Origin of the sequence: Rugamonas brunnea, from assembly GCF_014042345.1 — a bacterium.
GTDB classification, from domain to species: Bacteria; Pseudomonadota; Gammaproteobacteria; order Burkholderiales; family Burkholderiaceae_D; genus Rugamonas; species Rugamonas brunnea.
The window spans coordinates 56,509-111,875 of the sequence record NZ_JACEZT010000002.1 but is presented as its reverse complement, the minus strand read 5'-3'; the positions used below and the strand labels follow the sequence as shown (position 1 = coordinate 111,875).

Sequence of the window (55,367 nt, the reverse complement as noted above, 5' to 3'; positions counted from 1 at the left end):
TCCAGAGCGGCATCAAGCTGGTCAATGAATTCGACGTCGCCGCCGGCCAGAAAGTGGACCTGGTGCTCGACTTCGACGCCTGCAAATCGGTGGTCACCAAGGGCAACGGCAAGTACGCGCTGAAGCCCGTGGTCAAGGTGATCCCGACCGCGCTGAACGGCATTGGCGGCTTTGTCGCGCCGGCCCTGCTGACCAGCCACGTGATGGTATCGGCCCAGCAGAACGGCGCCATCGTCAGCGCCACCACGCCCAACGCCACCACCGGCGAATTCTCGCTGACCCGCCTGCCGCTCGGTAACTACGACGTGGTGGTGACGGCCGACGCCCACGCCGCCGCCATCGTCGGCGCGGTGCCGGTGACCAGCACCAGCGTCATCGTCCCGGTCAGCACCTCGGCCGCGCCGATCACGCTGCCCGATTCCACCACCGGCAGCATCAGCGGCACGGTCCTGCTGGCCCCGGTCAGCACCACGGCCACCGCCTATGTGGACGCCAAGCAGAGCATCGCCTCCGGCCCCACCGTCACCATCAAATACATGGGTGCCGACCTGACCACGGGCGGCTACACGCTGGCCGGCCTGCCGACCAAAGCACCCCAGTACGCGGCCTACAGCGCCACCTTGCCGCTGACGTTCGCCAGCGCCACCACGGTGCAACCGGGCGTGGGCAAGTACATGCTGGAAGCATCGGCCGCCGGCTACACCACCAAGTCGCTGGCCTCGGTTGACATTTCGACCGCCGACCAGACCGGCGTGAACTTCAACCTGGTGCCGTAAGCAACTGCCAGCTTGACCCGGAGGGGGCGCTGCGGCGCCCCCTCTTTTTTTTCACCGCACTGTGCATACGCAATACGGGCCGCCATCAAAGTCGATTTAATGTCACGTGTTCCCTTGATTTCACACTGCTCTGGGCATACGCTCGTATCGACGCGATGAATACTGCGGCCAAACTTTTTGCTGCGATGTGCACCCATCCACTGGATTGGCAGTTGCGCGACCTGCAAACCGTTGCGAGGCGAAGCGGGATCGCATGGCATCAGGAGGGTAGCCACTGTGTATTCGTGGATCCCAATGGCCAGATACTGTCGGTGCCGGCCCACCGGCCCATCAAGGCCGTGTATGTCAAACGATTTGTCACACTCGTGCGGGAGCAAAAACATGGCACACTTGAATGATTACCCTTTTGAGATCACACCACTGACCGCAGCTGACGGCGGCGGCTTTCTGATTACCTATACCGATTTCGAAGGTTGCATATCGGACGGCGAAACCGCCGAGCAGGCGCTGGCGAACGGTCGCGAGGCGCTGGCCGCAACCATCGCCACCCTGAAGAAACACCACTTACCGATCCCGGCACCACATAGCGGCACCGCGCGCCGCCGCGCAAGCTGACCTGGCCCGCCCGTCGAGCAGCTCCCCCGCCCCAGCGCCGGCATCACGTCGCCTCGATTGCAACAGATTTCGCCTGAACGAGCCGATATCTGTCTTCTTTTTCCCGGAATTTACCCCTGCCGGCGCCAAGGTCATGCGTTCGGCCGGCGACGTCCTTTATAATGGCTGCTTTCGCAAATTTAACTCACCAAATCATGGAATTAGCCAAGTCTTTCGAGCCCGCCGACATTGAACAATTCTGGCGCAACGAGTGGGAACAGCGCGGTTACTACGCCGCCACGCTCACCGCCGGCAAGCCGTCGTTCAGCATCCAGCTGCCGCCGCCGAACGTGACCGGCACCTTGCACATGGGCCATGCGTTCAACCAGACCATCATGGATGGCTTGACCCGCTACCACCGCATGCTGGGCCACAACACGGCCTGGATTCCCGGCACCGACCACGCCGGCATCGCCACCCAGATCGTGGTGGAACGCCAGCTGGACGCGCAGAAAGTGTCGCGTCATGACCTGGGCCGCGAGAAATTCATCGAAAAAGTGTGGGAGTGGAAAGAGAAATCCGGCAACACCATCACCGGCCAGATGCGCCGCATGGGCACCTCGCCGGACTGGAAACGCGAATACTTCACCATGGACGAGACCCGCTCCAAGGTCGTCACCGAAGTGTTCGTGCGCCTGCACGAGCAGGGCCTGATCTACCGCGGCAAGCGCCTGGTGAACTGGGACCCAGTGCTGGGCACGGCCGTGTCCGACCTGGAAGTGGTGTCGGAGGAAGAAGATGGCTCGATGTGGTACATCAAGTACCCGCTGGCCGACGGCAGCGGCGCGCTGACCGTGGCCACCACCCGTCCGGAAACCATGCTGGGCGACGTGGCCGTGGCCGTGGACCCGACCGACGAGCGCTACACGGCGCTGGTAGGCAAGATGCTCAAGCTGCCCCTGTGCGACCGCGAGATCCCCATCATCGCCGACAGCTACGTGGACAAGGAATTCGGCACCGGCTGCGTGAAGATCACGCCCGCGCACGACTTCAACGACTACGCCGTGGGCCAGCGCCACAACCTCGGCATGCCATCGATCCTGACGCTGGACGCCAAGATCAACGACAACGCGCCGGCCGCCTACCGTGGCCTGGACCGCTTCGCCGCCCGCAAGCAGATCGTGGCCGACCTGGAAGCGCAAGGCTTGCTGGAACAAGTCAAGCCGCACAAGCTGATGGTGCCGCGCGGCGACCGCACCGGCGTCGTGATCGAGCCGATGCTGACCGACCAGTGGTTCGTGGCCATGAGCAAGCCGGCCCCGGAAGGCACCTTCTTCCCCGGCAAATCGATCGCCGAAACGGCGCTCGACAAGGTGGCCAGTGGCGAGATCCAGTTCGTGCCTGAAAACTGGAGCAACACCTACAACCAGTGGCTCAACAACATCCAGGACTGGTGCATCTCGCGCCAGCTGTGGTGGGGCCACCAGATCCCGGCCTGGTACGACGAGGCCGGCAACATCTTCGTCGCCAAGTCGGAAGCGGAAGCGCAAGCCCAGGCCGCCAAGGCCGGCAGCACCGGCCCGCTGCGCCGCGACAACGACGTGCTCGACACGTGGTTCTCGTCGGCGCTGGTGCCGTTCTCCACGCTGGGCTGGCCTGAGCAGACCCCGGACCTGGAAGCGTTCCTGCCTTCGTCCGTGCTGGTGACGGGCTTTGACATCATCTTCTTCTGGGTCGCCCGCATGGTGATGATGACGGCCCACTTCACCGGCAAGGTGCCGTTCAAGACCGTCTACGTGCACGGCCTGGTGCGCGACTCGCAGGGCCAGAAGATGTCCAAGTCCAAGGGCAACACGCTGGACCCGATCGACCTGATCGACGGCATCGGCGTGGAGGCGCTGGTGGAAAAACGCACGACCGGCCTGATGAACCCGAAAGCGGCCGAGAAGATCGCCAAGGCCACGCGCAAGGAATTCCCGGAAGGCATCGCCGCCTACGGCAGCGACGCCGTGCGCTTCACCATGGCGTCGTACGCCTCGCTGGGCCGCAACATCAACTTCGACCTGGGCCGCTGCGAAGGCTACCGCAACTTCTGCAACAAGATGTGGAACGCCACCCGCTTCGTGATGATGAACACGGAAGGCAAGGATTGCAGCGAGAACGAAGCCGACCTGTCGATGGCCGACAAGTGGATCATCTCGCTGCTGCAAAAGGCCGAGCTCGACATCGCCAAGGGCTTCGAGGACTACCGCTTCGACAACATCGCCTCCACCATCTACAAGTTCGTGTGGGACGAGTACTGCGACTGGTACCTGGAAGTGGCCAAGGTGCAAGTGCAGCACGGCACGGAAGGCCAGCAGCGCGCCACCCGCCACACGCTGCTGCGCGTGCTGGAAGTGGTACTGCGCCTGGCCCACCCCATCATCCCCTTCGTCACGGAAGCACTGTGGCAGGCGGTGGCCCCGCTGGCCGGCAAGGTCAAGGCCGACGCCGCGCCGAACAGCGAATCCATCATGCTGCAACCGTACCCGCTGGCCAACACGGCCAAAATCGACGAGTCGGCCGAGGCATGGATGCAGCAACTGAAGGCGCTGACTGACGCCACCCGCAACCTGCGCGGCGAAATGCAACTGGCGCCGTCGCTGCGCGTGCCGCTGATCGTGGAGCCGGGCAACGCCGCCGACAAGGCCGCGCTGCAAGTGTTCGCGCCCTACATCCAGTCGCTGGGCAAACTGGCCGAAGTGCAGATCGTGGACGCGCTGCCGGAATCGCCGGCCGCCGTGTCCATTGTCGGCACCACCAAGCTGATGCTGAAAGTGGAGATCGACGTCAAGGCCGAGCGTGAGCGCCTGAGCAAGGAAATCACGCGTTTGGAAGGCGAGATCGCCAAGGCCAGCGGCAAGCTGTCGAACGAAAGCTTCGTGGCGCGCGCGCCAGCCGAAGTGGTGGCGCAGGAAAAAGAACGGGTCGCCAACTTCTCGGCCACGCTGGCCAAGATGCGCGAGCAGTTCGCCAAGCTGCCAGCGGCCTAAGCATCACAGCAACTCCGCCGGGGTCAGGTCATGAATTCAAGCAAGTTGCTTGAATTCATGACCTGACCCCGGTTTTTCTTTGGGCCAACAGGTGGTCGTTGCGGATTAGAATCAAAATAGCACGAGTGGTCAATTTTTTTGCAACATACGCTAAAATTGGACCTACAGTTTGCTAAACTGCCAAATACACAACAACTACTCCCGGAGACTCCACGATGCGTTCTTTGAAACAAGTAGCAAGCATTTTTGCCATCGCCACCGCCAGCCTGGCGGCCAGCACCCTGGTCGCGCCAGCCTGGGCGGACGGCAATTCGCCCGTCGGCCTGTGGAAAAATATCGATGACGTGACCGGCAAGCCCAAGGCGCTGATCCGCATCACGGAAAGCAATGGCGCCCTGCAAGGCCAGATCGAAAAACTGTTCCGTGCCCCCACGGAAGACCAGAACCCCAAGTGCGAGAAGTGCGAAGGCGCCCGCAAGGACGCGCCCGTGATCGGCCTGGTCATCATGTCCGGCCTGAAGAAGGACGGCGACGAATACACGGGCGGTGAAATCCTCGACCCGGACAACGGCAAGGTCTACAAGAGCAAGCTGAGCTTGGCCGACGGCGGCAAGAAGCTGAACGTGCGCGGCTACATCGGTATCTCGATGTTCGGCCGTTCGCAGACCTGGGTGCGCCAGGAATAAGCGCTGCCCTCCCCACGCAAAAAAACCGGCCACGTCGTCTGCACTGGCCGGTTTTTTTATTGCCCGCATGGTGGCAGGCGCCGCCAGCCCTACTGCTGCGACAGCAACCGCGAATTGGCGTCGCTGCGAAACACCAGCGGCGCTTCCGCCCCGGCAGCCGCCTGGCTGGCCTGGGCCTGGCGTACGATGCGCACGATGTCGCCATGCTGCGGCGATTTGCTGCACACCGGGTCGGCGTTGGCCGCATCGCCCGTCAGCGCCAGCGCCTGGCAGCGGCAGCCGCCGTAATCCTTGTGCTTGTCGTCGCACGTGCGGCACGGCTCCTTCATCCAGGCGTCGCCGCGGAATTTGTTGAAGGCGTCGCTCTCGTACCAGATCTGTTTCAGGCTCTCTTCGGTCACGTTGGGGAAGCTCAGGCCGGGGATGGTGCGCGCCGCATGGCAGGGCAAGGCCGCGCCGTCGGCCGCCACGGCCAGGAACACGGAACCCCAGCCATTCATGCAGGCCTTGGGCCGCGACTCGAAATAGTCGGGCACCACGAACAGGATGCGCAGCCGTGAACCGATGCGCTCGCGGCAAGCGTTCACCACCGCCTCGGCCCGCTCCAGCTGCTCGCGCGTGGGCATCAGCTGGGCGCGGTTGACCATGCCCCAGCCGTAGTACTGGGTATTGGCCAGCTCCAGGTATTCCACGCCCATCTCCAGCGCCATGTCGATGATGCGTTCCACATGGTCGAGGTTGTAGCGGTGCAGCACCACGTTAAGCACCATCGGATAGTCGTACTGCTTGATCAGCTTCGCCACGCGCGCCTTCAAGTCGAAGGTGCGGGTGCTGCTGAGGAAGTCGTTCATCTCCCTGGTCGAATCCTGGAACGATAGCTGGATGTGGTCGAGCCCGGCCGCCTTGAAGGCGGCGATGCGCTGCTCCGTCAGGCCGATGCCGGAGGTGATCAGGTTGGTGTAGTAGCCAAGCCGGTTGCCGGCGGCCACCAGTTGTTCGAGGTCGTCGCGCAGCAGCGGTTCGCCGCCGGAAAAACCGAGCTGCGCCGCGCCCAGCTCGCGGCCCTGGCGCAGCACGTCCAGCCATTGTTCCGTGCTCAGCTCCTTGCGGTTGGCCGCGTAATCGACCGGGTTGTAGCAGAACGCGCAGTGCAGCGGGCAGCGGTACGTCAGCTCAGCCAGCAACCACATGGGCGGCGCGACGGCCGCCGTGCTGACCTGCGGGGTGGCCGCGCTAGCCAAGCCAGCCTCGCCGTTGCGCTTCGTCCAGGAAGGCCCGCACGTCCGCATCCAGGTCGCTGGCCTGGAACGCCGCTTCGAGCTCGCGCACGATGTCGGCCACTTCGCGCTTGCCGTCGCAGCGCTTGAGGATTTCCGCCGCGCTGGGATTGAGCCGCACCAACCCTTCCGGGTACAGCAGCACGTACGCTTGCTGCGCTTCCTCCCACTGCAGGCGGAACAGCCTGGACAGCTTGGGCGTCGTCGTTTCGGTCAGCATGATGGGCCTCCCCGTTCAGTCGTAGGCGAGCGCGATGGCATCCATCATCGCCCACAGGATGTCGAGTTTGAACTGCAAAATGCCCAGCGCCTGCTCCTGCTGGGCGCGCGTGCGGAAATGGGCCAGCGTGACGGCCAGGCCGTGTTCGACATCGCGCTCGGCCAGCGAGATGCGGCTGCGGAAATAGGCCAGCCCTTCCGGCTCGATCCACGGGTAGTTCTTCGGCCAGCTGGCCAGGCGGTCCTTGTGGATCTTGGGCGCGAACATTTCCGTGAGCGACGAGCAGACGCCTTCCTGCCACGGCGCCTGGCGCGCGAAGTTCACGTAGGCGTCCACGGCGAAACGCACGCCGGGCTGCACTTCGCGCAGCGACCACAGGTCGTCACGGTCGATGCCGACCGCCTCGCCGAGCCGGCTCCAGGCCTCGATGCCGCCGGGGTTGTCGCCGTGGCCGTCGTGGTCATGGATGCGCTCCACCCACAGCCGGCGCGTGGCGCGGTCCGGGCAGTTGGCCATGATGGCCGCGTCCTTGCGCGGGATGTTGATCTGGTAGTAGAAGCGGTTGGCCACCCAGCCCCGGATCTGCTCGGGCGTGAGCGTGCCCTGCTGCATGCGCACGTTGAAGTGGTGGTGGATGTGGTAGCCCGCGCCCTTGGCCATCAGCTGTTCCGTGAATTCACGTTCATCCCACGCCGGGCGGTTGTCCGGCCCTGGTTGCGACATCATGTTCATAGCGAAATCTCCATACCGTCATAAGCCAGCTCGATGCCGTGCTCGCCCAGCGTGGCGTGCTGGGGCGAGTCTTCATCGAGGATGGGATTGGTGTTGTTAATGTGAATCAGGATCTTGCGGGACGCCGGCATCTGGTCCAGCACTTCGATCATGCCGCCCTCGCCCGACTGCGGCAGGTGGCCCATGGACGCGGCCGGATTGGGCGAGAAGCCGAGGTCTATCATTTCGTCCTCGGTCCAGAAGGTGCCGTCCACCAGCAGGCAGTCGGCGCTGCGCATGATGGCCGTGGTGGCGGCGTCGAGGCTGCCGAGACCGGGCGCGTAGAACAGCGTGCGGCCCGTGATCAAGTCCTCCACCAGCAGGCCGATGTTGTCGCCCGGCTGGGGCCGTTCACGGTGCGGCGAATACGGCGGCGCCTTGCTGTGCAGCGGCACGGCCGTCAGCCGTATGCCGCTCAGGGCGGCGATCTCGAACGGCTGCGGTTCGCCCGCCACCGGCAGCGGCTGCCACTGCACGCCGCAATAGTGCGACAGCACATCGGCCAGCGGATAGCCGGTCTGCAGATCGTCCCAGACGGACGCGCTGCAATAGAGGGGGATGCGGCGCCCTTCGCGCAGCATCATCAGGCCCGTCACGTGGTCGACCTGGGCATCCATCAGCAGCACGGCCGCGATGCCGGTGTCGCGTGCGGCGCGCGCGGGCTGCAGGGCCGGGGTGGCGCGGATCTGGGTCAGGATATCGGGTGAGGCATTGACCAGCAGCCAGTCCGTGCCGTTGGCCGAAATGGCGATCGACGACTGGGTGCGGGCGCGGCTGTTGATGGTGCCGTTGCGCACGCCGTCGCAATTGCGGCAGTTGCAGTTCCATTGCGGATAGCCGCCGCCAGCCGAAGAACCAAGTACGATGATTTTCATCTGATGCCTCGAATCGGATACAGTGCGCGGCCCCCGGCAAGCGCCGGGTGGCCGCGGCGGGCGCTGTTAGCGGTTGGCGATGTACAGCGTGATTTCAAAACCGAAACGGAAATCGACGAACTCTGGTTTGCTCCATTGCATGGCTGTCTCCTTGAATAATAGATAGGTTGATTGACCGTCCTGGACCATGGGGACATGGTTTTCGGACCATCACAGCACTCTACGCAAGTTCCATGCCGTCAAGTTTCGGACCGTGTGCACGGGCCGCTGGCGCAGTGGGCTGCGCCACGGTGCAACAAAAGTGTGGAGAAATGGAACAGTGACCGCTCAACGCTTGCGCATCTGGTGCAGATGGCGGTCCAGGCTGTTGGCGAAGTGCTGGCGGTCGGCGTGGCTGAAGGCGGCCGGGCCGCCCGTGTCCACGCCGCTGCCGCGCAGTTCGTCGAGGAAGGCGCGCATGGTCAGCATCTGTTGGATGTTGTCGCGCGTGTAGAACTCGCCGCGCGGATTGAGCGCGTAGCCGCCCTTGTCCAGCACGTCGGAAGCGAGCGGGATGTCGCCCGTGACGACGAGGTCGCCCGGCGCCAGGCGGCGCACGATCTCTTGGTCGGCCACGTCGGCCCCGGACGGCACTTGCAGGGCGCGGATGAAGCGCGACGGTGGCACCCGCATCAGCTGGTTGGCCACCAGCGTCACCTGCAATTGGGTGCGCTCGGCCACCCGGTACAAGATCTCCTTGATGACGGCAGGACAAGCGTCCGCGTCGACCCAGATCTGCATGGGCGCGGCCGGCGGCGTCAGCTCTCCCACAGCTCGCCGTTCGGGTTGATGCGCGGGGGATTGACGCCGAAATGCAGGTAGGCGGCCGGCGTGGCCACCCGTCCGCGCGGCGTGCGTTGCAGGAAACCTTGCTGGATCAGATAAGGTTCCAGCACGTCCTCGATGGTGTCGGCGGCTTCGCCGATGGCGGCCGCCAGGTTGCCGATGCCCACCGGCCCGCCGCCGAACTTGAACAGCACGGCTTCCAGCAGCTTGCGGTCCATCACATCGAAGCCCACCGTGTCCACGTCCAGCATGACGAGCGCGGCGTCCGCCACTTCCTTGGTGATGTCGCCGTTGCCCTTCACTTCCGCGTAATCGCGCACGCGGCGCAGCAAGCGGTTGGCGATGCGGGGCGTACCGCGCGCGCGGCGCGCCACCTCGGCCGCGCCATCGGGGGCGATCTCGGCCTTGAGCAGGGCGGCGCTGCGGGTGACGATGCGGGTCAGCTCGGCCGTGTTGTAGAACTCCAGCCGGGCCACGATGCCGAAGCGGTCGCGCAGCGGATTGGTCAGCATGCCGGCGCGCGTGGTGGCGCCCACCAGCGTGAACGGCTGCAAGTCCAGCTTGACGGAACGGGCCGCCGGGCCTTCGCCGATCATGATGTCGATCTGATAATCCTCCAGCGCCGGGTACAGGATTTCCTCCACCACAGGCGACAAGCGGTGGATCTCGTCGATGAACAGCACATCGTTCGCTTCCAGATTGGTCAGGATGGCGGCCAGGTCGCCGGGACGCTCCAGCACGGGGCCGGAAGTCTGGCGCAGGTTGACGCCCATCTCGCGCGCGATGATGTTGGCCAGCGTGGTCTTGCCCAGGCCGGGCGGGCCGAACAGCAAGGTATGGTCGAGCGCCTCGCCGCGCTTGCGGGCGGCCTTGATGAAGATCTCCAGCTGGTCGCGGATCTTTTCCTGCCCGACATATTCATCGAGGTGCTTGGGCCGCAGCGCGCGCTCGATCGCCTCTTCGTTGGGCGAGGCGGGGGCGGCGTCGATGATGCGTTGTTCGGTGAAGTTGTCGGTTTGGATGCTCATGCAGTGGGCGGCCTAATGGATATTACTGTTGATCTGGCAATTGCTTCAGGGTCAGGCCCTCATGTCCGCGACGCCAACCGTGTTCCCGATGTGCCATTCTAAGACATCGGCAAATTGCTGCACGTCGTTTGGACAAGCATCAGCCCTTCGACAGCGCCTTCAATGCCAGCTTGATGCCGTCCGATACGCTGCCGCCGGCCGGCACCGTCTTCAAGGCTGCCAACGCTTCCTTGTCGGAGTAGCCCAGCGCCAGCAATGCGTTCAGGATGTCGGACTGCGCGTCGGGCACGGCGTGCGCGCCGCCGGCGCCGATGTCGGCGCCCAGCTTGCCCTTCAGTTCCAGCAGCAGGCGCTCGGCCGTCTTCTTGCCGATGCCGGGCACCTTGATCAGCCGCCCCGATTCCTGCCGCGTCACCGCCTGCGCCAGGTCGGCGATTGACATGCCCGACAGGATGGACAGCGCCGTGCGCGCGCCCACGCCGCTGATCTTGATCAGCTGGCGGAACACGGCCCGCTCCTCGGCGTTGCCGAAGCCGAACAGCAAGTGCGCATCCTCGCGGATGGCCTGGTGCGTGAACAGCACCACCTTTTCGCCCACGTGCGGCAGGTTGTAGAACGTGCTCATCGGCACGTCGACCTCGTAACCCACGCCCTGCACATCGACCAGCAGTTGTGGCGGATTCTTTTCCAGCAGGATGCCGGACAGACGACCTATCATTTTGAACCCTTTTTGGTATTAATGAGGGAATTAACCGACCAGCCGGCCACGCCGCACCCGCAGTCCCGCCAGCGGCCCTGGCAGGCCGGCGGCGACGACGGCGGCACTGCCCGCACCGGCGCCGGCGATCAGGCTCAGCGTTTCGCGGCTGTGGGCATGGCAGATGGCCACGCCCAGCGCGTCGGCCGCGTCCGTGCCGGGCAGGCCGGGCAACGCCAGCAGCCGCGCCACCATGGCCTGCACCTGGGCCTTGACGGCCCGGCCCGTGCCGACCACGGCCTGCTTGACCTGGGTCGGCGAATACTCGGCCACGGCCAGCTCGGCCGTCACCAGTGCGCAGATGGCGGCGCCGCGAGCCTGGCCCAGCAACAAGGTCGATTGGGGATTGACGTTGACGAAGACTTGCTCGATGGCGGCGCTATCGGGCTGGTACTGCCGGGCCACCTGGCCCACGCCGTCCAGGATCACCTTGAGCCGCGTGGGCAGATCGCCCTCGCCGCTCTTGATGGTGCCCGAGGCGATGTAGCGCAGCTTCGCGCCCTGCTTGTGGATGACGCCAAAGCCGGTCGTGCGCAAGCCAGGGTCGATACCGAGAATAATCATCCCCGGATTGTAACCGGGAAAATTGAATGCTGTATATAAAAACAGTGCGGCGGACCACGCTGGTCCGCCGCACTGTAGAAGCAACGCCGTTTTTAGCTTAACGCCTGACGGCGGAAATGCTTAATGGCGGAAGTGACGGGTGCCGGTGTAAACCATGACCACGCCGCGCTCGTCGGCCGCGTCGATCACTTCCTGGTCGCGCATCGAACCGCCCGGATGGATCACGCAGTTCGCGCCCGCGTCCACCACCACGTCGAGGCCGTCGCGGAACGGGAAGAAGGCGTCCGACGCCACCACCGAATTGGTCAGCGACAGGCCGGCGTTCTGCGCCTTGATCGAGGCGATACGGGCCGAGTCGATACGGCTCATCTGGCCGGCGCCCACGCCCAGCGTCATATTGTTACCGCAGAACACGATCGCGTTCGACTTGACGTACTTGGCCACGCGCCACGCGAACATCATGTCCTGCAGCTGCTGCTGGGTAGGCTGGAGCTTGGTCACCACTTTCAGGTCGCCCACCAGCACGTTCTTGGCATCGGCCGACTGCACCAGCAGGCCGCCGCCCACGCGCTTGAAGTCCATCGCGTTGATGCCGTTGCCCAACGGGATTTCCAGCAGGCGCACGTTCTGCTTGGCCGACAGGATCTGCAGCGCTTCCGCCGTGAACGACGGCGCGATCAGCACTTCCACGAACAGCTTGGCCAGCTCGGTGGCGGCCACGCCGTCCACTTCCGTGTTGAAGGCGATGATGCCGCCGAAGGCCGAGGTCGGGTCGGTCTGCAGCGCGCGCTTGTAGGCATCGACCGCGTTGGCGCCCAGCGCCACGCCGCACGGGTTGGCGTGCTTGACGATCACGCAGGCGGCGCTCTGGTCGAAGCCGCCCAGGCTCTTCACGCATTCCCAGGCCGCGTCGGCGTCGGCGATGTTGTTGTACGACAGTTCCTTGCCTTGCAGCTGGCGGTAGTTGGCCAGCGCGCCGGCCGACGGTTGCAGGTCGCGGTAGAAGGCGGCGCTCTGGTGCGGGTTCTCGCCGTAGCGCATGTCCTGCACTTTCTCGAACGCGACGTTCAGCGTTTGCGGGTAGGCGGCGCGGGTGGCGTGGGCCTTGTCGGCGCCCAGGCTGGTCAGGTAGTTGGTGATGGCGCCGTCGTACTGGGCCGTGTGGGCGTAGACCTTGGTGGCCAGCTTGAAGCGGGTGTCGTAGCTGACCTGGCCGGAGGCGCCGCCGGTGCCCTTCATTTCCGCCAGTACCACGCCGTAGTCGGCCGGGTCGCAGATCACCACCACGTCCTTGTGGTTCTTGGCGGCCGAGCGCAGCATGGTGGGGCCGCCGATGTCGATGTTCTCGATCGCGTCTTCCAGCGTGCAGCTATCCTTGGCCACCGTGGCCTGGAACGGGTACAGGTTGACCACCACCATGTCGATGGTCGGCATGTTGTGCTCTTCCAGCTTGGCCATGTGCTCAGGGAAATCGCGACGGGCCAGGATGCCGCCGTGCACTTTCGGGTGCAGCGTTTTCACGCGGCCGTCCAGCATCTCCGGGAAGCCGGTGTAGTCGGCCACCTCGGTCACGGCCAGGCCGTTGTCGGCCAGCAGTTTGGCGGTGCCGCCGGTCGACAGCAGGTTGACGCCCATGGCCGCCAGGGCGCGGGCGAAGTCCAGGACGCCGGTCTTGTCGGATACGGAGATGAGTGCTTGTTTAATCATGGCTATGGCTAATTGGTTGAGTATTCTTGGTTCAGGCCCCGGCGCCGGCGGCCATCCACAGCCACCCAGGTGCCGGAAGGTCGCGCGCGCTTACAGCAGGCCGTGCTCTTGCAGTTTCTTGCGCAGGGTGTTGCGGTTGATGCCCAGCATTTGCGCGGCGTGCGACTGGTTGCCGTCGGCGCGCGTCATCACGACTTCGAGGATGGGCTTTTCCACGGTCAGCACGACCATGTCGTAGATATTCGATGCTTGTTGCTCGCCCAGGTCGTTGAAGTAATCTTCAAGGCTTTTCTGGACCACTTCCTGGATGCTTTCTTTGCTCATTTTGTTACCGTTCGGCTAATTGATCTGTTATGACGCCGTTGTCGCGGATCACGCGGCAGCAGCGTTTGCCCTTTTTTTTCTACCTTGTTTGAAGCTACGGAGGACCGTTATGCGGCCTCCGCTGGTTCCGGGAGGCGGTATTGTAACCGCTCGCCAAAACGCCACTGCGATTCAAAGAACTGGTCGACGGCTTGCAACTGCGCGTCCGTCGACTCCAGCAAGTTCATTTGCTGGCGGAACGCTTCGCCGCCCTCCAGGTCGCGCACATACCAGCCGATATGCTTCCGGGCCGTGCGCACGCCCAGGTATTCGCCGTAGAACGCGTAGTGGGCCCGCAAATGTTCGTCCATCAGCGTCCGCACTTCGTCCACGTAAGGCGCCGGCAAGTGCTTGCCGGTGCGCAGATAATGGTCGATTTCGCGGAAGATCCAGGGCCGGCCCTGGGCCGCGCGGCCGACCATGATGGCGTCGGCGCCGGTCTGGTCCAGCACGTAGCGGGCTTTTTCCGGGGAGGTGATGTCGCCGTTGGCCACCACGGGAATGGCCACGGCCCGCTTGACGGCGGCGATGGTGTCGTACTCGGCGTCGCCCTTGTAGCCGTCGGCGCGGGTGCGGCCATGCAAGGTCAGCATGGCGATCCCGGCGTCCTCGGCGATGCGGGCGATGGTCAGCGCGTTCTTGTTGGCGCGGTTCCAGCCAGTGCGGAACTTCAGCGTGACGGGCACGTCCACCGCGCCCACCACGGCATGCAGGATCTCCTTGACCAGCGCCTCGTCCTGCAACAGGGCCGAACCGCACCAGCTGTTGCACACCTTTTTCACGGGACAGCCCATGTTGATGTCGATGATCTGGGCGCCGCGCTCGACGTTGAAGCGGGCGCAGTCGGCCAGGTCCTGGGGATCGGCGCCGGCGATCTGCACCGCCTTCGGTTCCATTTCCCCCGCATGGTCGATCCGGCGCGAACTCTTTTCCGTGGCCCACAGCCGCGGATTGGAGGCGGCCATCTCGGATACCGCGTAGCCCGCGCCGAGCTGCTTGCACAGCTGCCGGAACGGACGATCCGTCACACCCGCCATGGGGGCGACGAATACATTGTTACGCAATAAATAAGGGCCGATTTGCACTGGACTTGCCTGAACGGGAACAAGGAACCTTCTATTTTAACCGAAGGACTGCTCAATTTATAAGCACTATTTTTCAACAGAACTGTTGTCCAGGCGCTTGACAGACGCGAATTAGTATTGCTGGCGTGGAAAATTTAGCACGCGCGTTCAGCTCAATTCGTCGAGGGCGGCGGGGCTCAGGTGGTCCACTTCGCCCCAGCTGGCCAGGGTCAGCTTGCCGTCGCCGTAGGTGAACCGGTTGACGCTGGCGTTCTTGACCTGGAAGTCGCGCGGGCTGTCGAGCGTCATGCCGACCGCTTCCCGGTAGGCGCATTCGAGCACGCCGCCATGGGCCACCACGGCGATGGTCTGGCCCGGATGGCGGCCGGCCCAGTGGGCGATGCCGCCGATGGCGCGGCGGTAGAACTGGCGGAAACTTTCGGCCGGACGGGCGCCGCCCGGCATCACGGCATCCACATCGCGCGCCTGCCACAGCGCATAGTCGGCCGGGTAACGCTCGGCGATCTCGGCGTACAGCATGCCTTCGAACACGCCGTAGCAGCGTTCGCGCAGGCCGGGGTCGGTGTGCACGGGCATGCCGTGCTGGCCGGCCACGGCATGGGCCGTCTGCACGGCGCGTTCGAGGTCGCTGGCGATGATGGCATCCAGCCGTTCGCCGGCCAGCGCGCGGCCCAGCGCTTCAGCCTGACGCTCGCCTTCCTCGTTCAGCGCGATATCGGTGTGGCCCTGCAAGCGGCGCGCGGCGTTCCAGGCCGTTTCGCCGTGGCGAATCAGCAAAATAGTCGTATGTTTCATGCAATTTTATTTATGAGGGGGCACCAGCGCCGGGTTGAGGGTATAAGTGCCGATCAATTGTGCTTCATCAATTATGTGGCCGTGGAGCGCCGCGTACGCTTCGGGGCCGGTAAAGCGCCCTTCCAGCCCCAGCCTGGGCACATCGAGCGCATAAATGCGGAAGATGTAATGGTGCAGGCGCTCGTCGTTCCACGGCGGACAGGGGCCATCATACCCGTAATAGTCGCCGGCCATGTCCGGGTCGTGCGCGAACCAGGCCGTGTAGTCGTTGATGCCCTGGCGCAGCGCATGGGTGGCGCCATTGGCCGTCAGCGTCACGCCGGGTCCCGGCTTGCCATGCGCCACCACGCCGGACGCCAGCGCACCCTCGGGCAGCGCGCGCACGGTGGGCGGCAGGTCGATCAGGGTCCAGTGGAAGAAGTCGCCGCGCGGCAGCGTGGCCGGCAGACTGCGGCCTTCCTGGTTGACGTCGCCGCCATCCAGGGGCGCGTCGCCGTCGATGCAGAACAACACCAGCGACTCGGTGCCGGCCGGCACCTCGTCCCAGGCCAGGTGGGGATGGCGGTTATCGGACAGGCGCACCCGGCTGGCGGGATCGATGGCGGCGAACGCGCAGCCGGCAGGGATGGCGCCGCCGTCGCGGAATGTTTCACTCCACAGTCTCATCGCTCCCCCGCTCCGCTCTCCATGTTCTGGCCAGATTTGCGCGCGGCGTTGAGCGCACGCAAACCATCATACTATTTGGGCGAAGTTTGCAGCCAGAACGTGACCGGACCGTCGTTCGTCAGCGACACTTGCATGTCGGCGCCGAACTGGCCGGTGGCCACCACCGGATGGCGGGCGCGGGCCTGGGCCACGAAATGGTCGAACAGGCGGCGGCCGTCCTCCGGACTGGCGGCTGGCGTGAACGAAGGCCTGCTGCCGGATTTGGTGTCGGCCGCCAGCGTGAACTGGGGCACCAGCAGCAGGCCGCCGGCCACGTCCGTCACGCTCAGGTTCATCTTGCCGGCCGCATCGGCGAACACGCGGTAGCCGAGCAGCTTGGTCAGCAGCGCGTCCGCTTCGCGTTCGGTGTCGCCCCGCTCGGCGCACACCAGCACCATCAAGCCGGCGTCGATGGCGCCGATGACGGCGCCCTCCACCACCACATTGGCGCGCGTGACCCGTTGCAGCAGTGCGATCATGCGCTCAGCGTGACGCGCGCGAACTTGCGCTTGCCCACTTGCAGCACGAAGGTGCCGGCTTCGATCTTGACGGCTTTGTCGCTGATCACGGTGCCATCGAGGCGCACACCGCCCTGGTCGACCATGCGCATCGCTTCCGACGTGGACGGGCACAGGCCGGCCTGCTTGAGCAACTGGGCGATGCCGACCGGCGCGCCGGACAGCGCCACTTCCGGCACGTCGTCCGGGATGCCGCCCTTGGAACGGTTGACGAAATCGGCCAGCGCCTCCTCGGCCGCCTGCTGCGAATGGAAGCGGGTCACGATCTCCTGCGCCAGCGCCACTTTCGCGTCGCGCGGGTTCTTGCCGTCGGCCACTTCCTGTTTCAGCTGGGCCAGTTCAGCCAGCGAGCGGAACGACAGCAACTCGTAGTAGCGCCACATCATCACGTCGGAAATGCTCATCAGCTTGGCGAACATGGTGTTGCCCGGTTCCGTGATGCCGATGTAGTTGTTCTTGGACTTGGACATCTTGTCGACGCCATCCAGGCCTTCCAGCAGCGGCATGGTCAGGATGCACTGCTGTTCCTGGTCGTAATCCTTCTGCAGTTCGCGGCCCACCAGCAGGTTGAACTTCTGGTCGGTGCCGCCCAGCTCCAGGTCGGCCTTGAGCGCGACGGAATCGTAACCCTGCATCAGCGGATAGAGGAACTCATGGACCGCAATCGGAGTCCCACTCTTGAAGCGTTTGCTGAAATCGTCGCGCTCCATCATGCGTGCCACCGTGTAACGCGAGGCCAGTTGGATCATGCCGCGTGCGCCCAGCGGATCGCACCACTCGGAGTTGTAGCGGATTTCGGTGCGCGACGGGTCGAGCACCAGCGACGCCTGCTTGAAATAGGTCATCGCGTTTTCCTCGACCTGCTCGCGGGTCAGCGGCGGACGCGTGACGTTGCGGCCGGACGGGTCGCCGATCATGGAGGTGAAGTCGCCGATCAGGAAGATCACCTGATGGCCCAGGTCCTGCAACTGGCGCATCTTGTTGAGCACCACGGTGTGGCCCAGGTGCAGGTCGGGCGCGGTCGGGTCCAGGCCCAGCTTGACGCGCAGCGGCACGCCGCTTTGCTCGGAACGCGCGAGCTTTTGCGCGAACTCGCTTTCGACCAGCAGCTCGTCGACACCGCGCTTGGTGATGGCAAGAGCTTCCTGGACGCGGTCCGACAGCGGCAGGACGGGGGCGGGTGCCTTCTTAGGCGATGCAGACGAGGTATCCATATGTTTGTAAACGATTTTCCGAAAAAGGTAGGCTGGCTCAGGAGTTTGTTATAATGCCCGATCCCATCAATCTTGCCGTATGAAAACGAACCGAATAAAGAATAAGAAAAATTAAACGTTCCTGAATAGTTCAAGCGGCAAATTTTAACTGATTGCATGAACCCTACAAACAAATTCACAAGCTCACGCTTGTTCACACTGCTAGGATCGACGCGCAAGGCACGCATCATCAGCGCCTCCGCACTGTTTCTGGCAGTGTGCGCGTTCGGTGCGGCCGGCGTCGCGCCGCTGGCACCGGATGCCGCGGATTTGCCCGTGAAATCCGTGTCCGAGGAACTGGCCCTGCCCAACCTGTCCACGCAGATCGCCGCGCTGGAACAGCAGCAGACCAACGAGCACTACATCCATGAGGAAAAAGTACGGGCCGGCGACACGCTGGCTGCGCTGCTGAACCGCCTGGGCGTGGACGACGAAGCGGCCGAGACCTTCATCAAGAAGGACAAGGTAGCGCGCGGCGTGATGCAACTGACCACCGGCAAGCGCGTGCAAGCGCAGACGGACGACGAAGGCAACCTGCAATGGCTGCAGGCGACCGTGGTCGACGGCAAGGACATGCCGGTCAAGAACATCTCGATCACCCGCAAGGGCGACAGCTTCGAGGCCAAGGAAGAAGCGGCCAAGCTGGAACGCCGCATCGAGATGCACGCGCGCACCATCACCTCGACGCTGTACGCGGCCACCGATTCGAGCGACGACGGCGCCAAGCTGCCGGACTCCATCGTCAAGCAGATCATCGAGATGTTCTCGACCAACATCGACTTCCGTGGTGACCTGAAGCGCGGCGACCATTTCAACGTGGTCTATGAAACGTTCTGGCAGAACGGCGAGTTCGTGCGCGCGGGCCGCATCCTGGCCGGTGAATTCACCAACCACGGCACCACCTATCAGTCGGTCTGGTTCGAAGATCCGCAAAGCAAGCAAGGCGGCGGCTACTTCAGCTTCGACGGCAAGTCGCTCAAGAAAGCCTTCCTCAAGTCGCCCGTGGAATTCAGCCGTATCTCGTCCGGATTCGCCATGCGCGTGCACCCGATCTCGGGCCAGTGGAAACAGCACAAGGGCATCGACTTCCCCGCACCGACCGGCACCCCGATCCGCGCGGCCGGCGATGGCGTGGTCGACTTCGAAGGCACGCAGAACGGTTACGGCAACGTGGTCGTGCTCAAGCACTGGGCTAACTACACCACGGCTTACGCGCACATGAGCCGTTTCGCGCCCGGCATCAAGAAGGGCAGCAAGGTCAGCCAGGGTGACGTGATCGGCTATGTCGGCACCACGGGCTGGTCCACGGGCGCCCACCTGCACTACGAATTCCGCGTCGGTGGCGAAGCCAAGGACCCGTCGAAGCTGAACGTGCAAGCCCAGGCGCCGCTGACGGCCGCCGAGATGGCCCGCTTCAAGGCCTATGCCGCCGACATGTCGCACCGCTTCGCGCTGCTGCAGCCGGTCGGTGCCGGCAGCACCCGCGTGGCCGCCAAGTAAGGCTGGCCAGCGCCAACGAAAAAACAGGCCAGCGCGGCCTGTTTTTTTTCGTCGGCCGGGATGTCAATTGTTCGCGCAGGAACACAAGCGCTGAGGCAAAATACACGCTTTAACCACCCCGGAAGTCAGTTCCGGCATCCGGACACGTGCGCATGTCGGCATGCCGGAACCGACTCCGCTGTTCCAAGGATGTCTTCATGGCCCTGTACATCGGTCTTATGTCCGGCACCAGCCTCGATGGCGTCGATGGCGCGCTGGCCGACTTCGACGGCAGCGCCGTCCGCACGCTGGCGGCCGCCTACCTGCCGTTCCCGCCTGCACTGCGGGCCGAACTGATGGCGCTGCAAGCGGCGGGACCTGACGAAATCGAACGCGAGGCGCTGGCCGCCAATCAACTGGCGACCTGCTATGCGCGCTGCGTGGCGGACCTGCTGGCGCAAGCCAGCCTGGCGCCATCGGCGGTGCGCGCGGTGGCCGTCCATGGCCAGACCATCCGCCACCGGCCCGAACTCGGTTTTACGCGGCAGACCAACAACCCCGCCCTGCTGGCCGAACTGTGCGGCATCGACGTGATCGCCGACTTCCGCAGCCGCGACATCGCGGCCGGCGGCCAGGGCGCGCCGCTGGTACCGGCCTTCCATCAAGCCTTGTTCGGCCTTGCCGGGCAGGCCCGTGTGGTGGCCAACATCGGCGGCATTGCCAACATCAGCGTGCTGCACAGCGATGGCAGCGTGACCGGCTTCGACACGGGACCGGGCAATGTGCTGATGGATGGCTGGATTGCTCGCCACCTGGGCAAGGAGTATGACGCCGACGGTGCCTGGGCCGCCAGCGGTACGGTCATCACGCCGCTGCTCCAAGCCATGCTGACCGAGCCGTTCTTCGCCTTGCCAGCCCCCAAGAGCACGGGGCGCGACCTGTTCCACATGCACTGGCTCGACGCCCATCTGGCCGCCTTCCCCGGCGCCGCGCAAGCGGACGTGCAAGCAACGCTGACGCAATTGACGGCCGTCACGCTGGCGCAAGCGATCCAGCGCTACGGCGCGCAAGCGGACGCGGTCTACGTGTGCGGTGGCGGTGCCTGCAACGGGACGCTGTTGCGCATGCTGGCGGCTGCGCTGGACGGCAAAGTGACGGTGGCGTCGACCGACGCGCTGGGAGTGGCGCCGAACCGGGTGGAGGCGCTGGCGTTCGCCTGGCTCGGTTACCGCTTTAGCGAGCGGCTGGCCGGCAACCTGCCTGCCGTCACGGGTGCGGCGGGGGAACGGATACTGGGCGCGCTGTACCCGCGCTGACGCGGCCATCGCGCGCGCCCGGCAAGCGGCAGGCGGCACGCTGCGGACACCCCCGGCAAGCGGCAGGCGTCCCCAAAAACAACAACGGCGGAGCAGCTTGCGCTGTCCGCCGTGTATGCGAAGACGCCACAGCCGCGCTGGCGGCTGTGCGTTCAGGGGTGCAACTCAGACCGAGAACGAGGAACCGCAGCCGCAGGTCGAGCTGGCGGTCGGGTTCTTGATCACGAACTGGGCGCCTTCCAGGTCATCCTTGTAGTCGATTTCCGCGCCCACCAGGTACTGGTAGCTCATCGAGTCGATCAGCAGGGTGACGCCGTTCTTGATCATGGTGGTGTCGTCTTCGTTGATGATTTCATCGAACGTGAAGCCGTACTGGAAGCCGGAACAGCCGCCACCTTGCACGAAGACGCGCAGTTTCAGGTCAGGATTGCCCTCTTCCTCGATCAGCTGGGCGACCTTCTCAGCCGCGCTATCGGTAAAATTGATAGGCGACGGGATTACATCTTGCGCTTCAGCAACAGCACTCATATCAGACTCCTACATAAAATCATTCCGTACATTATAGACCTTTGGCGCAATTTATGCTCTCGACCACGCCAATCGCAGCGTCCTGGCCCGCCGCAGCGGCGCCGTCGCGCCAGGCCAGCTTGCCCAGCACCTGGGCGCCACCGTGCATTTCCAGCACCTTGTAATAAACATCCCCTACGATACGGGCTTTGGGCTGAATTTCAACCCTTTCAGCCGCATGGATAGCGCCGCGTATCTCGCCGTTCACAATCAGGTGGCCGCAGCGCACCTCGCCGTCGATGCAGGCATGCTCGGACACCACCAGGTAACTGTCCTGCCCCGGCTCCGCGCACACGCTGCCCACCACCTTGCCGTCGATGCGCAGCCCGCCCCGGAACAGCAAATGCCCGTCGATCCGGGTGGCCGGGCCGATCAGGCTTTCCATCGGATTACGGGCTTTGGCGAACATGGCACTCCCCGGCAAGGCCGGCAGCGGACACCGGCATGCCTGACTATGCCCAAGTTTGGCGCCGCCCGCCTTGATCTGCCTCGCCGTTTTCCGAGGCTGCTGATTAAGGCAGCAGCGCCACCTGGTTCAGGCCCTTGCCCTCGTCCAGGCCGAACATCAGGTTCATGCACTGCACGGCCTGGCCCGATGCGCCTTTGACCAGGTTGTCCTGCACCACCAGCACGATCACCATGTTGCCGTGGCGATGCAGCGCCAGGCGCAGCATGTTGGAGCCGCGCGTGGAACGGGTTTCCGGATGGGAGCCGAACGGCATCACGTCCACGAAGGCCGCGTCGGCGTATTGCGCTTCGAACAAGGCTTGCAGTTCCTCATTGCTGATGTCGCGCGTCAGGCGCGCGTACAGCGTGGAGTGCATGCCGCGGATCATCGGCACCAGGTGCGGCGTGAAGATCAGGTTGACGGGCTGGTCGGTGAAATTCTGCAGCTGGGCCACGGTTTCCGGTGTGTGACGGTGGCCGGCCACGCCGTAGGCCTTGAAGTTGTCGCTGGATTCGGAGAACAGCGTGGCGATTTCAGCCTTGCGGCCGGCGCCGGACACGCCCGACTTGCAGTCGGCGATCAGGCCGCCCGCATCCACCAGGCCAGCCTTGAGCAGCGGGTAGAAGCCCAGTTGCATGGTGGTCGGGTAGCAGCCGGGGTTGGCGATCAGCTTGGCGCCCTTGATGGCATCGCGGTTCAGCTCGACCAGGCCGTACACGGCTTGTTCCAGCAGTTCCGGGCAGGTGTGGGGAATCTTGTACCACTGCTCGAACGTGGCCTGGTCCTTCAGGCGGAAGTCGGCCGCCAGGTCGATCACCTTCACGCCGGCCGCCAGCAAGGCGGGCGCCTGGGCCATGGCCACGCCGTGCGGGGTGGCGAAGAACACCACGTCGCACTGGGTCAGGTCGGCCTTGTCGGGCGAGGAAAACGCCAGGTTCACGCGGCCGCGCAGCGAAGGGAACATGTCGGCCACGGGCAAGCCGTCTTCCTTGCGCGAGGTGATGGCCGTCAGCTGCACGTCGGGATGAACGGCCAACAGACGCAGCAATTCCACTCCCGTGTATCCGGTGCCGCCGACGATGCCAACTTTGATCATGTTCTTTCCTTGAAAGGTAGGGGTAAATGGAGAATGTCTGCCATTTTATCAGGCATGGACGGCATTCGTGCGGCGCTGCACCATAAAACAAAAAGCCGCCTGGCGGATGCCGGCGGCTTTTTGGTACAGCGCACCGCAAGCAGTGCGCTGATAGAGCGTGAAATTAACGCTTCGAGAATTGCTTTGCGCGACGTGCTTTGCGCAGACCAACTTTTTTACGTTCAACTTCACGTGCATCGCGGGTCACGAAGCCGGCGCGGGCCAGATCGCCCTTCAGGCCTGCATCGTAGTCGATCAGGGCGCGGGTGATACCGTGGCGCACTGCACCTGCCTGGCCGGACTCGCCGCCGCCGTGCACGTTGACCTTGATGTCGAAACGCTCGACGTTGCCGGTCAGTTCCAGCGGTTGACGAATAACCATCAGGCCGGTTTCGCGGGAGAAGTACTCAGCCGCTGGCTTGCCGTTGACGATGATTTGGCCAGTGCCAACTTTGATGAACACGCGAGCCACTGCACTCTTGCGACGGCCGGTGCCGTAATTGTAGTTACCGATCATGTCAGTTCCTTAGATTTCGAGTGCTTTAGGTTGCTGAGCAGCGTGCGGGTGCGAACCTTCGGCGTACACTTTCAGCTTCTTGATCATGGCGTAGCCCAGCGGACCCTTAGGCAGCATGCCCTTGACCGCTTTTTCCAGCGCACGACCTGGGAAACGCTGTTGCATTTTCAGGAAGTTGGTTTCGTAGATGCCGCCTGGGTAGCCCGAGTGACGGTAGTAGGTCTTCTCGGTGGCTTTGGTGCCGGTCACGCGCAGTTTGCCTGCGTTGATGATGACGATGAAATCGCCGGTATCGACGTGAGGAGTAAATTCTGGCTTGTGTTTGCCGCGCAGTCGGAGTGCCACTTCGCTGGCAACACGTCCGAGGACTTTGTCCGTCGCGTCAATCACGAACCAGTCGCGCTGGACTTCATGTCCTTTAGCGGAAAAAGTTTTCATGTTGACTTCCTAAATGAATTACACACGCTCATATGGTGGTTCCGCCATGGCTTCAGCGGACTCGGCCTTTTTGTTGATTCTTTCCTGAGCGAACGGAAAGCCGGCAATTATAACCGCCAGTTGGCGGCCGGGTCAAGCGCCGTGCGGCTTTGCGGGGCCGCGCCACGGTGGCGTCCCGCGTCCATTACAATACAGTCCAGTTTTTTTAACCGGAGAATGGCATGGAATGCAAAGTGAGCTGGAACGGCCCGTCGGGCATGAGTTTTTTGGCACAGACGGGCTCCGGCCACCTGGTCAACATGGATGGCGCCCCCGAGGGTGGCGGCCACAACCTGGCGCCGCGTCCGATGGAAATGGTGCTGCTGGGCACGGGCGGCTGCACCGCCTATGACGTGGTGCTGATCCTGAAGAAGGGCCGCGAAGACGTGCGCGGCTGCGAATGCACGCTGAAGGCCGAACGGGCCGACACGGAACCGAAGGTCTTTACCAAGATCAACTTCCACTTCACCGTCACCGGCAAGAACCTCAAGCCGGCGTCCGTGGAACGGGCGATCAAGCTGTCGCACGACAAATATTGCTCGGCTTCCATCATGTTGGGCAAGACGGCCGAGATCACCCACTCGTTCGAGATCGTCGAGGTCGCTTAAACGAAGTCGCTTAAATGTAGTAGGCGCTGCCGGTCATGACCTTGGCCATGGCCGTCATCGCCAGCTTGACGGGCACGGGCGGCTCGACAGCGCCCAGCGCCTGCGCGGCCGCGCCATGCGCCACTTCATCGACCCGCATCTGCTCGACGATGGCGCGCGACTTGGCGTCCTGCGGCGGCAGTTTCTCCAGGTGGCTGGCCAGATGGGCTTCCACCTGGCGTTCCGTTTCCACCACAAAGCCCAGGCTGCGCGCGTCGCCCAGGTAGGCGGCCACCGTGCCCAGCGCATACGCGCCCGCGTAGAAGAACGGGTTCAGCACGCTCGGCTGCGAGCCCAGCTCGGCCAGCCGCTGCGCGGTCCACGCCAGGTGATCCTCCTCCTCCCGTCCAGCCTGCTCAAACTGGGCCCGCATGGCGTCGCCGTGGGCGAAACGGGCTTGGGCGTCGTACAGGGCCTGGGCGCACACTTCACCCACATGGTTGACGCGCATCAGGCCGGCGCTGTGGCGCTGCTCGGCCTCGCTCAGCACGCCGTCGGCCGCGTGCGCGCCCGGCGTGGGGCGCGACGCGGACGCCACGCCAGTGATCACGCGCAACGCCTTGTCGGCGCCGGCGATGAAACGGTCCAGGGGATGGTGGTAACGGTTCGCTGCCATGGTCATTATCGCAATCGTTCGGAAAGCGCCATTATAGGACCATCGCGGAAAGATGGCGCCCGGCGGACGGGGTTCAGGCGTCCGCTTCCTCGCGCAACTGGCGCTGGCGCTCGATGTAGTCGGCCACCGGGCCGCGCACATCGATGCCGGAAATATCCTTGGCCACGCCCAGGTTCAGGCCCAGCAGGAATGGAATGCTCTCCACCGGCACTTCGGGGCAATAGGTGGCGAACGCCTCCAGGAAGCGCTTCGATTCGACCACCCGCACCACCTTCTCCCCGCTCATGAACTGCAGCACGCTGGTGATGCTATGCCCGCGGCCGATGCTGTGGTAGATGAAGCGGTTGTAGGCGCGGTCGATCTGCTTGAAGTCGAGTTTTTCCTTGGTCATCAGGCTGGCCAGGTAACAGAGGCCCGTGGCCACGCGGAAAAAACCGGTGCCCTCGCTCTTGCTGGTGCCGCAACGGGTGACGGCCAGGATGTTTTGCTGCAGTTGCGGATTCATGGGGCAGACTATAGCAAGAGATTCCGCGCTTGTGCCTTGCACGCCAGAATTTTTGCATGCTACTCTACCTTACCGAGTCATAAGGAACGCCCGATGATCGAGGTAAAGGGCCTGGCCAAGCGTTTCCGGCTGCCGTCGCACAAAGGCACACCGTACCAGCTGCATGATCCGCGCGAGCATGATGGCTGGTTCCATGCCGTGCGCGACGTCAGTTTCCGCTGCGCGCCGGGCGAGGTGCTGGGCCTGCTGGGCCCGAACGGCGCCGGCAAGACCACCACCCTGCGCCTGCTGTCGACGGCACTCAAGCCCGACGCCGGCAGCGTACTGGCCAACGGCGAGGATTTGCTGGCCGACCCGCTGGCCGCGCGCCAGCGCATCGGCTTCCTGTCCGGCACCACGGGGCTGTACGGCCGCCTGACGGCGCGTGAGAACATCGAGTATTTCGGCCGCCTGCACGGCATGAGCCCGGCCTACCTGCAACGCCGCTGCGACGAATTGTTCGACCTGCTGCAAATGCATGCATTCGGCAACAAGCGGGCCGACCAGCTATCGACCGGCATGAAGCAGAAATGCGCGATCGCCCGCACCGTCGTGCACGAGCCGCAGATCGTCATCCTGGACGAGCCGACCACGGGACTGGACGTGATGTCGTCCAAGATCCTGCTCGACTTCATCGCCAGCTACAAGGCGCTGCGTATCCCGCTGATCTTTTCCACCCACCACCTGCACGAGGTGGAAAAGCTGTGCGACCGGGTCTGCATCATCAACCACGGCAAGACGGCGTTCCACGGCACCACGGAGCAATTGCGCCACCTGGGCGGCAGCGCCGACCTGTACGACGCCTTCATCTGCGTCATCAACCACGGGGGCGCGCCATGTGGACCATCTACCTGAAGGAAATGCTGGAGCTGGTGCGCGACCGCAAGACCTTCATCTTCACGGTGTTCATCCCCATCTTCGCCATGCCGCTGATCTTCACCGGCTTTGGCTACCTGTCCTCCTCCATGTTCCGCCATGCCAACACGGCGGAAATGACCTACAGCATCTTCGGCCAGCAGAACGCGCCCCAGCTCAGCGCCCGCTTCGCCCACGAGAAGGGGTTCCGCGAAGTGAAGCTGGCCGGGCCGGAGCAGATCAAGGCCGCCATCGCGGACGACCGCATCAAGTTCGCGCTGGTCATTCCGGACGGCTTCGAAGACCGGCTGGCGCGCCAGCAACAGGCGGCCGTCGCCCTGCACTACAACAACGCCACACCGATCGACGTGACGCGCAAGCGCGTGATGGCCGTGATCCACGCCCAGAACAGCGCCCTGCGCGAACAGGCGCTGCTGGCCCTGGGCCTGAGCCAGAACCAGTTGCGCTTCGCGCTCGACCCGATCAAGCTCGAAGAGCATTCCACCGCCGACAAGCGTGAACAAATGGGCGCCCTGTTCGGCGGTTTCCTGCCCTACATCCTGCTGATGGTGTGCCTGATGGCAGCCATGTACCCGGCCATCGACACGGCCGCGGGCGAGAAGGAACGGGGCACGCTGGAAACGCTGCTGCTGGCGCCCGTGCCGCGCTCGGCCATCGTGGTGGCCAAGTTCCTGGTGCTGTTCACGATCGGCCTGACCTCGGCGCTGCTGATGGTGGTCAGCCTGGGTTTGCTGCTGTTCTTCTTCGGCCATGCCGTCGAAGGCAACCTGGCCATGATGCTGCACGCCATCGGCGTGCTCGACCTGGCCATGGTGGCGCTGATGCTGATCCCCACGGCGGCGATCTTCGCCTCCATCCTGCTGGCCATCTCGGTCTACGCCAAGAGCTACAAGGAAGCGGCCGGCCTGATCTCGCCGCTGATCATCGTCACCATCCTGCCCACCATCGTGGCCCTGCTGCCGGGCGTGGAGATGAACTGGTTCTGGGCCATGGTGCCGCTCACCAATGTGTCGCTGGCCATGAAGGAGCTGGTCAAGGGCACCATGGATTACCGCATGTTTTCCGTGATCCTGCTGTCGACCACGCTCTCGGCCGGCGCCATGCTGGCCCTGTGCCGCTGGTGGTTCAACCGCGAGCAGGTCCTGTTTCGCAATTAACGTTCCTACAACGGGCCGCGCCGCGCCCCCGCCGGCGGCCCGCGTTCCAGTGCGCCGTTTGCGCACTCTGGCGCGTCCTTCGCGCCGCCTGTCGCAATCGCCCCCCGCGGCTGTCGCAAATTCAATACAATGCACCATGTAAAAAGTGCTTATTCGTTCTGCAATGCCGCCAACCGGCCGTTACAGAACCAGGACAGGAGTCACAATGGAATTGCGCATCAGCAACTTATCCAAGACCTACGCCAACGGCGTGGTGGCACTGGATAATATTTCGCTCACGATCCCGGCCGGGATGTTCGGCCTGCTCGGCCCCAACGGCGCCGGCAAGTCGACCCTGATGCGCACGCTGGCCACCTTGCAGGAATGTGACAGCGGTTCGGTGTTCTTCGGCGAATACGATGTGCTCGATGAAAAGGATGAGATCCGCCGCCTGCTCGGCTACCTGCCGCAGGACTTCGGCCTGTATCCCAAGGTGACGGCCTACGAGCTGCTCGACCACTTCGCCGTGCTCAAGGGCTTGTCGAACCGGGCCCGGCGCCGCGAAGTGGTGGACGGCCTGTTGCAGCAAACCAATCTGTACGATGTGCGCCACCAGCGCCTGGGCGGCTTCTCGGGCGGCATGCGGCAGCGCTTCGGCATCGCCCAGGCCCTGCTGGGCGATCCGCGCCTGATCATCGTGGACGAGCCGACGGCCGGCCTGGACCCGCAAGAACGGGTGCGCTTCCACAACCTGCTGTCGGACATCGGCGACGACCGCACCGTGCTGCTGTCGACCCACATCGTCAGCGACGTGGCCGACCTGTGCGCCAACATGGCCATCATCAACCACGGCCACGTGCTGCTGTGCGGCCCGACCCAGCAGCTGATCGACGAGGTCAGCGACAAGATCTGGGTGCGCTTCATCGACAAGCGCGACCTGCCCAGCTTCCAGCTGCGCCACCCGGTGATCTCGTCGCGCCTGCTGTCGGGCCGCACGCTGATCCACGTGTACAGCGAGGACGATCCGGGCGACGGTTTCGAGGAAGCCATCGGTGACCTGGAGGACGTGTATTTCGCCACCATCGCCGGCCGCCACCACGCCGCCCAGCCCTGTGCGTAACGGAAACGGTAAAGGCCAGCCATGTTAGCCATTGCCCTGTTCGAGGCGCGCCAGCGGCTCAAGCTGCTGTCGACCTGGGTCTATTTCGGCATGTTCCTGCTGCTGGCCCTGCTGTGGATGGCGGCCGCCGGCGGCGTGTTCAAGGCCGCCGTGGTGTCGTTCGGCAGCGTGGCCATCAACGCGCCGCGTTCCGTGATGATCACGGTCAGCTACCTCGGCTCGCTGGGCGTGATCGTGATGGCGGCCATGATGGGCCGCTCGGTGCAGCAGGATTTCGAATATGACATGCACCACTTCTTCTTCAGCGCCCCGATCGGCAAGCACCAGTACATCTTCGGCCGCTTCCTGGGCGCCTTCCTGAGCCTGGCCGTGATCTTCACCAGCCTGCCGCTGGGCGCCTGGCTGGGCACCTATCTGCCCGGCATCGACGTGGAACGGCTTGGCCATCCGGGCCCGCTGGCCTTCCTGATGCCGTATGCCAGCGTGATGCTGCCCGACATCTTCATCTTCGGCGCCGTGTTCTTCATCCTGGCCGCGCTCACGCGGCGCATGCTGCCCGTCTACATCAGCAGCGTCGTCATGCTGATCGGCTACATCGTCGCGCCCGACCTGGCCCGCGACCTCGACTACAAGACGCTGGCGGCCCTGATCGACCCGTTCGGCACCACGGCCATCATCCGCCTCACCGAGTACTGGCCCATCGCCGAGCGCAACACGCGCATGGTGTGGCTGGAAGGGGTGTTCCTGCTCAACCGCGCGATCTGGTGCGGCCTGGGCGCGGCCGCGCTGCTACTCGGCTACTGGCGCTTCCACTTCATCGCCAGCGTCGACAGCGGCGCCGACCGGCGCACCGACAAGGAAGCGGCGCCGCCGGCCGCGCCCGTCGCCACGGCCGCGCCGGAACGGCCCGATTTCGCGGCCCGCAGCCTGGGCCTGCTGCTGGCGCGCATGAGCTGGCTGAACCTGCGCGAAACCACCAAAAACATCTACTTCCTCGTCATCGTGCTGGCCGGCGTGCTGATGATGTACGCCAGCGCGATCGACCTCGGCTCCATGTTCGGCACCAACACCTACCCGGTCACCTACATGGTGCTCGACGCCGTGTCCAGCATGTTCGCGCTGTTCATGCTGATCCTCACCACCTTCTACGCGGGCGAACTGGTATGGCGCGAACGCGAAGCGCGCATGGCGCAGATGCTGGACGCGCTGCCCATTCCCAGCTGGCTGCCGCTGATGGCCAAGCTGATCGCGCTGGTCGGCCTGCAAGCGATGCTGCTGGTGGTGGTCATGCTGTGCGGCATGTCGATCCAAGTCTTCAAGGGTTACTTCCTGCTCGAACCGGGCCTGTACCTGTACCAGCTGTTCCTGATCCAGCTGCCCGGCTACGCGCTGGTGGCCGTGCTGGCCATCACGCTGCAAGCGCTGCTCAACCACAAGTACCTGGGTTACTTCGCCATGATCGTGTACTACCTGGCGACCATCACGCTCAGTTCCATCGGCCTCGACCATCCGATGCTGCTGTACGGCATCACCCCCACCCTCACCTACTCGGCCCTGAACGGCTACGGCCACGCGCTGGCGCGCGAATGGTGGTTCGACCTGTACTGGAGCGGCGCGGCCATCGTGCTGGTGGTGCTGTCGCTGCTGTTCTGGGCGCGCGGCACCAACGCCGAATGGCGCCAGCGGCTGCAACTGGCGCGCCACGGCCTCACGGCACCCGTGCTGCGGGCGCTGGCGGGCGGCCTGCTGGTGTTCGGCGGCGCCGGCGGCGTGCTGTTCTACAACATGCACATCGCCAACGATTACCATTCGACCTGGGGCAAGGAGGAACAGCGGGGCCGCTACGAGCGCCAGTACAAGCGATTCGCCGCCCTGCCCCAGCCCCGCATCACGGACGTGACGCTGAACCTGGACATCGTGCCGGAACAACGCCGGCTGCTGGCCAAGGGCCGCTACGTGCTGCGCAACCGCACGGCGCAAGCCATCACCACCGTGCTGGTGCAGCAGGACAAGACGGCGGCCATCCGCGCCATGCGCTTCAGCCAGCCCGTGCGGCCCGGCCTGCGCGACACGGAGCTGGGCTTCTACAGCTACCAGTTGTCCAAGCCGCTGGCGCCGGGCGCCGCACTGGCGCTGGAATTCGACCTGGAATTCGCGCCCAAGGGCAGCTTCGGCCTGGGCCAGGAGACGCCGGTGGCGGCCAACGGCACCTTCTTCAACAATGACGTGCTGCCCCACATCGGCTACCAGCAACGCATCGAGCTCGACGATGCGCGCGACCGCCGCCGCCACGCCCTGCCCGCGCGCGAACGCATGCTGGCGCGCGACGATCCGCGCGGCCTGGCCAACAACGAAGTGAGCAACGACGCCGACTGGATCCATTTCGACGCCACCGTCAGCACCAGCGCCGACCAGACGGCCATTGCGCCGGGCACGCTGGAGAAGGACTGGCGCGCCAACGGCCGCCACTATTTCCATTACACGGTGGACCAGCCTATCCTGAACTTCTACGCCGTGCAGTCGGCCCGCTACCAGGTGCGGCGCGACTGGTGGCAGGACGTCGGTATCGAGCTGTACTACCATCGCGGCCACGAATTCAACCTGGAGCGCATCGCCCACGGCCTCAAGGACGGGCTGGACTATTGCACCCGCAACTTCGGCCCCTACCAGTTCAAGGTGCTGCGCGTGGTGGAGTTCCCCCGCTTCGCCGCGTTCGCCCAGTCGTACCCGAACACGATCCCGTTCTCGGAAAGCGTGGGCTTCATCGCCAAGGTGGACGACAAGAATCCCAAGGACATCGATTACCCGTTCTACGTGAGCGCCCATGAATTGGCGCACCAGTGGTGGGGCCACCAGCTGGTGGGCGGCAACGCGCGCGGCGCCAGCGCGCTGAGCGAAACGCTGGCCGAATACTCGGCGCTGATGGTGATGCAGCAACGCTACGGGGCCGGCAAGATGCGCCGCTTCCTGCGCTACGACCTCAACAAATACCTGCTGGGCCGCGCGCTGGAACGCAAGAAGGAATTGCCGCTGGCCGAGAACGAACACCAGGACTATGTCCACTACAACAAGGGCAGCCTGGCCATGTATTTGCTGCAGGACCGGATCGGCGAGGCGCGCGTCAACGCCGCGCTGCGCACGCTGCTGGCCGACTACGGCCGGCGCAGCGGCCCCTACCCCGGCGTGACCGTGCTGGTGGACGCGCTGCGCCGCATCACGCCGCCCGAGCATGCCTACCTGATCGACGACTTGTTCGAGCAGATCGTGCTGTACGAAAACCATGCCGTGTCGGCCACGGCGCGCAAGCTGGCCGACGGCCGCTACGAAGTGCAACTGGCCGTCAGCGCGGCCAAGGTGCGGGCCGATGAGCAGGGCGCGGAGCAGGACGTGCCGCTGCACGACTGGATCGATATCGGCGTGGACGACGCCAACGGCAATCCGCTGCTGCGCCAGCGCGTGCGCATGGACCGCAAGGACAACCGCTACACGCTGCTGGTGGCGGGCCGCCCGGTCCGGGCCGGCATCGATCCCGACAACAAGCTGATCGACCGCAAGCCGGACGACAACATGGTCAACGTGGAGATGACGGCCCGCTAGCGGGCGTTCAGGCGGTGGTGAACAGGGTGCTGACCAGGCTGGAATTGACGGACGCCTGGATCACGGCACCGGCCAGCGAAGGGTTGGTTTTGAGCAAGTCAGCCCAGTTGCTGGACGCCTGCGTGGACGGCAAGCCCGCCAGCACGCCGGCGCCGTTGTAGATGCCGGAGGTGGCCGTGGTGTCGGTGCCGGTCAGCGTGCCGATCACACCTAGCTGCAACGCCTGCTGGGCCAGGTTGGCCGTGTTGCTGCCCGGCACGGGCACGGTGGCCGGTTCGGCCAGGATGCCGGCCTGTTGCAACGATTCCAGCAAGCCGCTGGGCGTGTAGACGGTGACGCCCGTGGAACCGCCAAGCGAAGCGACCACGGCTTGCTGCGCCGACAGCGCGACGGCGGCATCCGGCAAACCAACGCCGCCATTGGTCTGGGCCGGCGGCACATAGGTCTGGAAGGACGACGATGGATAGCTGACGGAATTAAGCGCAATGGTCATGGCTGACACTCCTGACTCTTTCACTATAGGTGGCGGACCCGGCACACGCAAGTGCGCACGATGGCCGGGGATGCCAGGATGGGCTGGCCAATCGTGACTCCGACGCAACAGTGCCGCACAAAAGCTGACTGGCCAAATGGGGCGCGCAACCCTGCCACCTATAATGGCGATAAATTCATCGCGCCGCGGCGCATGCACTGCCGCCCTCTTGCCCATGTCCTCACCGTCTGCCGCTGACCACAGCACGCCCCTGATCATCAACCTCGCTCCCACCGGCATGGTGCCCACCCGCGCCATGTCGCCGCACGTGCCGCTGGCGCCGGAGGAAGTGGTCGAGGATGTGACGCGATGCGCGGCATTGGGCGCGGCCATGGTGCACCTGCACGCGCGCGCGCCCGATGGCACACCGACGGAAGACCCCGCCATCTATGGGCGGATGATAGGCGCGCTGCGGGCCGCCGCACCCGACCTGGTCGTGGTCACGTCCACCAGCGGCCGGCTGGTGCGCGAAGTGGAAAAGCGGGCCGCCAGCCTGTTCCTGGAAGGCGATCTCCGGCCCGACATGGCCAGCCTGACACTGGGCTCGATGAATTTCGCCACCACCGCCAGCGTCAACGAACCGCAGACCATCATCCGGCTGGCCCAGCTGATGCAGGAGCGCGGCATCAAGCCGGAACTGGAAGTGTTCGACCTGGGCATGGTGAACTTCGCCAAGATCCTGATCGACAAGGGCTTGCTGGAGCCGCCCTACTACTTCAACATCCTGCTCGGCAACCCGGGCACGGCGCAAGCGACGCTGATGCACCTGGCCGCCATCGTCGCCGACCTGCCGCCGCAATCGTACTGGTCGCTGGCCGGACTCGGCCGTTTCCAGGCCCGCGCCACGGCGCTGGGCGTGGTTATGGGCCACGGGGTCCGCATCGGCCTGGAAGACAACCTGTGGCTGGACCAGGAACGGACGGTACTGGCCACCAACGCCCAGTATGTACAGCGCATCGTGGCCCAGGCCCAAGCCATGGGCCGGCCCGTCGCCACGCCGCGCGCCGTGCGCACCATGCTGGGCCTGGCGCAGCGAGGTTGATGATGGACGCACAAAAACTGGTCATCTTCGGCACCAGCAACATCCTGTCCGACCTGTTCGACTGCGCGCTGGCGCGCGGTCTGCAGCTGCACAAGGTGGTGCCGCACCTGGGCGAGGAGGTGGGTGAGCGCGACGTCAGCCTGGCCGAGCGCCTGCGCCAGCTGAGCCTCCATTGCACGCCGCCCCAGGTCCAGCCATTCGACGCATTCCGGCCGGAGCCCGGTGAACTGTATCTGCTGGGGCCGACCACGCCTGCCCGGGCCGCGCTGGCCGACGAGCTGACGGCGCGCCACGGCCTGCGCTTTCACACGCTGGTCCACCCGACAGCCTATGTGTCGCCGCTGGCCACGCTGGGGCCGGGCGTGTTCGTGGGCGCCAACAGCGTGATCGGTCCCGGCGCCGTGCTGGCCGAACATGTCTTCGTCAACCGCGGCGTCACCATCGGGCACGACACGCGGATCGGCGCGTTCTCGCGCATCCAGCCCGGCAGCAACCTGGGCGGCCTGTCCAGCATCGGCCGCGGGGTCACGGTCGGCATCGGCGCCACCCTGCTGGAACGGCTGGTGGTGGGCGACCACGCCTTCATCGGCGCCGGCGCCGTGGCCACGGCCGACGTACCGCCGGCCACGCTGGTGGTCGGCATCCCCGCCAAATTCAAGAAGACGCTGGCATAGCGGTCCGGCGCTGGAACAGCGCCAGCGCCGCTTCACTGGCCGCACGCAGCGCGGGGCCGCCGCGCGCCAGGTCCAGCGTGTCGGCAAACAGCGTCCGCATCGCCGCGCCCGCGCTGGCGCGGGCGGCAGGATCGGCCATCAGCCTATCCAGCGCGGTGAAATAGGCGTCGCTGTCGGTGACGGCCGCCGCGCCAATCTTGTCACCGCCGTCGGAGCCGGCGAACGCCACCACCGGCAAGCCGGCCGCCATCGCCTGCGCCACACTCAGGCCGCCGCCCATGCGTGGCGGATTGACGCAGATGTCGCAGCAGGCGAGCAGCTCCTGCACATTGGACAGGTGCCCCATGGCGCGCACCCGCCCTGGGGGCAAGCCCTGCAGCGCGGCCGGCATGCTGGCGCAGCCGGGCAGCAGCCAGACCGCGTCCGGCGCCGCCGTCATCATCGCCACTATGCGCTCCGCCCACGCTCCCGCGATCTCCTCGCCCAGCCGGTAACCGACGGAGACCAGCACCAGCGCCGAGGCCGGCAAGCCCAGGTCCGCACGCGACAACGGCGCCCCGGGACGGTCCAGCTGTACCCGGTACGGGTAATGCCAACCCATGCTGGGCGGCATATCCGGTCCCCACGGCGCACGCACGGTCCCCGCTTGCGCCGCATCGGCCGCCAGCCACACATCGACCGGCGCGATGGGCGCCGTCGACTGCACCGACAGGCCCAACACGGGACGCTGTGGATACAGCAATTCAATCCAGGGGGAATACAGGCCGACAAACAGAATCAGGTCGGGATCGAACGCCACCATCCTTTCCAGCAAGGCGCTCCAGCGCCGCAGCAACGACATGCGTTCATCGGCCAGGTGGATCGTCATCGGCCGCCGCAGCGCGCGCGCCCACGCATCCGGCGCCGGCAGCTCACTGGCCGTGGTACGGCCGCAGCCCAGCAGGTTCGGCATCTGCGTGATGTTCAGTTCACGGGCGCAGTACAGCTCCACGCTCATCCCGTCGTCTTGCAACATGGCGCCGTGCGCGAGCGCCATCCTGGTCGGCGCGTGGCCGGCGATGCCCAGTTGGGGCACCACCAGCGCCACCCGTTCGATACGGGTGACGGCACGCGCCGGCAAGCGCAGCGCCGTGTGCGCCGCCAGCCGCTGGCCGGCGCGGCGCGCCAGCGCCGGCATGTGCATGGCGCGCATGGCGTCCACAAAGGCACTGCGGCCCGCTTTGCCCGCCAGCGCGTCGTACCAGCTCACCCCCATGTGGGCGGCGATACGGTCGGCATCGACCGGCTGCAACGCCAGCAGCGCGGCCGACGCGGCCTCGTACCAGCGGTCCTCGCGGGTCACGTAGGCGAGGAAGGACGCGCACAGGAAACCGGGGACGCCGCCGCCGTCCACATGCTGCCCCAACATGGCACGCACCGCCGACTGCATGGACTGCGGGGCGGCCTCGTACAGGGGACGCAGCCGGTGCCAGCAATGCGCGGCCGAGGGATTGCAAAGGACCTGTTCCAGTGCATCCTCCAGCAAGTGTCGGGTGACGGTTTCCTGATTCATAGGCAGATGTTCAAATGGGCGCATGAAACTATACGGGCGGCGGGCGCGAATTCCAAGCTTGCGCTGGACGGCGCTGTTGCATTTGCGTCCCCCATCCACACCCAGCAGCCGCGCAGCGATGAACCTTGCGGCGCTGGTTCGCCCCCTTCGACAAGCAGGCCACCTCACGGGCGAGCACCGGGGCAAGCTGCTGGTTCCAGTGCAATATTGACAATGTTTGAGATAAATCAAACCAGCAGTGCTGCGGCACACCACAATTGATCGGCTCGCCTTGGTGCACCTTGGTCCTGACGCCTGCCCTTGAACAAAGTGGCGGCGACCGGGCATCAACGGGCATCGTTCACCAGCCCGTACCGATCAGAGGATGCCGCCATGCCCACCCGTCCACTCCGCCCGTCCCGCCGCGCCGCGCTCGTCGCCATCGCGCTTTGCTGGGTGTCCAGCGCGGCGCATGCCGTGCCCAGCTTCGCCCGCCAGACCGGCCTCGATTGCATGACCTGCCACCTGAGCTGGCCGGAGCTGACGCCCACCGGCCGCCAGTTCAAGCTCAATGGCTACACGCTGGGCGAACGTTTGCGCCTGCCGCTGGCGGGCATGCTGCAAGCGTCGGCCACGTCCACCGCCAGCGTCGATCCACGCGTGGCGGACAGCTTCCCCAAGGACCGGCAGGCGACGCTGCAGCAGGCCAGCGTTTTCCTGTCTGGCAAACTGGCAGAGCACGTGGGCGTGTTTTCCCAGTACAGCTACGACGGTGTGGAACATCACGGCAGCATCGACAATGTCGATCTGCGCTATGCCAATCACACGGGGGAGGCAACCGGCAAAGTGGTGTACGGCTTCACGCTGCACAACAACCCCACCGTGCAGGATGTCTACAACACGGGACAGGCCTGGGGCTTTCCCTATGCCAGCTCGCCGGTGGCGGCAGCACCCAACGCGGCCACGGCCATCGAGAGCTTGGGCCAGCAGGTGGCGGGCCTGGGCGCCTACGCCCTGTGGCGCGACACCGTGTATGGCGAACTCAGTGTCTACCGCACGGCCGACGGCGCGTTCTCGCCGCTGCGCCTGGGCACGGACCATGCGGAGGACGCCGCCCTGAAAGGCTATGCGCCGTACTGGCGGCTGGCCCTGCAACATGACTGGGACCACGCGCGCCACTCGGCCATGGTGGGCGCCTACGGCCTGGTGCTGGACCGCTATCCCGACAACACGGTGCGCAGCGGCCCCACCGACCATTATCGCGACCTCGGCGTCGACGCCCAATACCAGTACATCACGGACCGGCACCGCGTGTCGGCCCAGTTGAACTATGTGAGCGAGAAAGCGCGCATCGGCGCCGCCAGCAACGCCAGCAACGACTTGCACAGCCTGCGCGCCAAGGCCACCTACTACTTCGACAAGCAATACGGCTTCAGCGTGGGCCGCTTCGCCACCCATGGCACGGCCGACGACGCGCTGTACAACACGGGCGAGCCGGTCAACGGCAGCGCCACGGGCAGTCCGAACAGCGCCGGCACCCTGTGGGAGTTCGACTACCTGCCCCGGCGCGACGTGCGCTTCATGCTGCAATACACGCGCTACAACAGGTTCAACGGCGCCGCCACCAACTACGACGGCCAGGGCCGCAACGCGCGCGACAATAACGCGCTTTACCTGATGTTATGGCTGATGTTCTGACGCCAGAAACGGTATAAACGGTATAAATCAGATCGAAAAGGAGATGACGCCATGAACAAGGAACCACTATCCCGGCGCCGGGCCTTGCGCGGCGCGCTGGCGCTGGCCGCGCTGGCGGCCGCTGGCGGCCTGGCGCGCCCCCGCGCGGCAATGGCCGGCAACGGCGCCAAAACGGACTTCCAGTACCAAGACCACCCGCAGGATGGCCAGCACTGCGCGCAATGCGCCGCATTCCAGCCGGGCCCGGAGGGGGAACCCGGCAGTTGCCGCCTGATCAGCGGCGCCATCAATCCAAACGGCTGGTGCATCGCGTTTTCACAACGCTAGACCGTCATTGGGCTTACGTCCCCACTCGCGGCGTCCCCATCGGCACAGACCGAAGACAAAAAAAACCGGGACGCTGGGGTCCCGGTTTTGTTTTACTCCGCTGCCGCTGCCGTCTTCTTGGCGGCAGCCTTCTTGGCCGGCGCCTTGACGGCTGTCGCCGTGGCGCGCTTGGCGGGCGCTTTGGCCTTGGTGGCGGTGGCCTTCTTGGCCGGCGCCTTGGCTGCCTTGGCCGGTGCTGCCGCCTCCTCCGCGCCGGCGGCACCTTCCGCGCCGTCGTCCGCTACCGCACCGGCCTTGCCCTTGGCGCCGGGCTTGGCTTTGCGTTCCTCGAACTCGAAGCTGATCTTGCCATCCTTGCCCTTGACGAGGAAGGCCTTGAACGGCCGCCGCGTGCGCTGCGAGATGAAGCCCGGCAGCAGGTCCGTCTTGCCGTCGTTGAGCAGCTTGGCCATCTGCTCGGGCAGGATCTCCTGCTGCAGGATGATGCGGCCGCTGCGGAAGTCGCAGGTCTTGGGCTTGGCCACGCTGTGTTCGCACACATAGGCGAGCCCCATCTCGTACACGCCGGCCGCGCATTTCGGGCACGGGCCGAGCGGGGTCTGGCCGGTGAAGTCCACGCCCTCGCCGTCCTCGCCCGCCTCATCGTTCTGGCCGAAGTCGAACTCCAGCTTGAAGTTGTTGATGTCCTCGTCGCGCACGATGCGCAGGATGGCGGCGAACGGCCGGCCCATCTTGGAGCGGAAGCCTTGCAGCGGGCCGATGGTGCGGTTCTTCAGCAGTTCTTCCACTTCCTCGATCTCGAACTGGCGGCTGCCCGGCGTCTTGCTCATCGAGAAATCGCACTTGGTGCAGGCGAAGCGACGGTAGTTTTCCTTGACCACGCCGCCGCAGTTCGGGCACGGCGTGCGCATCGTGTGGTAGTCGCCGGGAATGGTTTCGTTGTCGTATTCCTTGGCGCGCTTGACGATGATCTGGGTCATCTGGGCGATTTCGCGCATGAACTCCTCGCGCGAGATCTTGCCCTTCTCCATTTGCGACAGCTTGTATTCCCATTCGCCCGTCAATTCCGGCGCCGTCAGTTCGTTCACGCCCAGGCCGCGCAGCAAGGTCATCAGCTGCGACGCCTTGGCGGTGGGGATCAGCTCGCGGCCTTCGCGCACCAGGTAGCGTTCCGTCAGCAAGCCTTCGATGGTGGCCGCGCGCGTGGCTGGCGTGCCCAGGCCCTTGCCGGCCATGGCGTCGCGCAATTCATCGTCCTCGACCAGCTTGCCGGCGCCTTCCATGGCCGACAGCAGCGTCGCTTCCGTGTAGCGGGCAGGCGGTTTGGTGACCAGGCCGTTGGCCGTCACTTTATCCGTATGGACGTTCTCGCCCTTGGCCACCGGCACCAGGTTGCCGCCCGTGCTGTCGGCCTTGTCCTCGTCGGACGACGCTTCCTTGCCGTAGATGGCCAGCCAGCCGGGGTTGGTCATCACCTTGCCTTCGGTCTTGAACTGGTGGCCCGACACTTCCGTGTAGCGGGTCGTCACCTGGAACTCGGCCGGCGGGAAGAACACGGCCATGAAGCGGCGCGTGACCAGGTCGTACAGCTTCTGCTCGGGCTCGGACAGGTTCTTGGGCGCGATCGTGGTCGGGATGATGGCGAAGTGGTCCGAAATCTTGGCGTTGTCGAAGATGCGCTTGTTCGGCTTGACCCAGCCCTTGTCCAGGATCTGCTTGGCGAACTGGTGGTAGTTCGGGTTGTCCTTCACCACTTCCAGCGCCTGCATCACGGTCGGCATGTAGTCTTCCGGCAGGTGGCGCGAATCGGTACGCGGATAGGTCAGCACCTTGTGCTTTTCGTACAGCGCCTGGGCCAGGCCCAGCGTGTTCTTGGCCGAGAAGCCGAAGCGCGAGTTGGCTTCGCGCTGCAAACTGGTCAGGTCGAACAGGGCCGGCGCCATCGAGGTGGTCGGCTTGGCCTCCTCCGTCACCTTGCCCTGCTTGCCCACGCAAGCCATGGCGATGGAGTCGGCCGCGGCCTTGCTCCACAGCCGTTCGGCTTTCTTCTCGGGGTCGGTATCGTCCTTCTTGAACTTGGTGTCGAGCCAGCGGCCTTCATACACGCCGGCCGCGCACACGAACTGCGCGCGCACTTCCCAGAAGTCGCGCGGCACGAATTTCTTGATCTTGTCTTCGCGGTCGACCACGATCGACAGCGTCGGCGTCTGCACCCGGCCCACCGTGGTCAGGTAGAAGCCACCCTCTTTCGAGTTAAAGGCCGTCATGGCGCGCGTGCCGTTGATGCCGATCAGCCAGTCCGCCTCCGAGCGGCAGCGGGCCGCGTCGGCCAGCGGCAGCATTTCCTCGTCGCTGCGCAGGTGGGCGAAACCGTCACGGATGGCGCCCGGCGTCATCGACTGCAGCCACAGCCGCTTGACCGGCTGCTTGGCCTTGGCGTTCTGCGCGATCAAACGGAAGATCAGCTCCCCTTCGCGGCCCGCGTCGCATGCGTTGATCAGGGTGGTGACGTCCTTGCGCTTGATCAGCTTGTTGAGCACCTTGAGCCGCGCTTCCGTCTTGGCGATGGGATTGAGCGCGAAATACGGCGGGATCATGGGCAGGTGGGCGAAGCTCCACTTGCCGCGCTTGACGTCGTGTTCTTCCGGTACGGCAATTTCCAGCAAATGGCCGACGGCGGAGGACAGCACGAACTCGTCGGACTCAAAGTACTCATCGTGCTTGGTAAAGCCGCCCAGCGTCTTCGCGATGTCGTTCGCGACAGATGGCTTCTCGGCGATGATGAGGGTTTTGCTCATATTTTGTTGTCTCGTAGTTACTCTGGGGTGGGTACAGCATGCGCATCATACATGGGCAATGCGGCAAAGGCTGAATTTTTGCGGGCCCGGACGGTGGCAACTTGTCAAAGCGCCAATAATAAACGGGTTGCAGCGCAAAGGGCAAGCATGGCGCGCAGGCCGTACGTGACGGCCCGTTCGGTGTCGCGGAACACAACGGCGGGGGGCCGGCATGCCGGCACGGGTCAGTGCAGCAGGCGCGGCGCCTGGTCTTCGTCGGAACCGAACAGGTCGTCGAACATCAGCGCGTCCGGCTCCTTGCCCTGGCTCCACAGCAGCATCAGCACGATGACCTTGAGCTTGGCCAGCGACACGGGCACTTCGTCCAGCGCCAGGGCCCGCTCGATGACGATCTCGCGTTGCAGTGGCAACAGCACCTTGGCCGATTCCAGGAACTGGATGAAACCGATGGCCGCCGTGCCCAGCACGTCCTGCTCTTCGTCGACATAGAAACGGGTGCCGGTGGAGGCCGCCGTCAGGGTCTGTTCCATGCCGGCCATGGCCGTCAAGTCCGTCAACCACACGAGCGCCTCGGAAATCTCGACGTCGTCGAAACCGACGGCCGACAGTTTCCTGGCCAATGCCTCCGGTTCCGGACAGGCATCAGGGCGGTAATACGTCTCGTAGAGATAAACAAGGATGTCGAACATGGCGCTACTCTATCAGTTAAATCAGATGGGGCACAAGTGCCACACGGGCCGTGCAAGCGACTGGCCGCAACACCAGGAAAAGAAGTCGTTTCAAAATGACCATGGCTAGGCGTGGCGCCGAAGACAGTGCGCCTGCACGGCAAGGCAGCTGCGCCGCGAGGCGCAGCGAAAACGACGCCATGGGCGCGACTTCTAGCGGCCACAGCGTTGGAACAGGCCGCCGGGCAGCCGCTCGACCAGGCCGGCCAGCTCCAGCGCCAGCAATTGGTTTTGCACGGCAGGCAAGTCCAGGCCGCGCCGCAGCGCCAGCAGTTCCGGCGAGGCCGGATCGCCGCCCAGCGCCGCAAGCAGCGGATCGATAAAGCTGTCGTCGGGCGCCGCCCCGGCCACGCCCGGCGCCTGCCCGGCCAGCGCCGCCAGCACATCGTCGGCCGATTCGACCAGCCGGGCGCCCTCTTTAATCAGCGCGTGGCAACCTTTGGCCAGCGTGGCGTGGATGGAACCGGGGATGGCATACACGTCGCGCCCCTGGTCCAGCGCCAGCCGGGCCGTGATCAGTGAGCCGGAACCAGCCGCCGCCTCCACCACCAGCACGGCGCGCGCCAAGCCGCTGATGATGCGGTTGCGTTTGGGGAAATTGGACGAACGCGGCACCGTACCAAGCGGCAATTCGCTGACCAGGCAGCCGTGCTCGGCGATGCGGCCGGCCAGGCCCGCGTTGCGTTGCGGGTAAATCACGTCGACACCGGTGCCCAGCACGGCCACCGTGCCGCCCCCGCCCAGCAGGCCGCCTTCGTGGGCGGCCGCGTCGATGCCCAGCGCCAGGCCCGACACGATCACCAGCCCGGTCCCGGACAGCGCCTCGGCCAGCTGGCGCGCGTTGCTCGCGCCCTGGGCGCTGGCGTTGCGGCTGCCCACCATGGCCAGCGCGTCGCGCGCCAGCAGTTCGGCCCGGCCTTGCACATACAACAACAGCGGGGCATCGGGAATGGCCCGCAGCGCGGGCGGATAGTCGGGGTCGTCCAGCGCCAGCACGCGGCGCGCCGGCAGCCGCAGCCAGCTATCGATGGCGTCCAGCTGGACGGCCACGGCGTCGGCCGTCTCGCCGCTGGCAGCGCTGGCCAGCGCGCGCGCCTGGGCGGCGTTGAGCCAGCCCGGCAAGCCGCCATGGCCGGCGGCGAAGATGGCTGTTGGGGAGGAAAAATCAGCGAGCAGGCGGCGCGCCGTCAGCAGCCCCACGCGCGGCGTCAGGCTCAGGCGCAGCCAGTCCGCCAGCGGCGCGCGGGACGCTGGCGGGGATGCGGCGGGTTGGGTATCCGTGGCTTGCACGGCGCGGCTTACTCCGGTGATTGGGCAACGTCGCCCACCTCCACCGGCGCCGTGACCTGCATGATCAAGCCATACGAAATATGTTTGAACACGCGGAAGATAAACAAGCTGCCCACTTCCTCGTCCGGCAGCTTGACCTGCGGATCGCTCATGCCGTGCCAGCCCTTGCTGGCGCCCGGATCGCTGACGGTCCTGCCGGTATGGTACAGCTGCAGCACGGAGCCGATATCGAGTCCGTCAAGCTTGCCGCGATTAATGCTCACCACCTGGTTCTGGCCCGCGTGGGTCACGCCGCCGTAGATGGCCGCCACGCGCGCTTCCACCCGCTGTTCCGGCGGATGGGGCACATAGTTGCGCATCGGCGTGGGTGGCGCCTGCATCAGCTGGTCGCCCACGCCCATTTCCTCCTTGGCCGTGGCCACGGTGAACGTATGCACGTCGCTGCCGGCCTTGGCCGGTGTGCGCAGCTTGAGCGTGCCCAGGTAGAACGCTTCATAGCCGATCACGGCATGGGTGACGGGGTCCTTCAGCGCGTTACCGGGACGGAAGGCCTGGAACGAGGTGCCATCCTTGAGGTCGCCGCGCACATAGGCTTTGTCGTCCTTGCCCAGGAACACGTGGCCTTCCTGGGTGGCGATGATGCGCGGCGCGTTGTTCAGTTCATCGTTCTCGATGATCAGGGGCTGGGTCAGGAAGGGTTCGATCACGCCGGACGGGATGGAGGGCACGGCGTCCTTGCCCAGGCCTTCCGTGCGCACCTGCGGCGACAGGCGCAGCGTACCGGCGGCGCTGCCGTCACCGGCCTCGATCTTGTTGCCCAGCCGCAGGCGGCCGGCGGCGCGGTCGAACCAGATGATCTGACCCGGATAAATCCAGTGCGGGTTGTGGATCTGCTCCTTGTTCAAGTCCCACACTTGCGGCCAGCACCAGGGCTTTTCCAGGAAACGGCCGGAAATGTCCCACAGCGTGTCCCCTTTGACCACCAGATGCTGGTCCGGCGCGTCGGGCCGGAACTGGCAGTTCATGGCTTGCGCCGGGAGGGCGGCGCCCGCCGAAAAAAAAGCCGCCACGAACAAGCGGGTACCGACTGTGCTAAAATTTTTCATTCATAATGTCCGTTAAGTGCAGCTCGGCGCTGGGCCGGGAGCCGGCCCGCCACAGGGCAATCATGGCGGCGATACATGACCGTTTCGACCAGTGGGGAACGAGAAGGCTGGCCTCGGGCTTGCCATACTGAATCAAATTCTGCCCACAAAACCCTCAACTAGCAAGCGAAACCACGTCCACGCGGCGGGCGCGGCTGTTGCATTTTTGACGGGGCTGGACCACCATTTGCCGCACGCGACACCACGCCAGTTGTTAAGGCAATCACACAGTTATTAAATCGCTTAGTTAATCGCTTAGTTAATCACTCAGTTAATCGCATCGTTAAAGTCAGTTAAAGTCAGCATGTCCATACTCAATATCCTGCGTTACCCCGACCCACGCCTGCACAAGGTCGCCCAGCCCGTTACCCAGTTCGATGCCCGGCTCGAAAAGCTGGTGGCCGACATGGCCGAAACCATGTACGACGCGCCCGGCATCGGCCTGGCCGCGTCGCAGGTGGACGTGCACGAACAACTGATCCTGGTCGACATCTCCGAAACCAAGGATGCGCTGGTGGCCTACATCAACCCGGAAATCATCTGGGCCAGCGATGAGATGCAGGTCTACGACGAGGGCTGCCTGTCCGTACCCGGCATTTACGACGGCGTGGAGCGCCACGCCCGCGTCAAGGTGCGCGCGCTGGACGTCAAGGCCCAGCCGTTCGAAGTGGAAGCGGACGGCCTGCTGGCCGTGTGCCTGCAGCACGAGATGGACCACCTGAAGGGCAAGGTGTTCGTCGAATACCTGTCGCCGCTCAAGCGCAACCGCATCAAGGCCAAGCTGCAGAAGGAAGAACGGGGCATGGCGCGCGAAGCGAACCTGCGCGCCCAGGGCCGCCGCTACTGATCTCCCCCTGCCGCCCGGTGCGGCGGCCTGCATCACCAAGGAACAATAAAAATGAAAGTGATCTTCGCCGGCACGCCGGAATTCGCCGCCGTGGCCCTGCAAGCGCTGCACGAGGCAGGCTTTGAGATTCCCCTGGTGCTGACCCAGCCCGACCGCCCGGCCGGGCGCGGCATGCACCTGCAACCGTCAGCCGTCAAACAGTACGCCGTGGCGCATGGCATGGAAGTGCTGCAGCCGCTGTCCTTGCGCATGGATGCCAAAGATCCGCAACGCGCCGCCGAGGCGAAGGCGGCCCACGAACGTCTGCTGGCCACCGACTACGACGTGATGGTGGTGGCGGCCTATGGCCTGATCCTGCCGCGCAGCACGCTCGACATCAAACCCTGCCTGAACATCCACGGTTCGCTGCTGCCGCGCTGGCGCGGCGCCGCGCCCATCCACCGCGCCATCGAAGCGGGTGACGCGGAAACGGGCATCACCATCATGCAGATGGAGGAAGGGCTGGACACCGGCCCCATGCTGCTGGTCGAACATGTGGCCATAGTCGCCGACGACACCACCGGCACCGTGCACGACAAGCTGGCCGCGCTGGGCGGCACGATGATCGTGCAGGCGCTGCGCAAGCTGGAACAAGGCAAGCTGGAAGCCGTGCCGCAGCCGGAAGCGGGCGTGTGCTACGCGGCCAAGATCAGCAAGGACGAAGCGGCGCTGGACTTCAACCTGAGCGCCGCCGAAATCAGCCGCAAGATCCGCGCCTTCAATCCCTTCCCCGGCGCCTGCGCGCCCGTCAACGGCGTCAACATCAAACTGTGGGCGGCCGAGGTGCTGGACGCCGACAGCAGCGTCCCGGCCGGCCACGTGGTGGCGGCCGACAGCCAACACGGCATCGTGGTCGCCTGCGGCCGCGGCGCGCTGCGCCTGACGGAACTGCAAAAGCCGGGCGGCAAGCGCATGCCGGCCTCCGAGTTCATCAAAGCCTTCCCGCTCGAAGGCCAGCGCTTCGCGTGAACGCGCATCCTTCCCGCCTCGCCTGAACGGCCGCATGGACCAGCTAGCGGCCATGCGCGCCTTGCGCCGGGTAGTGGAACTGGGCAGCTTCACGGCCGCCGGCGAGGCGCTGGGCCTGTCGCACACGGTGGTGTCGCGGCAGATCAGCCACCTGGAAGCGAAGCTGGGTGCGCAACTGCTGAACCGCACCACGCGCCGCTTCGCACTCACCACGGCCGGCACCGAATACTACGCGGCCTGCAAACACATCCTCGACGCGCTCGATGACGCCGACCGTGCCGTCGGCCAGCACCAGGCCAATCCCAGCGGCACCTTGCGTATCAACGCGCCGATGGCGTTCGGCACGCAGGAACTGGCGCGCTGGCTGCCGCAGTTCCTGGCCAGCTATCCCGAGCTGCGGGTGGACCTGGTGTGCAATGACCGCATCGTCGACCTGATCGAGGATGGCTTCGACGTGGCGCTGCGCCTCACGCGCGACCTGCCCGACTCCACCCTGATCGCCAAACGGCTGGCCAGCAGCCGCGTGATGCTGGTGGCCTCGCCCGACTACCTGCGCCGGCACGGCACGCCGCGCACGCCGCAAGATCTGCTGCAGCACAACTGCCTGACCTACACCCAAGTGGCGCGGCCACAGGAATGGCGCTTCACTGGGCCGGACGGTGCAGACGTGGCCGTGACCGTGCGCGGCAGCCTGCAAGCGAACACGGGCATGGCCTTGTGCACGGCGGCGTTGGCCGGCACCGGCATCACCACGACCGCGTCATTCCTCGCCCATGCCGAGCTACGCAGCGGCGCACTGGTGCAGGTGCTGCCCGATTACCCGATGCGTCCGCGCGAACTGTATGTGCTATACCCGCACAATCGCCATCTGTCGCCCAAGGTGCGGGTGTTCGTGGCGTTCGCCGCCGAGCTGTATGCGTCGCGCGACTGGGATTAGTCGGCATTTTTCTGCGCATCCATGTAATCACGCAGCAATTGGTTAATGCGCTGCTGATAGTCGGGACTGTGCTGCTGGAACCACGCATAGATGTCGGCATCGACCAGCACGGTATTCTTCTGTATCAACGGCCCACGCATCTGCGCATGCTTGAAAAATTCCTCGCCAAGCTCGGGAATATCGCTCAGGTCGATCTCGTCATCGGCAAGATTGACCCAACTCTTCTTGCTAGTAACCTCGTTCATATTGCCTTTCCTCGTGGCGTGTCGCCTTCCTTGCTGAAATGATCCTCGTAACGTGGTCACTTTTCTGGACAAAGACCACGGTCGCCAGTACCGACCCGACGAACCCAATTGAGATGTAGCGATCCTCGCCATACAGTCCGCGGTCGTCGAACCAAGTCAGCGCAGGATGGTCGAATATTTTTGCTGCCTCCTCAAAGCTGAGCCCGTGCTTTTGAACATTGATCCGATTCTTACGTTCATCCCATTCGAAGCGCATCGCGTCACACCGTAGTATAGGATGCGCAACGGCGCGCACCTAGAGCAGTGTGCGCGCCATCGATCCGCCAGCGCTTGCGGCAGGTCAGCGCAGCCTCATGCCGTGACAGGCAGCTCCAGGATGGCATTGGTGGTCAGCACCTGCGCGAAGTTGTCGGACAGGGCAGTCAGCGTCACGTTGTGCAGATCGGCTGCGCTCGTTACGCCGCCGTTCCAGCCGGCGATGTCGCGCGAGGCGCTGGCGTCGGCCACCACCAGCACGTCGTATTTCTGCGCGCCGAACTGGCGCGCGTCGCGGGCGGCCGTGGACACACACATATGCGTCATCAGCCCCGCGATGATCAGCGTGCGGATGCCGCGCGCCTGCAACTGCGCGTGCAGGTCGGTGCCGGCGAAGCTGCTGACGCGGTCCTTGCGCACCACGACATGCTGCGGCCGCACGGCCAGCTCCGGGTGGATCTCGGCCATCACGCTGCCTTCCGCGAACACCGGCGCGGCCGGGCCGTTTACATGCTGGATGTGGAACACGGGCATGCCGTGGGCGTCCGCCAGCGCGGCCAGGCGGTTGGCGTTGCGCAGGGCCGGCAGGCCGTCCGGGATGGGCACGCGGCCGTTGTAGTACTCGTTTTGGAAATCGATCAGCAGCACGGCGGTGCTGGCGGCGTCCAGCTGCTGGACGGGTTGGAGGCCGGCGATGCTGCGCAGGGTGGCGGTCATGGTGTGCTCCTCAAAAGTTGGTCAGTGCAGCCATCTTATTTGCGCACCCAACACAGCACCAGACGTCAAACACCACATAATTTGTGCATATTTTGCACAAATATGGGCGTTGTTGCTGCGACGCAGCAGCGGCCTGAAGCTTCCCCCGCGATGCCGTATAATTTTAGACCGCCGTCAACTTTTCCAGCGGCCGCCCTTCCGCCCTCAGAAAGTATCAAATGAACAATACCGTGTCCCATCCCGCCATGTCCAAGACCGATGCCCAATTGCGCGAGATCCTGTCGCGCCGGATCATGATCCTCGACGGCGCGATGGGCACCATCATCCAGCAGTACAAGCTGGACGAGACGGCCTATCGTGGCGGCCCCGCCGGCCGCTTCATCGACTTCGCCGCCCCCGTCGACAGCGGCGCGCGCGAGCTGTTCGTCAAAGGTAACAACGAACTGCTGACGCTGACCCAGCCCCAGGTGATCCAGGAGATCCACGAGCGCTACCTGGCCGCCGGCGCCGACATCATCGAAACCAACACCTTCGGCGCCACCACCATCGCCCAGGACGACTACCACATGGCGCACCTGGCGCGCGAAATGAACGTGGCCGCCGCCAAGCTGGCGCGCGCCGCCTGCGACAAGTACAGCAGCGCCGACAAGCCGCGCTTCGTGGCCGGCGCGCTCGGCCCCACGCCGAAGACGGCCTCCATCTCGCCCGACGTGAACGACCCGGCAGCCCGCAACATCACCTTCGACCAGCTGGTGGCGGCCTACCACGAACAGGTGGAAGGGCTGGTCGAAGGCGGCGTCGACATCCTGCTGGTGGAAACCATCTTCGACACGCTCAACTGCAAGGCCGCGCTGTTCGCCATCGACCAGTACTTCACCGAGCATCCCGCCGTGCCGCGCCTGCCGCTGATGATCTCGGGCACCGTGACGGACGCCTCGGGCCGCATCCTGTCGGGCCAGACCGTGCCCGCGTTCTGGAACTCGGTGCGCCATGCCAAGCCGCTCACCATCGGCCTCAACTGCGCGCTGGGCGCGGCCCTGATGCGCCCCTACGCCGAGGAGCTGTCGCGCATCGCCGACACCTACGTCTGCATCTACCCCAACGCCGGCCTGCCCAACCCGATGAGCGACACCGGCTTCGACGAGCTGCCGGCCGACACATCTGCCCTGCTGCGCGAATTCGCCGACGCCGGTTTCATCAACGTGGCCGGCGGCTGCTGCGGCACCACGCCCGACCACATCGCCGCCATCGGCCAGATCCTGGCCAGCACCGCGCCGCGCACCGTGCCCACCGTGCCGGTGGCGCAGCGCCTGTCGGGCCTGGAGCCGTTCACCATCGACGACGACTCGCTGTTCGTCAACGTCGGCGAGCGCACCAACGTGACCGGCTCCAAGGCCTTCGCGCGCATGATCCTCAATGAGCAGTACGACGAGGCGCTGTCGGTGGCGCGCCAGCAGGTGGAGAACGGCGCCCAGGTGATCGACATCAACATGGACGAGGCCATGCTTGACTCGCAGGCCGCCATGACGCGCTTCCTGAACCTGATCGCGTCCGAACCGGACATCTCGCGCGTGCCCATCATGATCGACTCGTCCAAGTGGTCGGTGATCGAGGCGGGCCTCAAGTGCGTGCAGGGCAAGTCCATCGTCAACTCGATCTCGATGAAGGAAGGCGAAGAGGAATTCATCCGCCAGGCGCGCCTGTGCCTGCGCTACGGCGCGGCCGTGATCGTGATGGCCTTCGATGAAAAAGGCCAGGCCGACACCTTCGAGCGCAAGATCGAAATCTGCGCGCGTGCCTACAAGGTGCTGACCGAGCAGGTGGGCTTCCCGCCGGAAGACATCATCTTCGACCCCAACATTTTCGCCATCGCCACCGGCATCGAGGAGCACAACAACTACGCGGTGGACTTCATCAACGCCACCCGCTGGATCAAGGACAACCTGCCGCACGCGAAGATTTCGGGCGGCGTGTCCAACGTCTCGTTCAGCTTCCGCGGCAACGACCCGGCGCGCGAAGCCATCCACACCGTATTCCTGTACCACGCCATCAAGGCCGGCATGACCATGGGCATCGTCAACGCCGGCATGGTGGGCGTGTACGACGACCTGCCGGCAGAGCTGCGCGAGCGCGTGGAGGACGTGGTGCTGAACCGCCGCGAGGATGCGACGGAACGCATGATCGAATTCGCCGGCACGCTGAAAGCGGGCGGCAAGCAGGAAGCGCAGAACCTCGAATGGCGCGGCCATCCGGTGGAGAAGCGCCTGGCGCACGCGCTGGTGCACGGCATCACCCAATGGATCACCGAAGACACCGAGGAGATGCGCCAGCAGGTGGCCGCGTCCGGCGGCCGCCCGATCCACGTGATCGAAGGCCCGCTGATGGACGGCATGAACATCGTCGGCGACCTGTTCGGCCAGGGCAAGATGTTCCTGCCGCAGGTGGTCAAGTCGGCGCGCGTGATGAAGCAGGCCGTGGCCCACCTGATCCCGTTCATCGAGGAAGAAAAGCTGGCCGAGGAAAAACGCACCGGCATCGTGGCCAAACCGAAGGGCAAGATCGTCATGGCCACGGTCAAGGGCGACGTGCACGACATCGGCAAGAACATCGTGTCCGTGGTCCTGCAATGCAATAACTTCGAAGTGGTCAACATGGGGGTGATGGTGCCGTGCTCCGAAATCCTGGCGCGCGCCAAGCTGGAGAACGCCGACATCATCGGCCTATCCGGCCTGATCACGCCATCGCTGGAAGAGATGGCCCACGTGGCCAAGGAACTGCAGCGCGACGAGCACTTCCGCATGATGAAGATTCCGCTGCTGATCGGCGGCGCCACCACCAGCCGCGCCCACACGGCCGTCAAGATCGCCCACAACTACGAGGGTCCGGTGGTGTACGTGCCGGACGCCTCGCGCTCGGTGTCGGTGGCGCAGTCGCTGCTCACGCCCGAAAGCCGCGAGCAATACATCGCCGAAGTGGCGCAGGACTATGAGCGCATCCGCGAGCAGCACGCCAGCAAAAAGGCGCTGCCGATGGTGACGCTGGCCCAGGCGCGCGCCAACAAGGCCGTGCTGCCGTTCGCACCGGTCAAGCCCAAGTTCATCGGCCGCCGCGTGTTCAAGAACGTGGACCTGGCCACCATCGCCCAGTACATCGACTGGGGTCCGTTCTTCCAGACCTGGGACCTGGCCGGCCCCTTCCCCGCCATCCTGCACGACGAGGTGGTGGGCGAGGCGGCCACCAAGGTGTATGAGGAAGGCCAGGCCCTGCTCAAGAAGCTGATCGACGGCCGCTGGCTGACGGCCAACGGCGTGGTGGCCCTGCTGCCGGCCAACAGCGTCAACGACGACGACATCGAGGTCTACACGGACGACAGCCGCGAGACCGTGGCCTTCACCTACTACGGTCTGCGCCAGCAGGGCGTGAAGCCGGTGGTGGACGGCGTGCAGCGCCCCAACCAGTGCCTGGCCGACTTCATCGCGCCCAAATCGTCGGGCGTGCACGACTACATCGGCATGTTCGCCGTGACGGCCGGCCTGGGCATCGAGAAGTACGAGCAGCGCTTCGAGGATGCGCACGACGATTACTCGTCCATCATGCTCAAGTCGCTGGCCGACCGCCTGGCCGAAGCATTCGCGGAATACATGCACGAGCGCGTGCGCAAGGACCTGTGGGGCTACGCCACCGCCGAGACGCTCAGCAACGACGACATGATCGCCGAGAAGTACCAGGGCATCCGCCCGGCGCCCGGCTATCCGGCCTGCCCGGAACACACGGTCAAGGCCGACATGTTCAAGGTGCTGCAAGCCGAGGAGATCGGCATGGAACTGACGGAATCGTTCGCCATGTATCCGGGCGCGGCCGTGTCAGGCTTCTACTTCGCCCACCCCGATTCGAAGTACTTCGTGGTCGGCAAGATCGGCCAGGACCAGCTGGACGACATGGCGGCCCGCCGCCACGTCAGCAAACAGGAACTGGAACGCTGGCTGGCGCCGAACCTGTCGTAACACCGGGCTGTTCCGTACGCGGCTGCGGCAGCAGGCGCGAATCGGGCGGCAGGCTGGCCTGCAGCAGCTTGAGCGCCTCGGCCGTCAGCGCCACGAAGGCGTTCTGGTGTTCGGCCAGCTGGCGCGTCATCCACTGCCAGCCCTCCTCAGTCTCCTGCAACCATACGGTGCCGTCCGGGAACGAGGACGGCAGCGCGTCCAGCCCGGCCCGCACCACGATCTGGCTGCGCGGCCCCCACAGGTAGTCGGGTGGCGTGTCCTTGTGCCACGTGTAGCCATTCTTTTCCGCATAGGTGTGGTTGTGGCGGAACGTCAGGTCCACCACGTCCGGTTCACCCAGCCCGTCGGCCGACTCGATCCAGCAATGGTAGGCGCCGCCGGCCGGGTTGGCGAACGCCGCATTATCAACCATGCGCATCAGCTGCCCGCCGCCGCAATCGACGGCCGCCAGCCCCGCCACGGGCCGGTACACGCGATCGAGCACGATGCTGATCAGGTTGGAGCCGACCACCGCATACACATGGCATAGCGAACTGTATTGCTGCGGGTAATAGCTGCGTATGGTCTGGTTGACGCAATGGGCGATCAGCGATTTGATGGTGAGGGGCATGGGGCTGCTTTCGGTATGCGCTTTGTATCCTTCTGTAACGGCATGTTTCACAGAAACTTTACCCGACAGCAACTCGTTCGATCGGCGCCAAGCGTGCGCCATGGGGCGGCGGGATCTGGCTACCATGGGCCTTCCACCACCCCCGGCCCGCCCGTCGCGGTGCACCAGCCGGGAACTTTGGGCGCCAACGCCGGCCTAAGATGCACAGGGCCGCCGCGCAGCGCCGGCCAACTTCCCAAGGAGGCACTATGGCTACCAATCCAGATACCAACCCCGTTTCAGCCAAGCGATGGCAGGACCAGCTGATCCTGCTGCTGGGGCTGTGGCTGTTCATCACCCCGTGGGTGTTTTCCTATGCGATTCCATCGGCGCCGGCCTGGAACGCCTTCATCTCGGGCGCCGTGATCGCGATCCTGGCCGCGTTCGAGCTGTACCGCACCTATTTCTGGGCCGTGCTGGTCAATCTGTTCGTCGGCATCTGGGTGGCGATCTCGCCATGGGTGCTGAAAGTGGCGGACCAGCGCCCGCTGATGTGGAATGAAGTGATCGTGGGGCTGGCCGTGGTCGTGCTGGCACTGTGGGAAATGCAGACCGATCCCGAACTGCACAAGCACTGGCCGGGCGCCGGCCATGCCACCTGAGCGGCGGCCGGACAAAAAAACGCCGCGCGGGGCGCGGCGGTCGGAGAAAAACGGGCCGGGGTGGCAGCGTCGTTACAGCGCGTAGCGCACCACGTTATCGCTCCACTCGAAGGCGGCCATTTCCAGTTCCACCAGTTCGTCGGTGGACATGGCCAGGTCGCGCAGCGTGGGGATGATGTGATCGTCCATTTCTTCGATGCGTTCGATGCATTCGGCCAGCTTGAGCAAGTCGCCAAAGAAACCGCCACGGAACATCAGCGCCTCGGCCACTTCGTCGTTGACGGGGATTTGCTGCAGGATGTCGGCCATGGGGATGCCGAACAAGGTGTCCATCAACGACATGATGCCCACCGTGAAAGCGATATCGGCCGCATGGCGATGGCTGGGGCGCAGCTTACTGGCCAGCAGTTCCAGCAGGCGGCCACGCGTGGTGGCCAGCATCAGCAACGGGGTCATGCTGTGGCCCCGTTTGCTCGGTTCCGCGTACAGCATGATCTGCAGCCAGCGCTGCAACTGGCGCCGGCCCAGGATGGTGACGGCCTGGCTCAGGGAATCGATGCGCTGGCGCGCGCCCACGGCCGGCGTGTTGACCAGGCGCAGCAGGTTCAGGGCCAGCGACACGTCGCGCTTGATGGCGCGCTCGATCTCCAGGTTGTCGGCGTCCGAGGTCACCAGCGTCATCAGCTCCATCACGGCCAGCTGCGACGGCGACAACTTCTTGCCGCTCATGATGACGGGCTTGGCGAAGTAATAGCCCTGGAAATAATCAAAGCCCAGGTCCAGGCAGTTCTTGAACTCGTCGCGGGTTTCCACTTTTTCCGCCACCAGCTTCTTGTTGTCCTGGCGGAAGCGCGGCGCAAGCTTCATCAGTTCGGCCAGCGGCAGGTTGCGCATGTCCATCTTGACGTATTCCACCAGCGGCAACAGGGCCTGGACGTGGCCCGTGTCGGACGTCACGTTATCGAGCGCGAAGCTGAAGCCCTGCCCCACCAGTTCCGTCATGCGTTGCAGCACGGCTGGCGTGAGCGTCACGGCGTCCGTGACTTCCAGCACCACTTTCTCGCGCGGCAAGAAGGAAAAGATGTCGCTCATGATGACGTCGGCATCGGCATGCACGAAGCCCAGCGCGTCGCCCACCACCCGCTCCATGCCCAACTGGGCCGCGTGGGCGATGACGGACGCGGTGGCCGACAGGTCGTCGGTGACATGGGCCGGGCCCACGGGAGCGTTGCGGAACAGCAGCTCGTAGCCGAACAGGGCCTGGTGGCGGTCCAGTATCGGTTGGCGGCCCAGATAAAACTCGCGCACGCGCAAGCCTTGCGGGTTCGTATCGTTGCGGGATAAATCGATCATTGCCTGCTCTGGTCGGGCGGCAGCGGCGGTGGCGCACAGGCGACACCTATCACCACTACGCGCGGTTGAAAACGGAGAATATCTCTACTTTACTGCATTTATTCCCTATTGCTAATATTTTGCCGTCCGTTTAAGCACGATTCTTATATTAATTCAATGCTATCCCCTACTTGCGGCATGCCATCTACAAATAGTTTCAGCTCGCCCGGGGCGAACGGCGTCCATTGCTCATTGGTCGTCAGCGGCTGGGTGACGATGATGGCGACCCGGTCGTTCGGCGTGGTCACTTGGGAAAAGTCCACGCTCACGTCCTCGTCGGACAGGCTGGCCGTGTCGAACGGGTATTGCCGCACCAGGTAGTACAGGGCCGTGGAACAGTGGGCGAACAGTTCCGTGCCGCTCGACAGCAACATGTTGAAGGTGCCGTGGGTGGCGATCTCACGCACCAGCTCGGTCAAGGCGGCCCGTAGCTGGGCCAGCGGCGGGCGCGTGTCGCCGAAGCGGGCGCGCAATTGCTGCAACAGGTAGCAGAAGGCCCGCTCGCTGTCGGTGTCGCCGACCGGGCGATAGGCCCCATCGAGTACGGGCGCGAATTGCTTGAGGTCGCCATTGTGGGCGAACACCCAGTAGCGGCCCCACAGCTCGCGCACGAACGGGTGGCAATTCTCCAGCGCCACCT

Annotated in this window: 54 protein-coding genes and 1 pseudogene (2 of these 55 only partly in view); 20 read left to right on the top strand and 35 right to left on the bottom strand. The window is 64.9% G+C overall.

Annotated elements, in window-relative coordinates; translation table 11 throughout:
* From H3H37_RS04295 to H3H37_RS04280, 4 genes are all read left to right on the top strand, one after another.
* Positions 1–776: the 3' portion of a DUF4382 domain-containing protein gene (locus tag H3H37_RS04295; RefSeq protein ID WP_182160414.1), read on the top strand. The gene continues 451 nt to the left of window position 1, outside the view; only the last 776 of its 1,227 coding nucleotides appear in the window; the start codon falls outside the window, past its left edge; it ends in the stop codon at positions 774–776.
* Positions 777–1,157: 381 nt separating this feature from the next.
* A complete protein-coding gene (locus H3H37_RS04290; protein WP_182160413.1) occupies positions 1,158–1,391 on the top strand; it encodes a type II toxin-antitoxin system HicB family antitoxin in 234 nt (77 codons plus the stop codon).
* A gap of 194 nt (positions 1,392–1,585) precedes the next feature.
* Complete coding sequence (locus H3H37_RS04285; RefSeq protein ID WP_182160412.1) at positions 1,586–4,402, top strand: valine--tRNA ligase; 2,817 nt, start codon at positions 1,586–1,588, stop codon at positions 4,400–4,402.
* 215 nt (positions 4,403–4,617) lie between these two features.
* Positions 4,618–5,088: a DUF2147 domain-containing protein gene (locus tag H3H37_RS04280; protein ID WP_182160411.1), complete on the top strand. Its 471-nt coding sequence runs from the start codon at positions 4,618–4,620 to the stop codon at positions 5,086–5,088.
* Between the two features lie 89 nt (positions 5,089–5,177).
* Here the strand turns inward: H3H37_RS04280 and pqqE are convergent, their stop codons facing one another.
* The 16 genes from pqqE to tyrS all read right to left on the bottom strand — a co-directional run bounded on the left by pqqE (position 5,178) and on the right by tyrS (position 17,792).
* Positions 5,178–6,377 carry a pyrroloquinoline quinone biosynthesis protein PqqE gene (gene pqqE / locus H3H37_RS04275; protein ID WP_182160410.1) on the bottom strand — a complete coding sequence of 400 codons (1,200 nt, stop codon included), beginning with the start codon at positions 6,375–6,377 and terminating at the stop codon, positions 5,178–5,180.
* Positions 6,322–6,585 carry a pyrroloquinoline quinone biosynthesis peptide chaperone PqqD gene (pqqD, locus tag H3H37_RS04270; protein ID WP_182160409.1) on the bottom strand — a complete coding sequence of 88 codons (264 nt, stop codon included), beginning with the start codon at positions 6,583–6,585 and terminating at the stop codon, positions 6,322–6,324. Before pqqD ends, pqqE begins: the two co-directional genes overlap by 56 nt.
* A 15-nt stretch (positions 6,586–6,600) precedes the next feature.
* Positions 6,601–7,311 (bottom strand): pyrroloquinoline-quinone synthase PqqC, encoded by a 711-nt coding sequence (gene pqqC / locus H3H37_RS04265; RefSeq protein WP_375539978.1) that lies wholly within the window; start codon positions 7,309–7,311, stop codon positions 6,601–6,603.
* A 2-nt stretch (positions 7,312–7,313) separates the two neighbouring features.
* The gene (pqqB, locus tag H3H37_RS04260) at positions 7,314–8,231 is read right to left on the bottom strand and encodes a pyrroloquinoline quinone biosynthesis protein PqqB (RefSeq protein ID WP_182160408.1); all 918 of its coding nucleotides are present in this window, start codon (positions 8,229–8,231) and stop codon (positions 7,314–7,316) included.
* Between the two features lie 66 nt (positions 8,232–8,297).
* Positions 8,298–8,372 carry a pyrroloquinoline quinone precursor peptide PqqA gene (pqqA, locus tag H3H37_RS26225; RefSeq protein WP_182160667.1) on the bottom strand — a complete coding sequence of 25 codons (75 nt, stop codon included), beginning with the start codon at positions 8,370–8,372 and terminating at the stop codon, positions 8,298–8,300.
* Between the two features lie 186 nt (positions 8,373–8,558).
* Entirely contained in the window at positions 8,559–9,011 is a 453-nt protein-coding gene (locus tag H3H37_RS04250; protein WP_182160666.1) for a YaiI/YqxD family protein, read from the bottom strand.
* Positions 9,012–9,028: 17 nt separating this feature from the next.
* Positions 9,029–10,084, bottom strand: a complete 1,056-nt coding sequence (gene ruvB / locus H3H37_RS04245; RefSeq protein ID WP_182160407.1) for a Holliday junction branch migration DNA helicase RuvB — start codon at positions 10,082–10,084, stop codon at positions 9,029–9,031.
* 139 nt (positions 10,085–10,223) lie between these two features.
* On the bottom strand, positions 10,224–10,802 hold the full coding sequence (ruvA, locus tag H3H37_RS04240) for a Holliday junction branch migration protein RuvA (RefSeq protein WP_182160406.1): 579 nt from the start codon (positions 10,800–10,802) through the stop codon (positions 10,224–10,226).
* Between the two features lie 30 nt (positions 10,803–10,832).
* The gene (ruvC, locus tag H3H37_RS04235; protein ID WP_182160405.1) at positions 10,833–11,405 is read right to left on the bottom strand and encodes a crossover junction endodeoxyribonuclease RuvC; all 573 of its coding nucleotides are present in this window, start codon (positions 11,403–11,405) and stop codon (positions 10,833–10,835) included.
* Positions 11,406–11,525: 120 nt separating this feature from the next.
* Positions 11,526–13,112 (bottom strand): bifunctional phosphoribosylaminoimidazolecarboxamide formyltransferase/IMP cyclohydrolase, encoded by a 1,587-nt coding sequence (gene purH / locus H3H37_RS04230; protein ID WP_182160404.1) that lies wholly within the window; start codon positions 13,110–13,112, stop codon positions 11,526–11,528.
* Between the two features lie 90 nt (positions 13,113–13,202).
* The gene (locus H3H37_RS04225; protein ID WP_008445162.1) at positions 13,203–13,436 is read right to left on the bottom strand and encodes a helix-turn-helix domain-containing protein; all 234 of its coding nucleotides are present in this window, start codon (positions 13,434–13,436) and stop codon (positions 13,203–13,205) included.
* Between the two features lie 107 nt (positions 13,437–13,543).
* Complete coding sequence (gene dusB / locus H3H37_RS04220; protein ID WP_182160403.1) at positions 13,544–14,560, bottom strand: tRNA dihydrouridine synthase DusB; 1,017 nt, start codon at positions 14,558–14,560, stop codon at positions 13,544–13,546.
* Between the two features lie 147 nt (positions 14,561–14,707).
* The gene (locus tag H3H37_RS04215) at positions 14,708–15,355 is read right to left on the bottom strand and encodes a histidine phosphatase family protein (RefSeq protein ID WP_182160402.1); all 648 of its coding nucleotides are present in this window, start codon (positions 15,353–15,355) and stop codon (positions 14,708–14,710) included.
* 6 nt (positions 15,356–15,361) lie between these two features.
* Positions 15,362–16,021 carry a YbhB/YbcL family Raf kinase inhibitor-like protein gene (locus tag H3H37_RS04210; protein WP_182160401.1) on the bottom strand — a complete coding sequence of 220 codons (660 nt, stop codon included), beginning with the start codon at positions 16,019–16,021 and terminating at the stop codon, positions 15,362–15,364.
* A gap of 71 nt (positions 16,022–16,092) precedes the next feature.
* Positions 16,093–16,539 carry a D-aminoacyl-tRNA deacylase gene (dtd, locus tag H3H37_RS04205; protein WP_182160400.1) on the bottom strand — a complete coding sequence of 149 codons (447 nt, stop codon included), beginning with the start codon at positions 16,537–16,539 and terminating at the stop codon, positions 16,093–16,095.
* Positions 16,536–17,792 (bottom strand): tyrosine--tRNA ligase, encoded by a 1,257-nt coding sequence (gene tyrS, locus H3H37_RS04200; RefSeq protein ID WP_182160399.1) that lies wholly within the window; start codon positions 17,790–17,792, stop codon positions 16,536–16,538. Before tyrS ends, dtd begins: the two co-directional genes overlap by 4 nt.
* Positions 17,793–17,948: 156 nt before the next feature.
* On the opposite strand from tyrS, the gene H3H37_RS04195 reads away from it, so the two are divergent.
* Together H3H37_RS04195 and H3H37_RS04190 are read left to right on the top strand one after the other, a co-directional pair.
* Positions 17,949–19,331 carry a M23 family metallopeptidase gene (locus H3H37_RS04195; protein ID WP_182160398.1) on the top strand — a complete coding sequence of 461 codons (1,383 nt, stop codon included), beginning with the start codon at positions 17,949–17,951 and terminating at the stop codon, positions 19,329–19,331.
* 197 nt (positions 19,332–19,528) lie between these two features.
* Positions 19,529–20,626 carry an anhydro-N-acetylmuramic acid kinase gene (locus H3H37_RS04190; RefSeq protein WP_182160397.1) on the top strand — a complete coding sequence of 366 codons (1,098 nt, stop codon included), beginning with the start codon at positions 19,529–19,531 and terminating at the stop codon, positions 20,624–20,626.
* Between the two features lie 165 nt (positions 20,627–20,791).
* On the opposite strand, the gene erpA is transcribed toward H3H37_RS04190, so the two are convergent.
* From erpA to rplM, 5 genes are all read right to left on the bottom strand, one after another.
* Positions 20,792–21,154 (bottom strand): iron-sulfur cluster insertion protein ErpA, encoded by a 363-nt coding sequence (erpA, locus tag H3H37_RS04185; RefSeq protein ID WP_182160396.1) that lies wholly within the window; start codon positions 21,152–21,154, stop codon positions 20,792–20,794.
* A 31-nt stretch (positions 21,155–21,185) separates the two neighbouring features.
* On the bottom strand, positions 21,186–21,602 hold the full coding sequence (locus tag H3H37_RS04180) for a bactofilin family protein (protein ID WP_182160395.1): 417 nt from the start codon (positions 21,600–21,602) through the stop codon (positions 21,186–21,188).
* Positions 21,603–21,705: 103 nt separating this feature from the next.
* Positions 21,706–22,737: an N-acetyl-gamma-glutamyl-phosphate reductase gene (argC, locus tag H3H37_RS04175; protein ID WP_182160394.1), complete on the bottom strand. Its 1,032-nt coding sequence runs from the start codon at positions 22,735–22,737 to the stop codon at positions 21,706–21,708.
* A 163-nt stretch (positions 22,738–22,900) separates the two neighbouring features.
* Positions 22,901–23,293 (bottom strand): 30S ribosomal protein S9, encoded by a 393-nt coding sequence (rpsI, locus tag H3H37_RS04170; RefSeq protein WP_050409450.1) that lies wholly within the window; start codon positions 23,291–23,293, stop codon positions 22,901–22,903.
* 9 nt (positions 23,294–23,302) lie between these two features.
* Positions 23,303–23,731, bottom strand: a complete 429-nt coding sequence (gene rplM, locus H3H37_RS04165; protein WP_056157909.1) for a 50S ribosomal protein L13 — start codon at positions 23,729–23,731, stop codon at positions 23,303–23,305.
* 221 nt (positions 23,732–23,952) lie between these two features.
* On the opposite strand from rplM, the gene H3H37_RS04160 reads away from it, so the two are divergent.
* On the top strand, positions 23,953–24,378 hold the full coding sequence (locus H3H37_RS04160; protein ID WP_182160393.1) for an OsmC family protein: 426 nt from the start codon (positions 23,953–23,955) through the stop codon (positions 24,376–24,378).
* A gap of 10 nt (positions 24,379–24,388) precedes the next feature.
* On the opposite strand, the gene coq7 is transcribed toward H3H37_RS04160, so the two are convergent.
* Positions 24,389–25,033, bottom strand: coding sequence for a 2-polyprenyl-3-methyl-6-methoxy-1,4-benzoquinone monooxygenase (coq7, locus tag H3H37_RS04155; RefSeq protein ID WP_182160392.1), 645 nt, complete (start codon positions 25,031–25,033; stop codon positions 24,389–24,391).
* Positions 25,034–25,106: 73 nt separating this feature from the next.
* Positions 25,107–25,538 carry a hypothetical protein gene (locus H3H37_RS04150; RefSeq protein ID WP_182160391.1) on the bottom strand — a complete coding sequence of 144 codons (432 nt, stop codon included), beginning with the start codon at positions 25,536–25,538 and terminating at the stop codon, positions 25,107–25,109.
* Positions 25,539–25,748: 210 nt separating this feature from the next.
* Here H3H37_RS04150 and H3H37_RS04145 point away from each other — a divergent pair.
* The 4 genes and pseudogenes from H3H37_RS04145 to H3H37_RS04130 all read left to right on the top strand — a co-directional run.
* Positions 25,749–26,432 (top strand): annotated as a pseudogene (locus H3H37_RS04145) (ABC transporter ATP-binding protein); the annotation flags it as partial.
* Positions 26,414–27,610 (top strand): ABC transporter permease, encoded by a 1,197-nt coding sequence (locus H3H37_RS04140; RefSeq protein ID WP_182160389.1) that lies wholly within the window; start codon positions 26,414–26,416, stop codon positions 27,608–27,610. The pseudogene H3H37_RS04145 and the gene H3H37_RS04140, both read left to right, overlap by 19 nt.
* Before the next feature lie 205 nt (positions 27,611–27,815).
* Positions 27,816–28,709: an ABC transporter ATP-binding protein gene (locus H3H37_RS04135; protein ID WP_182160388.1), complete on the top strand. Its 894-nt coding sequence runs from the start codon at positions 27,816–27,818 to the stop codon at positions 28,707–28,709.
* Between the two features lie 21 nt (positions 28,710–28,730).
* Complete coding sequence (locus tag H3H37_RS04130; RefSeq protein WP_182160387.1) at positions 28,731–32,306, top strand: ABC transporter permease/M1 family aminopeptidase; 3,576 nt, start codon at positions 28,731–28,733, stop codon at positions 32,304–32,306.
* A gap of 7 nt (positions 32,307–32,313) precedes the next feature.
* Here the strand turns inward: H3H37_RS04130 and H3H37_RS04125 are convergent, their stop codons facing one another.
* A complete protein-coding gene (locus tag H3H37_RS04125) occupies positions 32,314–32,799 on the bottom strand; it encodes a hypothetical protein (protein WP_182160386.1) in 486 nt (161 codons plus the stop codon).
* Positions 32,800–33,013: 214 nt separating this feature from the next.
* On the opposite strand from H3H37_RS04125, the gene H3H37_RS04120 reads away from it, so the two are divergent.
* Together H3H37_RS04120 and H3H37_RS04115 are read left to right on the top strand one after the other, a co-directional pair.
* Positions 33,014–33,880 (top strand): beta-keto acid cleavage family enzyme, encoded by an 867-nt coding sequence (locus tag H3H37_RS04120; RefSeq protein WP_182160385.1) that lies wholly within the window; start codon positions 33,014–33,016, stop codon positions 33,878–33,880.
* Positions 33,880–34,554, top strand: coding sequence for an acetyltransferase (locus H3H37_RS04115; protein ID WP_182160384.1), 675 nt, complete (start codon positions 33,880–33,882; stop codon positions 34,552–34,554). The genes H3H37_RS04120 and H3H37_RS04115 overlap by 1 nt, the downstream gene beginning before the upstream one ends.
* Here the strand turns inward: H3H37_RS04115 and H3H37_RS04110 are convergent.
* The gene (locus H3H37_RS04110; protein WP_182160383.1) at positions 34,535–36,106 is read right to left on the bottom strand and encodes a glycosyltransferase; all 1,572 of its coding nucleotides are present in this window, start codon (positions 36,104–36,106) and stop codon (positions 34,535–34,537) included. The genes H3H37_RS04115 and H3H37_RS04110 overlap by 20 nt on opposite strands.
* Positions 36,107–36,478: 372 nt before the next feature.
* Here H3H37_RS04110 and H3H37_RS04105 point away from each other — a divergent pair, with 372 nt between their 5' ends.
* The gene (locus tag H3H37_RS04105) at positions 36,479–37,783 is read left to right on the top strand and encodes a cytochrome C (RefSeq protein WP_229218653.1); all 1,305 of its coding nucleotides are present in this window, start codon (positions 36,479–36,481) and stop codon (positions 37,781–37,783) included.
* Between the two features lie 51 nt (positions 37,784–37,834).
* Positions 37,835–38,110: a high-potential iron-sulfur protein gene (locus tag H3H37_RS04100; RefSeq protein WP_182160382.1), complete on the top strand. Its 276-nt coding sequence runs from the start codon at positions 37,835–37,837 to the stop codon at positions 38,108–38,110.
* A gap of 92 nt (positions 38,111–38,202) precedes the next feature.
* Here the strand turns inward: H3H37_RS04100 and H3H37_RS04095 are convergent, their stop codons facing one another.
* From H3H37_RS04095 to H3H37_RS04080, 4 genes are all read right to left on the bottom strand, one after another.
* Entirely contained in the window at positions 38,203–40,908 is a 2,706-nt protein-coding gene (locus tag H3H37_RS04095) for a DNA topoisomerase III (protein ID WP_182160381.1), read from the bottom strand.
* 224 nt (positions 40,909–41,132) lie between these two features.
* Entirely contained in the window at positions 41,133–41,597 is a 465-nt protein-coding gene (locus H3H37_RS04090) for a Smg family protein (protein ID WP_182160380.1), read from the bottom strand.
* 192 nt (positions 41,598–41,789) lie between these two features.
* Positions 41,790–42,926, bottom strand: a complete 1,137-nt coding sequence (gene dprA, locus H3H37_RS04085; protein ID WP_182160379.1) for a DNA-processing protein DprA — start codon at positions 42,924–42,926, stop codon at positions 41,790–41,792.
* 8 nt (positions 42,927–42,934) lie between these two features.
* Entirely contained in the window at positions 42,935–44,032 is a 1,098-nt protein-coding gene (locus tag H3H37_RS04080; RefSeq protein WP_182160378.1) for a LysM peptidoglycan-binding domain-containing protein, read from the bottom strand.
* Positions 44,033–44,375: 343 nt separating this feature from the next.
* On the opposite strand from H3H37_RS04080, the gene def reads away from it, so the two are divergent.
* The 3 genes from def to H3H37_RS04065 are packed head-to-tail and all read left to right on the top strand — an operon-like array spanning position 44,376 to position 46,863.
* Positions 44,376–44,918: a peptide deformylase gene (def, locus tag H3H37_RS04075; RefSeq protein ID WP_182160377.1), complete on the top strand. Its 543-nt coding sequence runs from the start codon at positions 44,376–44,378 to the stop codon at positions 44,916–44,918.
* Positions 44,919–44,969: 51 nt separating this feature from the next.
* Positions 44,970–45,926, top strand: coding sequence for a methionyl-tRNA formyltransferase (gene fmt, locus H3H37_RS04070; RefSeq protein WP_182160376.1), 957 nt, complete (start codon positions 44,970–44,972; stop codon positions 45,924–45,926).
* 34 nt (positions 45,927–45,960) lie between these two features.
* Positions 45,961–46,863 carry a LysR family transcriptional regulator gene (locus tag H3H37_RS04065; RefSeq protein WP_182160375.1) on the top strand — a complete coding sequence of 301 codons (903 nt, stop codon included), beginning with the start codon at positions 45,961–45,963 and terminating at the stop codon, positions 46,861–46,863.
* On the opposite strand, the gene H3H37_RS04060 is transcribed toward H3H37_RS04065, so the two are convergent.
* From H3H37_RS04060 to H3H37_RS04050, 3 genes are all read right to left on the bottom strand, one after another.
* Positions 46,860–47,108, bottom strand: a complete 249-nt coding sequence (locus H3H37_RS04060) for a BrnA antitoxin family protein (protein ID WP_182160374.1) — start codon at positions 47,106–47,108, stop codon at positions 46,860–46,862. The genes H3H37_RS04065 and H3H37_RS04060 overlap by 4 nt on opposite strands.
* The gene (locus H3H37_RS04055) at positions 47,092–47,364 is read right to left on the bottom strand and encodes a BrnT family toxin (RefSeq protein WP_182160373.1); all 273 of its coding nucleotides are present in this window, start codon (positions 47,362–47,364) and stop codon (positions 47,092–47,094) included. Before H3H37_RS04055 ends, H3H37_RS04060 begins: the two co-directional genes overlap by 17 nt.
* Before the next feature lie 95 nt (positions 47,365–47,459).
* On the bottom strand, positions 47,460–48,080 hold the full coding sequence (locus H3H37_RS04050; protein WP_182160372.1) for a cysteine hydrolase family protein: 621 nt from the start codon (positions 48,078–48,080) through the stop codon (positions 47,460–47,462).
* A 218-nt stretch (positions 48,081–48,298) separates the two neighbouring features.
* Here H3H37_RS04050 and metH point away from each other — a divergent pair, with 218 nt between their 5' ends.
* The gene (gene metH, locus H3H37_RS04045) at positions 48,299–52,084 is read left to right on the top strand and encodes a methionine synthase (RefSeq protein ID WP_229218650.1); all 3,786 of its coding nucleotides are present in this window, start codon (positions 48,299–48,301) and stop codon (positions 52,082–52,084) included.
* On the opposite strand, the gene H3H37_RS04040 is transcribed toward metH, so the two are convergent.
* Positions 52,038–52,694: a hypothetical protein gene (locus tag H3H37_RS04040; RefSeq protein WP_182160371.1), complete on the bottom strand. Its 657-nt coding sequence runs from the start codon at positions 52,692–52,694 to the stop codon at positions 52,038–52,040. The two genes, metH and H3H37_RS04040, sit on opposite strands and share 47 nt — an antisense overlap.
* Before the next feature lie 248 nt (positions 52,695–52,942).
* Between H3H37_RS04040 and H3H37_RS04035 the strand changes: the two genes are divergently transcribed.
* Positions 52,943–53,335: an SPW repeat protein gene (locus tag H3H37_RS04035; RefSeq protein ID WP_182160370.1), complete on the top strand. Its 393-nt coding sequence runs from the start codon at positions 52,943–52,945 to the stop codon at positions 53,333–53,335.
* Between the two features lie 72 nt (positions 53,336–53,407).
* Here the strand turns inward: H3H37_RS04035 and H3H37_RS04030 are convergent, their stop codons facing one another.
* Together H3H37_RS04030 and H3H37_RS04025 are read right to left on the bottom strand one after the other, a co-directional pair.
* A complete protein-coding gene (locus H3H37_RS04030) occupies positions 53,408–54,688 on the bottom strand; it encodes an EAL and HDOD domain-containing protein (protein ID WP_182160369.1) in 1,281 nt (426 codons plus the stop codon).
* Between the two features lie 143 nt (positions 54,689–54,831).
* On the bottom strand, positions 54,832–55,367 hold the 3' portion of the coding sequence (locus H3H37_RS04025; protein WP_182160368.1) for a class II glutamine amidotransferase. The gene runs 253 nt beyond the window's last position; only the last 536 of its 789 coding nucleotides appear in the window; the start codon falls outside the window, past its right edge; its stop codon occupies positions 54,832–54,834.

Excerpts from the sequence above, each read along its gene's own strand:
- H3H37_RS04290 (WP_182160413.1), top strand. The coding sequence starts at position 1,158 with ATGGCACACTTGAATGATTACCCTTTTGAGATCACACCACTGACCGCA.
- H3H37_RS04285 (WP_182160412.1), top strand. The coding sequence starts at position 1,586 with ATGGAATTAGCCAAGTCTTTCGAGCCCGCCGACATTGAACAATTCTGG.
- H3H37_RS04280 (WP_182160411.1), top strand. The coding sequence starts at position 4,618 with ATGCGTTCTTTGAAACAAGTAGCAAGCATTTTTGCCATCGCCACCGCC.
- pqqE (WP_182160410.1), bottom strand. The coding sequence starts at position 6,377 with ATGCGGACGTGCGGGCCTTCCTGGACGAAGCGCAACGGCGAGGCTGGC.
- pqqD (WP_182160409.1), bottom strand. The coding sequence starts at position 6,585 with ATGCTGACCGAAACGACGACGCCCAAGCTGTCCAGGCTGTTCCGCCTG.
- pqqC (WP_375539978.1), bottom strand. The coding sequence starts at position 7,311 with ATGATGTCGCAACCAGGGCCGGACAACCGCCCGGCGTGGGATGAACGT.
- pqqB (WP_182160408.1), bottom strand. The coding sequence starts at position 8,231 with ATGAAAATCATCGTACTTGGTTCTTCGGCTGGCGGCGGCTATCCGCAA.
- H3H37_RS04250 (WP_182160666.1), bottom strand. The coding sequence starts at position 9,011 with ATGCAGATCTGGGTCGACGCGGACGCTTGTCCTGCCGTCATCAAGGAG.
- ruvB (WP_182160407.1), bottom strand. The coding sequence starts at position 10,084 with ATGAGCATCCAAACCGACAACTTCACCGAACAACGCATCATCGACGCC.
- ruvA (WP_182160406.1), bottom strand. The coding sequence starts at position 10,802 with ATGATAGGTCGTCTGTCCGGCATCCTGCTGGAAAAGAATCCGCCACAA.
- ruvC (WP_182160405.1), bottom strand. The coding sequence starts at position 11,405 with ATGATTATTCTCGGTATCGACCCTGGCTTGCGCACGACCGGCTTTGGC.
- purH (WP_182160404.1), bottom strand. The coding sequence starts at position 13,112 with ATGATTAAACAAGCACTCATCTCCGTATCCGACAAGACCGGCGTCCTG.
- H3H37_RS04225 (WP_008445162.1), bottom strand. The coding sequence starts at position 13,436 with ATGAGCAAAGAAAGCATCCAGGAAGTGGTCCAGAAAAGCCTTGAAGAT.
- H3H37_RS04215 (WP_182160402.1), bottom strand. The coding sequence starts at position 15,355 with ATGAAACATACGACTATTTTGCTGATTCGCCACGGCGAAACGGCCTGG.
- H3H37_RS04210 (WP_182160401.1), bottom strand. The coding sequence starts at position 16,021 with ATGAGACTGTGGAGTGAAACATTCCGCGACGGCGGCGCCATCCCTGCC.
- dtd (WP_182160400.1), bottom strand. The coding sequence starts at position 16,539 with ATGATCGCACTGCTGCAACGGGTCACGCGCGCCAATGTGGTGGTGGAG.
- tyrS (WP_182160399.1), bottom strand. The coding sequence starts at position 17,792 with ATGGATACCTCGTCTGCATCGCCTAAGAAGGCACCCGCCCCCGTCCTG.
- H3H37_RS04195 (WP_182160398.1), top strand. The coding sequence starts at position 17,949 with ATGAACCCTACAAACAAATTCACAAGCTCACGCTTGTTCACACTGCTA.
- H3H37_RS04190 (WP_182160397.1), top strand. The coding sequence starts at position 19,529 with ATGGCCCTGTACATCGGTCTTATGTCCGGCACCAGCCTCGATGGCGTC.
- erpA (WP_182160396.1), bottom strand. The coding sequence starts at position 21,154 with ATGAGTGCTGTTGCTGAAGCGCAAGATGTAATCCCGTCGCCTATCAAT.
- H3H37_RS04180 (WP_182160395.1), bottom strand. The coding sequence starts at position 21,602 with ATGTTCGCCAAAGCCCGTAATCCGATGGAAAGCCTGATCGGCCCGGCC.
- argC (WP_182160394.1), bottom strand. The coding sequence starts at position 22,737 with ATGATCAAAGTTGGCATCGTCGGCGGCACCGGATACACGGGAGTGGAA.
- rpsI (WP_050409450.1), bottom strand. The coding sequence starts at position 23,293 with ATGATCGGTAACTACAATTACGGCACCGGCCGTCGCAAGAGTGCAGTG.
- rplM (WP_056157909.1), bottom strand. The coding sequence starts at position 23,731 with ATGAAAACTTTTTCCGCTAAAGGACATGAAGTCCAGCGCGACTGGTTC.
- H3H37_RS04160 (WP_182160393.1), top strand. The coding sequence starts at position 23,953 with ATGGAATGCAAAGTGAGCTGGAACGGCCCGTCGGGCATGAGTTTTTTG.
- coq7 (WP_182160392.1), bottom strand. The coding sequence starts at position 25,033 with ATGGCAGCGAACCGTTACCACCATCCCCTGGACCGTTTCATCGCCGGC.
- H3H37_RS04150 (WP_182160391.1), bottom strand. The coding sequence starts at position 25,538 with ATGAATCCGCAACTGCAGCAAAACATCCTGGCCGTCACCCGTTGCGGC.
- H3H37_RS04140 (WP_182160389.1), top strand. The coding sequence starts at position 26,414 with ATGTGGACCATCTACCTGAAGGAAATGCTGGAGCTGGTGCGCGACCGC.
- H3H37_RS04135 (WP_182160388.1), top strand. The coding sequence starts at position 27,816 with ATGGAATTGCGCATCAGCAACTTATCCAAGACCTACGCCAACGGCGTG.
- H3H37_RS04130 (WP_182160387.1), top strand. The coding sequence starts at position 28,731 with ATGTTAGCCATTGCCCTGTTCGAGGCGCGCCAGCGGCTCAAGCTGCTG.
- H3H37_RS04125 (WP_182160386.1), bottom strand. The coding sequence starts at position 32,799 with ATGACCATTGCGCTTAATTCCGTCAGCTATCCATCGTCGTCCTTCCAG.
- H3H37_RS04120 (WP_182160385.1), top strand. The coding sequence starts at position 33,014 with ATGTCCTCACCGTCTGCCGCTGACCACAGCACGCCCCTGATCATCAAC.
- H3H37_RS04115 (WP_182160384.1), top strand. The coding sequence starts at position 33,880 with ATGATGGACGCACAAAAACTGGTCATCTTCGGCACCAGCAACATCCTG.
- H3H37_RS04110 (WP_182160383.1), bottom strand. The coding sequence starts at position 36,106 with ATGAATCAGGAAACCGTCACCCGACACTTGCTGGAGGATGCACTGGAA.
- H3H37_RS04105 (WP_229218653.1), top strand. The coding sequence starts at position 36,479 with ATGCCCACCCGTCCACTCCGCCCGTCCCGCCGCGCCGCGCTCGTCGCC.
- H3H37_RS04100 (WP_182160382.1), top strand. The coding sequence starts at position 37,835 with ATGAACAAGGAACCACTATCCCGGCGCCGGGCCTTGCGCGGCGCGCTG.
- H3H37_RS04095 (WP_182160381.1), bottom strand. The coding sequence starts at position 40,908 with ATGAGCAAAACCCTCATCATCGCCGAGAAGCCATCTGTCGCGAACGAC.
- H3H37_RS04090 (WP_182160380.1), bottom strand. The coding sequence starts at position 41,597 with ATGTTCGACATCCTTGTTTATCTCTACGAGACGTATTACCGCCCTGAT.
- H3H37_RS04080 (WP_182160378.1), bottom strand. The coding sequence starts at position 44,032 with ATGAAAAATTTTAGCACAGTCGGTACCCGCTTGTTCGTGGCGGCTTTT.
- def (WP_182160377.1), top strand. The coding sequence starts at position 44,376 with ATGTCCATACTCAATATCCTGCGTTACCCCGACCCACGCCTGCACAAG.
- fmt (WP_182160376.1), top strand. The coding sequence starts at position 44,970 with ATGAAAGTGATCTTCGCCGGCACGCCGGAATTCGCCGCCGTGGCCCTG.
- H3H37_RS04065 (WP_182160375.1), top strand. The coding sequence starts at position 45,961 with ATGGACCAGCTAGCGGCCATGCGCGCCTTGCGCCGGGTAGTGGAACTG.
- H3H37_RS04060 (WP_182160374.1), bottom strand. The coding sequence starts at position 47,108 with ATGAACGAGGTTACTAGCAAGAAGAGTTGGGTCAATCTTGCCGATGAC.
- H3H37_RS04055 (WP_182160373.1), bottom strand. The coding sequence starts at position 47,364 with ATGCGCTTCGAATGGGATGAACGTAAGAATCGGATCAATGTTCAAAAG.
- H3H37_RS04050 (WP_182160372.1), bottom strand. The coding sequence starts at position 48,080 with ATGACCGCCACCCTGCGCAGCATCGCCGGCCTCCAACCCGTCCAGCAG.
- metH (WP_229218650.1), top strand. The coding sequence starts at position 48,299 with ATGAACAATACCGTGTCCCATCCCGCCATGTCCAAGACCGATGCCCAA.
- H3H37_RS04040 (WP_182160371.1), bottom strand. The coding sequence starts at position 52,694 with ATGCCCCTCACCATCAAATCGCTGATCGCCCATTGCGTCAACCAGACC.
- H3H37_RS04035 (WP_182160370.1), top strand. The coding sequence starts at position 52,943 with ATGGCTACCAATCCAGATACCAACCCCGTTTCAGCCAAGCGATGGCAG.
- H3H37_RS04030 (WP_182160369.1), bottom strand. The coding sequence starts at position 54,688 with ATGATCGATTTATCCCGCAACGATACGAACCCGCAAGGCTTGCGCGTG.